This window comes from Micromonospora lupini str. Lupac 08, assembly GCF_000297395.2.
GTDB lineage: Bacteria > Actinomycetota > Actinomycetes > Mycobacteriales > Micromonosporaceae > Micromonospora > Micromonospora lupini.
Genome location: NZ_HF570108.1, coordinates 2,294,071 through 2,351,741 on the forward strand (window position 1 = coordinate 2,294,071; position 57,671 = coordinate 2,351,741).

At 72.1% G+C, this 57,671-nt stretch carries 42 protein-coding genes and 1 pseudogene (2 of these 43 only partly in view); 14 read left to right on the forward strand and 29 right to left on the reverse strand.

What is annotated here, in order from left to right:
* From MILUP08_RS11710 to MILUP08_RS11725, 4 genes are all read right to left on the reverse strand, one after another.
* Positions 1-1,627, reverse strand: partial view of a CDP-glycerol glycerophosphotransferase family protein gene (locus tag MILUP08_RS11710; RefSeq protein ID WP_007457822.1) — the 5' portion only. Its footprint begins 44 nt before the window's first position; only the first 1,627 of its 1,671 coding nucleotides appear in the window; the start codon lies at positions 1,625-1,627; its stop codon lies off the left edge, out of view.
* A 39-nt stretch (positions 1,628-1,666) separates the two neighbouring features.
* Entirely contained in the window at positions 1,667-3,172 is a 1,506-nt protein-coding gene (locus MILUP08_RS11715) for a bifunctional cytidylyltransferase/SDR family oxidoreductase (RefSeq protein ID WP_007457824.1), read from the reverse strand.
* Between the two features lie 145 nt (positions 3,173-3,317).
* Positions 3,318-4,127: an ABC transporter ATP-binding protein gene (locus MILUP08_RS11720; RefSeq protein WP_377556420.1), complete on the reverse strand. Its 810-nt coding sequence runs from the start codon at positions 4,125-4,127 to the stop codon at positions 3,318-3,320.
* Between the two features lie 4 nt (positions 4,128-4,131).
* Entirely contained in the window at positions 4,132-5,025 is an 894-nt protein-coding gene (locus MILUP08_RS11725) for an ABC transporter permease (protein ID WP_007457828.1), read from the reverse strand.
* Positions 5,026-5,242: 217 nt separating this feature from the next.
* Here MILUP08_RS11725 and MILUP08_RS11730 point away from each other — a divergent pair, with 217 nt between their 5' ends.
* The 3 genes from MILUP08_RS11730 to MILUP08_RS11740 all read left to right on the forward strand — a co-directional run bounded on the left by MILUP08_RS11730 (position 5,243) and on the right by MILUP08_RS11740 (position 10,257).
* Positions 5,243-5,842 (forward strand): TetR/AcrR family transcriptional regulator, encoded by a 600-nt coding sequence (locus tag MILUP08_RS11730; RefSeq protein WP_039907779.1) that lies wholly within the window; start codon positions 5,243-5,245, stop codon positions 5,840-5,842.
* Between the two features lie 139 nt (positions 5,843-5,981).
* On the forward strand, positions 5,982-8,129 hold the full coding sequence (locus MILUP08_RS11735; protein ID WP_007457832.1) for a DUF6077 domain-containing protein: 2,148 nt from the start codon (positions 5,982-5,984) through the stop codon (positions 8,127-8,129).
* Positions 8,130-8,499: 370 nt separating this feature from the next.
* Positions 8,500-10,257 carry a CDP-glycerol glycerophosphotransferase family protein gene (locus MILUP08_RS11740; protein ID WP_007457836.1) on the forward strand — a complete coding sequence of 586 codons (1,758 nt, stop codon included), beginning with the start codon at positions 8,500-8,502 and terminating at the stop codon, positions 10,255-10,257.
* A gap of 226 nt (positions 10,258-10,483) precedes the next feature.
* Here the strand turns inward: MILUP08_RS11740 and MILUP08_RS11745 are convergent, their stop codons facing one another.
* Entirely contained in the window at positions 10,484-10,822 is a 339-nt protein-coding gene (locus tag MILUP08_RS11745; protein WP_007457838.1) for a DUF952 domain-containing protein, read from the reverse strand.
* Between the two features lie 126 nt (positions 10,823-10,948).
* On the opposite strand from MILUP08_RS11745, the gene MILUP08_RS11750 reads away from it, so the two are divergent.
* The 3 genes from MILUP08_RS11750 (at position 10,949) to MILUP08_RS11760 (ending at position 13,443) form a co-directional block, all read left to right on the forward strand.
* Positions 10,949-11,260 (forward strand): hypothetical protein, encoded by a 312-nt coding sequence (locus MILUP08_RS11750; RefSeq protein ID WP_007457840.1) that lies wholly within the window; start codon positions 10,949-10,951, stop codon positions 11,258-11,260.
* A gap of 71 nt (positions 11,261-11,331) precedes the next feature.
* Positions 11,332-12,000, forward strand: coding sequence for a response regulator transcription factor (locus MILUP08_RS11755; RefSeq protein ID WP_007457842.1), 669 nt, complete (start codon positions 11,332-11,334; stop codon positions 11,998-12,000).
* A gap of 9 nt (positions 12,001-12,009) precedes the next feature.
* The gene (locus MILUP08_RS11760; RefSeq protein ID WP_007457844.1) at positions 12,010-13,443 is read left to right on the forward strand and encodes a sensor histidine kinase; all 1,434 of its coding nucleotides are present in this window, start codon (positions 12,010-12,012) and stop codon (positions 13,441-13,443) included.
* A gap of 66 nt (positions 13,444-13,509) precedes the next feature.
* Here MILUP08_RS11760 and MILUP08_RS11765 read toward each other — a convergent pair whose 3' ends face one another.
* From MILUP08_RS11765 to MILUP08_RS11780, 4 genes are all read right to left on the reverse strand, one after another.
* Positions 13,510-14,472 (reverse strand): TAXI family TRAP transporter solute-binding subunit, encoded by a 963-nt coding sequence (locus tag MILUP08_RS11765; protein ID WP_007457845.1) that lies wholly within the window; start codon positions 14,470-14,472, stop codon positions 13,510-13,512.
* Between the two features lie 73 nt (positions 14,473-14,545).
* Complete coding sequence (locus MILUP08_RS11770) at positions 14,546-15,238, reverse strand: hypothetical protein (protein ID WP_007457847.1); 693 nt, start codon at positions 15,236-15,238, stop codon at positions 14,546-14,548.
* Between the two features lie 106 nt (positions 15,239-15,344).
* Complete coding sequence (gene yaaA / locus MILUP08_RS11775) at positions 15,345-16,142, reverse strand: peroxide stress protein YaaA (protein ID WP_007457849.1); 798 nt, start codon at positions 16,140-16,142, stop codon at positions 15,345-15,347.
* Positions 16,143-16,194: 52 nt separating this feature from the next.
* Positions 16,195-17,883 (reverse strand): ArnT family glycosyltransferase, encoded by a 1,689-nt coding sequence (locus MILUP08_RS11780; RefSeq protein ID WP_039907788.1) that lies wholly within the window; start codon positions 17,881-17,883, stop codon positions 16,195-16,197.
* A 155-nt stretch (positions 17,884-18,038) separates the two neighbouring features.
* Here MILUP08_RS11780 and MILUP08_RS11785 point away from each other — a divergent pair, with 155 nt between their 5' ends.
* Positions 18,039-19,079: an App1 family protein gene (locus MILUP08_RS11785; RefSeq protein ID WP_039907792.1), complete on the forward strand. Its 1,041-nt coding sequence runs from the start codon at positions 18,039-18,041 to the stop codon at positions 19,077-19,079.
* A 189-nt stretch (positions 19,080-19,268) separates the two neighbouring features.
* Here the strand turns inward: MILUP08_RS11785 and MILUP08_RS11790 are convergent, their stop codons facing one another.
* Positions 19,269-19,451, reverse strand: a complete 183-nt coding sequence (locus MILUP08_RS11790; RefSeq protein WP_039905837.1) for a hypothetical protein — start codon at positions 19,449-19,451, stop codon at positions 19,269-19,271.
* Positions 19,452-19,598: 147 nt separating this feature from the next.
* Here MILUP08_RS11790 and MILUP08_RS11795 point away from each other — a divergent pair, with 147 nt between their 5' ends.
* Positions 19,599-20,195, forward strand: coding sequence for a DUF6346 domain-containing protein (locus tag MILUP08_RS11795; RefSeq protein WP_007457857.1), 597 nt, complete (start codon positions 19,599-19,601; stop codon positions 20,193-20,195).
* 114 nt (positions 20,196-20,309) lie between these two features.
* On the opposite strand, the gene MILUP08_RS11800 is transcribed toward MILUP08_RS11795, so the two are convergent.
* The 5 genes and pseudogenes from MILUP08_RS11800 to MILUP08_RS11820 all read right to left on the reverse strand — a co-directional run bounded on the left by MILUP08_RS11800 (position 20,310) and on the right by MILUP08_RS11820 (position 27,380).
* Positions 20,310-20,891, reverse strand: coding sequence for a dihydrofolate reductase family protein (locus tag MILUP08_RS11800; protein WP_007457858.1), 582 nt, complete (start codon positions 20,889-20,891; stop codon positions 20,310-20,312).
* A 65-nt stretch (positions 20,892-20,956) separates the two neighbouring features.
* Positions 20,957-21,796 carry an AraC family transcriptional regulator gene (locus tag MILUP08_RS11805; protein WP_237747056.1) on the reverse strand — a complete coding sequence of 280 codons (840 nt, stop codon included), beginning with the start codon at positions 21,794-21,796 and terminating at the stop codon, positions 20,957-20,959.
* Between the two features lie 114 nt (positions 21,797-21,910).
* Positions 21,911-24,013 carry a 1,4-alpha-glucan branching protein GlgB gene (gene glgB, locus MILUP08_RS11810; RefSeq protein ID WP_007457862.1) on the reverse strand — a complete coding sequence of 701 codons (2,103 nt, stop codon included), beginning with the start codon at positions 24,011-24,013 and terminating at the stop codon, positions 21,911-21,913.
* A 281-nt stretch (positions 24,014-24,294) separates the two neighbouring features.
* A pseudogene (locus MILUP08_RS11815) lies at positions 24,295-26,370 on the reverse strand (alpha-1,4-glucan--maltose-1-phosphate maltosyltransferase); the annotation flags it as partial.
* A 212-nt stretch (positions 26,371-26,582) separates the two neighbouring features.
* Positions 26,583-27,380: a hypothetical protein gene (locus MILUP08_RS11820; protein WP_039905843.1), complete on the reverse strand. Its 798-nt coding sequence runs from the start codon at positions 27,378-27,380 to the stop codon at positions 26,583-26,585.
* Between the two features lie 491 nt (positions 27,381-27,871).
* Here MILUP08_RS11820 and MILUP08_RS11825 point away from each other — a divergent pair, with 491 nt between their 5' ends.
* On the forward strand, positions 27,872-28,618 hold the full coding sequence (locus MILUP08_RS11825; RefSeq protein ID WP_039905845.1) for a hypothetical protein: 747 nt from the start codon (positions 27,872-27,874) through the stop codon (positions 28,616-28,618).
* Positions 28,619-28,818: 200 nt separating this feature from the next.
* Here the strand turns inward: MILUP08_RS11825 and MILUP08_RS11830 are convergent, their stop codons facing one another.
* Positions 28,819-30,057 (reverse strand): HNH endonuclease signature motif containing protein, encoded by a 1,239-nt coding sequence (locus MILUP08_RS11830; protein ID WP_083915987.1) that lies wholly within the window; start codon positions 30,055-30,057, stop codon positions 28,819-28,821.
* 355 nt (positions 30,058-30,412) lie between these two features.
* On the opposite strand from MILUP08_RS11830, the gene MILUP08_RS11835 reads away from it, so the two are divergent.
* A complete protein-coding gene (locus MILUP08_RS11835; protein WP_007457872.1) occupies positions 30,413-31,441 on the forward strand; it encodes an inositol-3-phosphate synthase in 1,029 nt (342 codons plus the stop codon).
* A 51-nt stretch (positions 31,442-31,492) separates the two neighbouring features.
* Here the strand turns inward: MILUP08_RS11835 and MILUP08_RS11840 are convergent, their stop codons facing one another.
* Positions 31,493-31,957: a hypothetical protein gene (locus MILUP08_RS11840; RefSeq protein ID WP_007457874.1), complete on the reverse strand. Its 465-nt coding sequence runs from the start codon at positions 31,955-31,957 to the stop codon at positions 31,493-31,495.
* 13 nt (positions 31,958-31,970) lie between these two features.
* Positions 31,971-33,176, reverse strand: a complete 1,206-nt coding sequence (gene glgA / locus MILUP08_RS11845; protein WP_007457876.1) for a glycogen synthase — start codon at positions 33,174-33,176, stop codon at positions 31,971-31,973.
* 72 nt (positions 33,177-33,248) lie between these two features.
* Here glgA and glgC point away from each other — a divergent pair, with 72 nt between their 5' ends.
* Together glgC and pgm are read left to right on the forward strand one after the other, a co-directional pair.
* On the forward strand, positions 33,249-34,481 hold the full coding sequence (gene glgC / locus MILUP08_RS11850; RefSeq protein WP_007457878.1) for a glucose-1-phosphate adenylyltransferase: 1,233 nt from the start codon (positions 33,249-33,251) through the stop codon (positions 34,479-34,481).
* Between the two features lie 29 nt (positions 34,482-34,510).
* Positions 34,511-36,154 (forward strand): phosphoglucomutase (alpha-D-glucose-1,6-bisphosphate-dependent), encoded by a 1,644-nt coding sequence (pgm, locus tag MILUP08_RS11855; RefSeq protein WP_007457879.1) that lies wholly within the window; start codon positions 34,511-34,513, stop codon positions 36,152-36,154.
* A gap of 122 nt (positions 36,155-36,276) precedes the next feature.
* On the opposite strand, the gene MILUP08_RS11860 is transcribed toward pgm, so the two are convergent.
* From MILUP08_RS11860 to wecB, 3 genes are all read right to left on the reverse strand, one after another.
* The gene (locus MILUP08_RS11860; RefSeq protein ID WP_007457880.1) at positions 36,277-37,188 is read right to left on the reverse strand and encodes an NAD(+)/NADH kinase; all 912 of its coding nucleotides are present in this window, start codon (positions 37,186-37,188) and stop codon (positions 36,277-36,279) included.
* 101 nt (positions 37,189-37,289) lie between these two features.
* Positions 37,290-40,391, reverse strand: a complete 3,102-nt coding sequence (locus tag MILUP08_RS11865; protein WP_007457881.1) for a M14 family metallopeptidase — start codon at positions 40,389-40,391, stop codon at positions 37,290-37,292.
* Positions 40,392-40,523: 132 nt separating this feature from the next.
* The gene (gene wecB / locus MILUP08_RS11870; RefSeq protein ID WP_007457882.1) at positions 40,524-41,606 is read right to left on the reverse strand and encodes a non-hydrolyzing UDP-N-acetylglucosamine 2-epimerase; all 1,083 of its coding nucleotides are present in this window, start codon (positions 41,604-41,606) and stop codon (positions 40,524-40,526) included.
* Positions 41,607-41,730: 124 nt separating this feature from the next.
* Between wecB and MILUP08_RS11875 the strand changes: the two genes are divergently transcribed.
* Positions 41,731-43,899 (forward strand): Gfo/Idh/MocA family oxidoreductase, encoded by a 2,169-nt coding sequence (locus tag MILUP08_RS11875; protein WP_007457883.1) that lies wholly within the window; start codon positions 41,731-41,733, stop codon positions 43,897-43,899.
* 84 nt (positions 43,900-43,983) lie between these two features.
* On the opposite strand, the gene MILUP08_RS11880 is transcribed toward MILUP08_RS11875, so the two are convergent.
* Both MILUP08_RS11880 and MILUP08_RS11885 read right to left on the reverse strand, forming a co-directional pair.
* Positions 43,984-45,171, reverse strand: coding sequence for a glycosyltransferase family 4 protein (locus MILUP08_RS11880; RefSeq protein WP_007457884.1), 1,188 nt, complete (start codon positions 45,169-45,171; stop codon positions 43,984-43,986).
* Positions 45,168-47,168, reverse strand: a complete 2,001-nt coding sequence (locus MILUP08_RS11885) for a heparinase II/III domain-containing protein (protein WP_007457885.1) — start codon at positions 47,166-47,168, stop codon at positions 45,168-45,170. The genes MILUP08_RS11880 and MILUP08_RS11885 overlap by 4 nt, the downstream gene beginning before the upstream one ends.
* A 683-nt stretch (positions 47,169-47,851) precedes the next feature.
* Here MILUP08_RS11885 and MILUP08_RS11890 point away from each other — a divergent pair.
* On the forward strand, positions 47,852-49,171 hold the full coding sequence (locus tag MILUP08_RS11890; RefSeq protein WP_237747057.1) for a hypothetical protein: 1,320 nt from the start codon (positions 47,852-47,854) through the stop codon (positions 49,169-49,171).
* On the opposite strand, the gene MILUP08_RS11895 is transcribed toward MILUP08_RS11890, so the two are convergent.
* The 6 genes from MILUP08_RS11895 to MILUP08_RS11920 form a co-directional block, all read right to left on the reverse strand.
* Positions 49,120-50,316, reverse strand: a complete 1,197-nt coding sequence (locus MILUP08_RS11895; protein WP_007457887.1) for a glycosyltransferase family protein — start codon at positions 50,314-50,316, stop codon at positions 49,120-49,122. The genes MILUP08_RS11890 and MILUP08_RS11895 overlap by 52 nt on opposite strands.
* The gene (locus MILUP08_RS11900; RefSeq protein WP_007457888.1) at positions 50,313-51,707 is read right to left on the reverse strand and encodes a glycosyltransferase family protein; all 1,395 of its coding nucleotides are present in this window, start codon (positions 51,705-51,707) and stop codon (positions 50,313-50,315) included. Before MILUP08_RS11900 ends, MILUP08_RS11895 begins: the two co-directional genes overlap by 4 nt.
* On the reverse strand, positions 51,704-53,122 hold the full coding sequence (locus MILUP08_RS11905; protein WP_007457889.1) for a lipopolysaccharide biosynthesis protein: 1,419 nt from the start codon (positions 53,120-53,122) through the stop codon (positions 51,704-51,706). Before MILUP08_RS11905 ends, MILUP08_RS11900 begins: the two co-directional genes overlap by 4 nt.
* Before the next feature lie 128 nt (positions 53,123-53,250).
* Positions 53,251-55,125, reverse strand: a complete 1,875-nt coding sequence (locus tag MILUP08_RS11910) for a polysaccharide biosynthesis protein (protein ID WP_007457891.1) — start codon at positions 55,123-55,125, stop codon at positions 53,251-53,253.
* A 235-nt stretch (positions 55,126-55,360) separates the two neighbouring features.
* A complete protein-coding gene (locus MILUP08_RS11915; RefSeq protein WP_007457893.1) occupies positions 55,361-56,563 on the reverse strand; it encodes a DegT/DnrJ/EryC1/StrS family aminotransferase in 1,203 nt (400 codons plus the stop codon).
* Between the two features lie 198 nt (positions 56,564-56,761).
* A protein-coding gene (locus MILUP08_RS11920; protein WP_007457895.1) for an ATP-grasp domain-containing protein crosses the window boundary here: on the reverse strand, positions 56,762-57,671 show its 3' portion. It continues 188 nt past the right edge of the window; only the last 910 of its 1,098 coding nucleotides appear in the window; its start codon lies beyond the right edge, outside the window — the gene reads right to left on this strand; the stop codon is at positions 56,762-56,764.

The window sequence follows — 57,671 nt, forward strand, 5'->3', positions numbered from 1 at the left end:
CCCCGCGCGCGGCGGTCAGGAACGCCTCGGCGTACGACTCGGCGGGGAAGTCACCCAGGTAGCGGCGGCGGGTGGCCCAGCGCTCCTCGGCCAGCGGATCGGTGTCCAGCAGTGCGGTGAGCACAGCGTCCACGTTCGACATGTCGCGCCGCAGCACGTAGCCCGACCCGGCCAGCGGGAAACGCTCGGTGAACCGGTCGCCCTCGTCGCCCATGTCGGTCACTGCGTACGGCTTGCCGGAGTAGAGGTAGTCCGAGATCACGCCGGACACGTCGGAGACCAGCGCGTCCGAGCGGTTGACGCAGTCGGTCAGGCTCAGCTCCCGGGCGGCCGCGCCGACCACGTGCTGGCGGCCGCTGCGGGCCCGGTCGGCGACGAGCAGCTCGGTCAGGCGGCCCAACTGGCGTGCCGACGCCGGGTTCTGCGCCGTGTACGGGTGAGCCCGCAGGATCACCGTCGCGCCGCGCGCCAACAGCCGTCGCAGCAGCTCCTCGGCCACCGGCAGCGAGCAGTAGTCGGCGTCGGCGTGGTGCCCCGTCCAGGTCGGGGTGTAGAGCACCGTCGGGTTCGCGAGGCCGCGCGCCGGCTCCCGGCGTACGTCGATCGACTCGACCTGCGGACGGCCCACCACGACGAACTTGTCCGCCGGGATCCGCACCCCGGCGCGGGCGTACCTGTCGATCGCCGCCGGACCCGCCACGAAGATCCGGTCGAAGATCCCCGACACCGGGTTGGCGCTCGGCGCCTTGTCGCTGTCGCCGTGGTGCAGCTGGATGTGGGTGAGCTGGGTGAACCGGACGCAGTGGCTGTTCTTCGCGCCGTGGTTGACGTAGAACGCCACCCGCAGGCTCGGCACCAGCGCCTCGTCGATCGCCCGCAGGGTGGGGCAGTAGACCACCGGAGCGTCGGTCGCCGCCGCGATGGGCGCCAGGAACTCCGGCTCACGCACCAGGACCAGGAACGGCCGGCCGATCCGCTCCAGGTACGGCAGCCACATGGTGACCTGGTACTCCGAGCCGGGCGGCGCGGAGAAGTAGAGCAGGAACTCGGGCTGGTGCCGGCGCAGCGCGCGGGCCACCGGTCCACCGCCGACGGTGGGCCGGAACCGCCGCCGGGCCAGGTCCAGCGCGACCGCCCCGGCGCCGGCGCCGACCAGGAGGCCGGCGGCCAGCGCCACGGCGGCCGGCAGCGCCAGTGCGGCGGCGACTGCCACGGCGGCGAGCAGCCCGAGCAGGGCGACGCCGAGTTGGTCGGCGATCAGCGGGGTCCAGCTGCGTACCGGCAGGTTTGCCGCCCGGACCTCCAGGTTGCCGGCGGTCCGCAGCGGTCCCACCAGGAGCACCAGCCCCAGCAGGACCAGCGCGGTGGCGGCCAGCGCCGGGTCGAACCCGTCGTCGAGCCGCCGGGAGTAGCCGACCAGGACCGCGGCGGCGATGAGCGCCGTCTCGGCGACGAGGTCGGCGCCGGGCCGGATCCGCTGCTCGGCGTACGCCGCGACAAGCGCGCCGACGGCGAGCGCCAGCCCCCACCCGGTGGCGCCGGTCAGCGCCACCACGACGAACGCCAGCACCGCCAGACCGACGCTCAGGCACCGGGCGGCCAGCTTTCGGACCAGGTCACCACGCATGTCGTTCCGTTCGCCGCCGTCGGAGTTCCGTCGCCCGCGTCAGCTCGCGGAGGTCGCGGCCGCCGCGGCCTCGGCCCGCGCCGGCTGGGCCGGCACCGACGGACCGTCACCGGGCGCCCGGCGTACGTCGATGACCTGACCGGTCAGGTCGGAGATCAGCACGTCGAGCGAGGACTGGGCGACGGCCTCCGCCGCGAGCAGGGTGTGCTCCGGCTCCTCGCCGAACGCCCGGGTCCGCATCGGGGTCGCGGTCCGCTCCGGGTTGATGCAGTTGACGCGGACGCCGACGTCGGCCCACTCGTCGGCCAGCGCCTGGGTCAGGTTGACCAGGGCGGCCTTGGTGGCCGAGTAGAGCGCGTAGCGGGCCCGACCCCGGGTGTACGAGCTGGAGGTGTAGAGCAGCAGCTGACCCTTGGTCTGTTGCAGGTACGGAAGGGCCTGCCGGGCGATGGTCACCGGGCCGACGAAGTTGACCTGCAACAGCCGGTCCATCGTCTCCTCGTCCATCTCGGCGAGGGCGCCCTTCTCCAGGATCCCGGCGGTGACCACCACGTGGTCGATCCGGCCGGTGGCCTCGAAGGCGGTCGTCAGCGCGGCCTCGACGTCCTCGGCGCGCTCCACGTGGGTGCCGGTGGTGGAGCGGCTGAACGGGAAGACCTGCGCGCCGTAGCGCTGGGCCAGCTCGGTCAGCTCGTGGCCGATGCCGTAGCTGCCGCCGAACACCACGATGGTGCGGCCGGTCAGCTCCTCGGTGTAGCTGCGGTGGTCGGTCAGCCGGGGCGCCTGCGCCGCGGCGAGCTGGAAGAGCTTGTCGGCCAGGTGCACGTCGACCGGGTGGGTGACCTTGATGTTCTCGTCCGAGCCGTCGATCACCTTGATCGGGGTTCCCGGCAGGTAGCGCAGCACCACGCCGCAGTCGTCGGTGGCGGCGAAGTCCGGGTCACCCTCGGCGATCCGGTACGCCTCGCGGATGGTGGGGGAGCGGAACGCCTGCGGGGTCTGTCCCCGGCGCAGCCGGGAGCGCACCGGGATGTCGGTGATGCAGTCGTTGTCGTCCACCTGGATGATCGTGTCGGCGGAGGGGATGGCGACGTCGACGGCGGTGTAGGTCCAGAGCGCGTTCACGCACTCGCGGACGATCCGGCCGCTGAGCAGCGGGCGTACCGCGTCGTGGAAGAGGATGTTGCAGTCGGCCGGGCCGACGGCGTCCAGCGCGATCCGGGTGGTCGCGTTGCGGGTGTCGCCACCCTCGATCACCTTCGTGACCTTGCGCAGGCCGGCCTTCTCGACGATCTGCCGGGCGTCCTCGACGTGGCCGGTGGCCATCAGCACGATGATCTCGTCGATCTCCGGGGCGGCCTCGAAGACGGCCAGGGTGTGCTCGATGATCGGCTTGCCGGCGATCTTCAGCAGCTGCTTGGGGATGCCGAGACCCAGCCGGGTCCCGGTGCCTCCGGCCAGCACCACGGCCACTGTCCGCGAGGGCCGCCACGGTACGGGGGTCTCCGTCGCGGCGTCCGGGCCAGTGGTCTGGTCCTGCGTCATTGCCGGATCCTCACTCTCTACGAATGCGTTAACGGAAGGTTCCGCCCGAGCGGCGACGGAATGAACCTTAACGCGCGGACCGCGCCGCCCCAACGCGGGCGACGCGGTCCTGGTGCCGTGTCGATGCCGGTGGTTGGCCGGCACTCTACTTGCTGTTCGCGTACGCCTCGTATGCCCGGATGACCTCGTCGGTGGGGCCGTCCATCCGGAGGACGCCCGATTCCAGCCAGATCGTCCGTTCGCAGGTGTCGCGCACCGACGAGAGCTGGTGGCTGACCAGGAACACCGTGCCGGCGCCCTCACGCAGTTCACGGACGCGCTGCTCGCTGCGCTTGCGGAAGCCCTTGTCGCCGGTGGCGAGCGCCTCGTCGATGAGCAGTACGTCGTGCCTCTTGGCGGCGGCGATGGAGAACCGCAGGCGGGCCGCCATCCCGGAGGAGTACGTGCGCATCGGCAGGCTGGCGAAGTCGCCCCGCTCGTTGATGCCGGAGAAGTCGATGATGCCCGCGGCCTGCTTGGCCACCTCGTCGGGGTGCATGCCCATCGCCAGGCAGCCGAGGACGACGTTGCGCTCACCGGAGAGGTCGTTGAGCAGCGCGGCGTTCACACCGAGCAGCGACGGCTGCCCCTGGGTGTGGATCGCGCCCCGGTTGACCGGCAGCAGGCCCGCGATGGCCCGCAGGATGGTGGACTTGCCCGACCCGTTGCTGCCGATCAGCCCGATCGCCTCGCCCCGGTACGCGGTGAACGAGACGCCCTTGACCGCGTGCACCTCCCGGACGTTCGGCGCGTTGGTGCGCTTGACCAGCCGGCGCAGCGCGGCCACCGGAGTGGTGCCACCGGTGGCGCCCTGGTGGACCCGGTAGATGATGTGCGCGTCGTCCACCACCACGGTGGGGATCCGCTCCGGCGTCAGCACGGGCAGGGACACGGTCGCCTCGTCGGCGCCCGGCAGGGAATCAACCACGGCCGTACTCCTGTTCGCCGCGCCAGAAGTAGATGTAGCCACCGATGCCGGCCACCACCGCCCATCCCGCGGCGACCAGCCAGAGCTGGGTCAGCGACTCGTTGAGCAGTGGCGCCTGCTCCAGCAGCGCGTACCGGGCCAGCTCGATGTAGACCAGCAGGGGGTTGAACTGGACAAGCGTCGTCGCCCAGCCGGGCAGCCGCTCGAAGAGGCTGACGCTGTAGAGGACGCCGGAGCCGTACATCCAGGTGCGCATGACGAACGGCATGACCTGCTTCAGGTCGCTGGCCTTGGAGCCCAGTCGGGCGACAAGCAGCACCACGCCGGCGTTGAAGACCGCCTGCAACAGCAGGGCCGGCACCAGCATCAGCCAGTCGAGGGTGATCGGCTCGCCGGTGACAAGCACGATGCCGATCAGCACCACCATCGAGGCCAGCAGTTGCTGGAACTGGGTGATCGTGGTGGACAGCGGCAGGCTGGCCCGGGGGAAGTGCAGCGCCCGGATCAGCCCGAGGTTGCTGCTGATCGACTGGGTGCCGGCCAGGATCGCGCTCTGGGTGAAGTTGAAGATGAACAACCCGGTGGTCAGGTACGCGATGAAGTTCGGGATGCTGTTCTGTGCCAGCACCACCCCGAAGATCAGGTAGTAGACCGCCGCGTTGGTAAGCGGTGTGAGCACCTGCCAGAGCTGGCCCAGCTTGGCGTTGCTGTACGAGGCGACCAGCTTGGCATTGGCGTACGCGGCGATGAAGTGCCGGTAGGCCCAGAGTCGGCGGCTGTACTCGGCGAGGGTGGGTCGCTCACCGGCGACCCGGAGCCCGTGCCGAGCGGCCAGCTGCGCCTGGGTCAGGCCCGTGTCGGGGTCGACCAGCGCGGTGGTGGCCATGGAAATGGCGCTCCGATCTTTCGTGCAGACGGGTTGCTCGCGACGATGGAATCCTAGTGGGCAGTGTGCGCGGGGCGCCGCCTCGCCGCTGCGTGGACAGTAGTCCGAAACACGTCGGGACGCAACCGTACCGTCGTTGCGCTACTGTAGTGGGCGTGACCTGCGAGAAGAGTCCTCGGTGACGACCGAGAAGAGGCGCGTGCCGGCCGGCGCGGCGGTGCTGCGCGACGAGATCACCACCGCCATCCGGCGCGCGCTCATGCAGGAGCTCGCCGCGGTCGGCTACGGCCGGCTCTCCATCGAGGCGGTGGCCCGCCGGGCCGGCGTCAGCAAGACGGCGATCTACCGCCGGTGGAGCTCGAAGCTCGACCTGGTGGTGGAGATCGTCGCCGCCGCGGCACACGGCAAGCTGCCGGTGCTGGACACCGGCACCCTGCGCGGCGACCTCGCGCTGCTGTTCCAGGCGGTGGCGCACGCGCTGCGCCATCCCCTGGCGTCGCAGATCATCCCGGACCTGCTGGCCGAGGCCGCCCGCACCCCGGCCATCGACGAGACCCTGCGTCAGGTGCTGCACGCCCGCCAGCAGGAGATCGGCGGCCGCCTGGTCAGCCGCGCCGTGCAGCGCGGCGAGCTGCCCGCCGACACCGACCCGGACACCGCCGTCGACCTCATCGTCGGCCCGCTCTACTGGCGGCTCGCCATCGCCCGGCTGCCGCTCACCGACAGCTATCTGGACGGCCTGGTCGAATCGGTGGCCGCCGGACTCGGCGCGACCAGCTCCGTACCGGTGCCGAGGGCGGCGCCGATCTCCGGCTGACCGGGCCCGCGACACCACCCGCAGCGGGGGCCGGATCCGACTGCCGCCTCCGCTAGGCTGCCCCCTTGACACCCGGCCGTCACCGAGCCGACATCCGTTTTTCGCCCTCACATCCGCCGCCGGACGACAAGGACGCCCCGTGACGAAAGTCGAAGACGCTGTTGTGGCGCCAGCGCCAGCCGACCGCAAGACCTCCCCTGGTGCGGGTGCCCGGGTGGGTGGCGGCACCAGCCGGCCCGGACGGCGTCGCGGCCTGACCGGCCGGCTCAATGCCGCCGTGGCCGCCACTCCCGTCGTGTTCACCGACGCGGCGGTGGTCGGCTTCGCCATCTGGACGCTGCTCTACCACCTCAACCTCGGCCTCAACCTGCGCCCCTCGGTCATCTTCCTCGCCTGGGTCGTGCTGCTGCCGGTCGCCGCGTACGTGGCGTGGCGGTTCCGGCGTCGAGACGCGGTCGTGTCGCGCGCCGCCGACGAGGCGGTGGCCGCGCCGGCCGAGGTGATCACGGCCGTCGACAGGGCGTCCCTGCTGCGTCGCTACGCCCTGCCGGTCGGCACCGCGGTCGCCGCAGCGCTGTTCGCCGCCGTCGGCACCGGCACGCTGAGCTGGTGGTTGGCGGCCGTGCTCGGCCTGGTCTCGGTCGTCTCCGCCTGGCTGGCCCTGTCCGGCCGCGGTGGTCCGGCCGCCACGGGCGCCGCGCCGGCCGTGCGGGAGACCACGACCACGCCGGCACAGGCGTACGTCGTCCTCGCCGTCGCACTGGCCGCCGCGTACTTCGCCACCCTCATCGGCCGGGTGTCGCTCGACGACGTCTTCTACGTCGGCAAGTCCGTCTGGGTCGCCGAGCGCGACCAGATCCCGTTCCGGGACTTCCTGTTCACCGAGGGCGTCCTGCCCGGCGGCTCGGCGAACCCGCCGCTGCCGTCCTTCGAGGTGTTCATCGGGGCGCTGGCCCGGACCCTGCACGTGCATGCCGCGTCGGCGACGTGGTATCTCCTGCTGCCGGTGCTGGCGGTCTTCGCGATCCTCGCGCTGTGGCGGCTCGTGCAGCGGTGGGCGCCGCGGCGACCGCTCGTCGTCTTCGGCGTGGCGGTGGCCTACATCCTCCTCGTCGCCTACTACGCCGACGCCCTGAACACCTACCACCTGCCCCGGCTGACCCAGGGCAAGAGCGTCTTCGTGCACGCCCTGATCCCGCTCGCGTGGGTGTACCTCACCGACTACCTGGAGCACCGTTCACGGCGCGCCCTCGTCCTGCTGGCGTTGCTCTCGGTGGCCAGCGTCGGCTACACCACCACGGCGGTCATCCTGCTGCCCCTGCTCGCGGCGGCGGCCGGCGTGGTGCTGCTCGCCACGCGACGCGTCCGGGACGCCGTCCTGTGCTTCGCGGCCGCCTCGGTCTATCCGCTGCTGTCCGGCGTGCTCGTCCAGGTCCTGCGCGGTGGAGTCGAGGAGGCCGCCGCGACGTACTCTCCGCTGCTGCCCCTGCGGACCATCTACGAGCTGACGCTGTGGCTCGGCGTGCTCGGTGTCATCGGTGGGCTCGCGGTGTGGTGGTCGCCCCTGCTGCTACGTCGTGGGGCGCCGCAGCAGCTCGCCGCCGGCGCCGCGCTGGCGGTGACGGCCCTGATGGTTCCGGGTCTTCTGAAGTTCGGCGGTGACCTGAGCGGCCTGACCGCGGTGCTCTGGCGGGTTCCGTGGATCCTGCCCGTGCCGGCGCTCGTCGGTGTGCTGGCGGTCATCCGCCTGCCCGGGCTGGCCAGGGTGAACCGGGTCCTCGCCGTCGCGCTGCCCGTCGTCCTTGTCTTCGCCTTCTACACGCAGGGCAAGCCGATGTGGGCCGGCGACCTGGTGCAGAGCAAGCCGACCTGGCGGATGCCGGAGACCCGCAAGGACGTCTCCTTCTGGATCAAGAACCTGGACCGCCCCGAGGGCCTGGTGCTCGCCCCGTCGACCATCATGCGGGCGCTTCCCCAGGTCACCACGGAGGTCCGGGTGGTGCTCCCGCGAGACCTCTACCTCACCGACTACGGGCCGGAGACGGAGTTCTCCCAGGACCGGCTGCTGCTGGCGCGCTTCGCCGACGGCCAGCCAGTCTCGATCTACGAGGTCGACGGGGCGATGCGCAGGGTGGGCGTGAGTGTGGTCTGCGTGTGGAAGACCAACACGACCGTCGCCGACGCCGCCCGCTATCTGGGGCTGGAGCGGTTCGCGTCGCGCAAGTCCCCCGGGGGGATGTACTGCTACCGCACCACGGCGGGCGCGACGCCGACCACCGGCGGCTGAACTGACCGGACAGTCACTCGCCACGGCCCGGACGCCCACCGCGTCCGGGCCGTGGCGTGACAGTCGGGGCGGCGCGGTCGATGCCCGGAATGGTGCCCGATACCCGGGTGCTGCCTCCCCGTCCCGCGACGTTAAGGTCGCAGTCACGCGTGAGCGGCCCGCTGCGTCGAAGGCGGGCCGGCCCACCCGTGGCACACTGCAATTCAGGAGCTCGGACATCGAACGTGGCGTGTGTGTGGACGGGGTCCACCCGGGTGGCAACTCCACATCGTCGCGCTGGCCCGGCGTCGTCCGTCACCCGCGCCGTTCGGCGTCGCCGTCGAGGGCCCACCCGCCCAGCCGGTCACCACTCGCATAGGGAGCTGTACCTTTGTTCGGCACGTTATCGGGACGCATCGGCGTCGCTGCGCACAGCGCGCTGCTGGTGCTGTCCTACCTGGTCATGCTCGTCGCCGGCGCCTTCGGTTGGGTCGGCCTGTTCGCCGTCGCCGGGCTGGCCGCGGTGTTCGGCGAGTTCGCCGTCGCCCGCTGGTCGCAACCGTCGCAGCTGCTGCTGGAGAAGGTCGGGCTGCACTGGTCGTACCGGCAGTTGACCCGGGACCTGGCGGCCGTGCTGCTGGTCGCGGCGGAGGTCGCGCTGAACGGCGCCGAGCTGAGCCTGCTGTTGATCCTGCCGGCGGCGGTGTGGGTCGTGTCGGTCTTCGCGGGCGCGCTCTCCACCATGATCGACCGTCGTAACCCGATGTCGGCCCTGGTGCGCAACATCGAGCTGGGCCCGCTGCGGTCGGCCCCGCGCCCCCCGGCCTGGGCCGCGGCGGTCGCGGGCGAACGGATGCCCCTGCTCAACGTGCTGCTGGTGCCGGCCGCGGTGGCCGCCGCGGTCCAGCACGAGCCGACACCGTTCCTCGTCGCGGCGGCGGTGACGGTGGCGGCGACCGGGGTGGTGGGCGCGATCATCGCGGTGACCTGGCTGCGCGGCCGTGGTTCCGGGCAGGGCCCGTTGCTGCCGGCGGTGCAGCGCTGGCTCGACACGTATCGGCCCGAGGTGGCGCTCTACTTCGCCGGACCGGCCAAGGACGTCTACCAGGCCAACATGTGGCTCGCGCCGACCGAGGCGCTGGACCAGCGCGCGGTGGTGCTGATGCGCAGCCGGGAGGCGTTCACCGAGCTGGCCGACACCCGGCTGCCGGTGATCTGCGTACCGGCCGGGGTGGACTTCATGAACCTCGAACTCGGCAGCGTCCGCACGGCCCTCTACGCCGCGAACGTCGGCGCGAACATCCACATGCTGCGTGAGCCGGGCATGAAGCACGTCTTCGTCGGGCACGGCGACAGCGACAAGCAGGCCAGCGTCAACCCCTACAGCAAGGTGTACGACGAGGTCTGGGTCGCCGGCCTGGCCGGCCGGGAGCGGTATGCCCGGGCCGGGGTGGGCGTGCTCGACGCGGACATCGTGGAGATCGGTCGGCCGCAGCTGGCCGGGGTGCACACCTTCGGGGCCGAGTCGGTGGACCGGCCGTTCACCGTGCTCTACGCGCCCACCTGGGAGGGTTGGCTCGACGACGACCCGTACCACACCTCGCTGGTGTCGATGGGTGAGCGGATCGTCAAGGGCCTGCTGGCCAGCAACCCCCGGGTGCGTCTGGTCTACAAGCCGCACCCGCTCACCGGGTCGCGGTCCAAGGCGGCGAAGGCCGTGCACGACCGGCTGGTGGAGGCGATCCGGGCTGCCGGCGGCAACCCCAACGCCTCCTCCCTGGACGGCACCGAGCACCTCGTGGTGACCGGCCGTACGCCTGGGCTGTTCGACTGCTTCAACCAGACCGACCTGCTGATCAGCGACGTGTCCAGTGTGGTCTCCGACTTCGTGCAGAGCCAGCGGCCGTACGTGGTGGCCAACCCTGCCGGCCTGCCGGAGGACGAGTTCCGCCGGGAGTACCCGACCGCGCGGGCCGCGTACCTGCTCTCCGCCGACTGTGGCGAGCTGGAGAAGATCGTGGCGGTCACCCGGGCCGGCGACGACCCGCTGACCGAGGCGCGCCGCGACCTGAAGACCTACCTGCTGGGGCCGGCCGAGGCCAACCCCATGGACCGGTTCCAGGAGGAGATCGCCCGCCTCTGCCGCTGACCCGCGCGCACGACGTTCCGCGCCCGGCCCGACACCCGTCGGACCGGGCGCGGTCGCGTCAGCGGAGCAGAGCCGGCGCGGTCGCGTCAGCGGAGCAGGGCCGGCGCGGTCGCGTCAGCGGAGCAGGGCCGGCGCGGTCGCGTCAGCGGAGCAGGGCCGGCGCGGTCGCGTCAGCGGAGCAGGGCCGGCGCGGTCGCGTCAGCGGAGCGAGCGTGGTGCCGTCGCCTCAGTCGAGCAGGGCGGCGACCGCGTCGGCGACCGGGGTGTCGGCCGGCAACGCCCGGGCCGTCACCACCGCGGTCAGCGGCAGCGGTCCGTACAGGTGCGGGAAGAGTTGCCCGCCCCGCGACGGTTCCCAGCGCAGGGCGTCGCCCAGCCGGTCGGCGTCGACGCCGAGCAGGGTGACGCCGACGGCGCCGGCGAAGTGTCGGCGGGCCGTCTCCACCACCTGGTCGGCGGCGGAGAGGTGGATGAAACCGTCCTGCCGGTCCACGGCCGAGCCGGCGACGGCGCCGGCGGCCTGGGCGTCGTCCCACTCCACGGTCGGCAACAGCTTGTAGATCACCTCCGCAGACTACGTCGCCTGTGTGGCGCTGCGAGAAACGTCGGCCGGTACGCGTTCGGCCGTACCGCCGCCGACGCCGGTCGCGGCCCGGCATGCTCAGGTGGAGCGGCCGTGGAGGGATGGACGATGGCGAGCTACGACGACGACTGGACCGACAGCCAGCGCGGGTTGTACGACGAGTGCTACCGGGCCGGCGGCGAGTGGGCCGAGGACCCGGACACCCCGTCCGACGACGTACAGCATGTGATCAACCTGGCCGAGGCGGACGACGACGCCTTCGACGACGCCGAGATCGACTTCCCGCCCCTGGTCGACGCCGTCACCCAGGCCAGCGGGGTCAACGTCACAAGCGTGCCGGCCCGGCACGACGATCCCGGATTCCGGGGCTTCGCCGACGGTGTCCGCGACGCGGTCGCCGACGACGTCTTCGGTCTGTAGCCCACCCGACCGGAGGCGGCCCTCCCGCTCGCGGCACCCTTCTGCCACCATTCGCAGGACGGCTGCGACGGATGGGGGGCACGGTGCGGATCCTGCTGGTGGAGGACGACCGCCGGGTGGCCGCCGCGCTCTCCTCCGCCCTGACCCGCCGCGGGTACCAGGTGGAGCACGCGGCCACCGTCGCCGCGGCACTCTCCGCCGCCCCCTGCGACCTGGTGCTGCTCGATCTGACCCTGCCCGACGGAGACGGCACCGACGTGTGTCGGGAGTTGCGCCGACGCAGCAGTCAGCTCGGCATCATCGCGGTGACCGCGCGGGGTGAGGAACGTGACCGGGTGCTCGGGCTGCGCCTCGGCGCGGACGACTACGTGGTCAAACCGTTCTCGATGGTGGAGTTGCAGGCCCGGATCGAGGCCGTGCTGCGCCGGGCGGCGAACGCGGCGCCCGAGCGGCACCTGATCGAGGCGGGGGCGGTGCGCATCGACGTGGCCGCCCGCACGGTGACGGTGGCGGGGCGCGCGGTCACGTTGACCCGCAAGGAGTTCGACGTGCTGCTGTCGCTGGCCCGTCAGCCGGGGGTGGCGGTGCCCCGCGACCGCATCCTGCTCGACGCCTGGGGCACCACCTGGGCCGACCGGCACACAGTCGAGGTGCACGTCGGGTCGTTGCGCGGCAAGTTGGGCGACGCGCGCCTGGTGGAGACCGTCCGCGGGGTCGGCTATCGGCTGCGCGATGCGTGAGGGGCCGCCGTGCGCCGTCGACTGGTGATCAGTTACCTGCTGCTGATGGTGCTCGTCCTCATCGCGTTGGAGAGCCCGCTCGCCGTCACCCTGGCCAGCCGGGAGACCGAGCGGGTACGCGCCGACCGGCTCGCCGACGCCACCCGGTTCGCCTCGCTGGCCGGGCCGGCGCTGCGCGGTGGCGGGCCCGGCCCGATCGGGGCTGAGCTGCGCAGCTACGACGAGCTGTACGGGATCGGCGCGGCGGTCGTCGACCGGGACCGGGGCATCGTCGTCGACTCGGCGAGCTGGCAGTCCACCGGGACCGCCACGGTGCTGGACGTCGCGCTGTCCGGGCAGCAGGCCAGCGCCCCCGAGTCGGTCTGGCCCTGGTCGGCGGGGCCGGTGGTGGTGGCGGTGCCCATCAACGACGGCGGTGAGGTCCTCGGCGCGGTGGTGATCGTGACCCCGGCCGACGAGATCCGCCGGGCCGTGAGCACCTGGTGGCTGCTGCTCACCCTGGCCGGCCTGCTCGTCGTGCTGGCCTGCGTGCTCACCGCGTTCGGGTTGGCCGGTTGGGTGCTGCGCCCGGTGACCGAGCTGGACGCCGTCACCCACGAGATCGCCGAGGGCGACCGGGGCGCGCGCGTACAGCACCGGCTCGGCCCGCCGGAGCTGCGCCGACTCGCGGCCAGCTTCAACCACATGGCCGACGTGGTCTCCGACGTGATGGACCGGCAACGCGCGTTCGTCGCGCACGCCAGTCATCAGCTGCGCAACCCGCTCACGGCGCTGCGGCTGCGGGTGGAGGAGCTGGGCCCGAGCCTCACCGACGCGGACGGGCGCTCGGAGCACCGGTTGGCGCTTGAGGAGACCGACCGGTTGGCGCTGGTCCTCGACGCGCTGCTCACCCTGGCCCGCGCCGAACGGGAGGAGAACGAGCGCGTCACCGTGGACGCCGCCGCCGTGGCCGCGTCCCGGGTGGCCGCGTGGGCGCCGTTGGCCCGGCACCGTTCGGTCGCGCTGCGGCTGGCCACGAGCGACGGCCCGGCGTACGCGCGGACCGTGCCGACCGCCGTCGACCAGGCGCTGGACGCGCTCATCGACAACGCGGTGAAGTTCAGTGGGGCGGGCGGGGCGGTGACGGTGACAGTGGCCCACCGCGACGGCGGGGTGGTCCTGGAGGTGCGCGACACCGGCCCGGGGATGACCGAGAGTCAGCTCGGCCAGGCCACCGAGCGGTTCTGGCGGGCGCCGGACGCGCAGAACGTCGACGGCGCGGGGCTCGGCCTGACCATCGCCGCCGTGCTGGTGGACGCCTCGGACGGGCGGCTCACCATGCGGCCGGCCCAGCCGCGCGGACTGGTCGCCGACCTGTGGTTCCCGACCCCCGAGCCCGAACCGGCGGTGCCGTCGGCGGACGAGGACACCGCCGCCGACCTGCGACCCGCCCCGGCGCGCTAGCGGCTCGCCCCGGCGCGGCAGCAACCCGAGCAGGCCGCGGAGCGCCTCGGGCGCGGCCGGCGACGGTCAGGGCTTGGCGGCCCGGTACCAGGCGGCGGCACCGGGGTGCAGCGGCAGCGGCGCGGTGGCGATCGCCGAGCGGGGGCTCATCCGCCCCGCCGCCGGATGCGCCGCGCCCAGCTCGGCCCGACGCTCCATCAGCAGTCGGGTCACCTCCCGCACCAGCGGCTCCGGCAGGCTGGCCCGCACGATCAGGTAGTTCGGGTCGGCGACAGTGGTCACCGGGTTCATGCCGTACACCGAGCGGGGAATGTCCCGGGAGACGTAGACCTGGCCGTAGCGGGCGCGCAGCGGCTCCGTCCACTCACCCAGGTCCACGATGCGGGTGGCGCTGCGCCCGGCCAGCTCCTCGATGCCGCGTACCGGCAGGCCACCGGAGAAGAAGAACGCGTCGATGCGCCCCGCGCGCAGGGCCGCCACCGAGTCGTCCAGGCCGAGCCGTTCCCGACGTACCGCATTGCCGCCGAGCTGGGCCACCTCCAGCAGCCGGGTGGAGGTGATCTCGGTGCCCGAGCCGGGCGCGCCCACGGAGACCCGTCGGCCACGCAGGTCGCCGACCGTGCGGACCGGCCCGCCGTCGGTCGTGACCAGGTGCAGTTGGTCGTCGTACACCCGGGCCACCGCGTTCACCGACGGGATCAGCGCCGGGCTGGTGGGCAGCACGTCGGCCTGGGTGAAGCCCAGCTCGGCCGCTCCGGAGCCGACCAGGCGCACGTTCTCCGCGGAGGCGGCGGTGATCACCACGGTGGCCCGTACGCCGGGCAGTTCCCGGTTGAGGATTGTCGCGAGGGACTGCCCGAACGCGTAGTAGACGGCGGTGGGACTTCCGGTGGCGATCCGGATCGCCATCGGCTCGGCCGGGTCGTCCCGGCAGCCGGCGACGGTGAGGGCCGCGACCAGCGCCAGCGCCGCCGCCCCCGCGCGGCGCGACCCGGCCCGACCCGACGAGGTACGACTCACGCGCTGCACTGTGCGCGCTCCGGCGAACGCGCGCAAGCCCGTACCCGTCAGTGCCGCGGACGGGTACGGCGCGGGGCGGCGTTCAGCAGGCCGGACGGTGGGCCTGCTCCGGCGCAATGCCCCGGGCCGGCTCCATCGACGCGCTGCGCAGGATGCGTTCCCGGTCCGGCCCGTCGGCCACACTGACCAGGAAACAGCCGGTGCCCGGGCGCAGCACGGCCGGCACGTCGAGCACGGCAGCGCTGCGGATCAGCACGGCGGCCAACTCCCGGTCGGTGAGGCGTACGCCGAGGATGTGCCGTCGCACGTGCCGCCCGCCGGCCAGCAGCGCCGACCGCCATGCCGCCGCCGCGAGCCGGGACATCCACCGGCGGCGGGCCGGGGAGGCGCCCGGCACGGGACCGCCCAGCAGCTCCCGACGCCCCTGCCACCACCCGGCATCCACCATCCGGGCGTACGCCCCCCGGTGCTCCGGCGGCACCCAGAGCCGGTGCAGCTCGTAGCGGCGGCGCAGACCGCCGACCGCCACCTCCTGGGTGACCGGGATGTCGAGGCGGGCGAGCAACTGCCGCATCCGCTGCGCGGCGTCCTCCCGGTTGAACTCGACCCCCGGCGCGTGCGACGGCAGCGCGACGGTCGAGCGGGCGCCGGCCGCCGGTGCCGTGCAGCGCAGCAGGCAGGCGGCCTCGAACGCGTCGCCCAGGGTCAGCCAGTCCAGCGGGGGAGGCGTCGCCGGCGAACGGGGCCGGTCGAGCAGGGCGGGATCGCGGGCCAACGGAGGCTCCCTTGTCGGAGTCTGGGTTCCCCTACCGTGGCCCCTGCGCGGCCGTAGCGGAACGCATCCCGCCCAGCCTTGAGGAAATCTTGCGGCTCCGGCGCCGCTACAGGTCCGTGACGACCAGATCCACCTGGCGGACCCGGCCAGCGGCGGCCGGCTCCTCCACCACCGTGTGCTTCAGCTCCCGCAGCGTGCCGATCAGCTCCGCGGCGGTGCGCGGTCGGGCCCCGGCGACCAGCAGGTCACGCACCAGCCGCCCCTTGGTCGCCTTGTTGAAGTGACTCACGACCGAGCGGACCGGCACGCCGTCGACCTCCCGCTCGTGCAGCACCCGCACGGTCACGGTCCGCTCGGCCAGCTCACCGCGCGGCGTCCAGGTGGCGGCGTACGCGCCGGAGCGCAGGTCCAGCACCGGCCCCCGACCGGCCGCGCCGGCCAGGACCGGCGCCAGCTCCCCGCGCCAGTACGCCGAGAGCGCCCCCACGCCCGGCAGGCGGGCGCCGATCGGGCAGCGGTACGGCGGGATCCGGTCGGTGAGGCGGACCGCCCCCCACAGCCCGGAGCTGATGAGGATCGACCGGCGGGCCGCCCGCTGTGCCGCCGACGGCAGCGTGGCCAGCTCCAGCGCCTCGTAGAGCACCCCCGTGTAGAGCCGTTCGGCCGGGGCGGTGGCCGCCGCGCGCAGCCGGGCGTTGCGGCGCAGCTCGCCGCGCTGGCCCTCGCTGAGGCCGAGCGCGGCACGTGCGGCCTCCTCGTCGGGGCCGGCGCTGAGGGTCACGAGCGCGTCGAGCACCCGTTCGCGGGCCGGGTTCAGCTCCGGCAGCGAGAGCCGCTCCGGGGTCCACCGCCGTCCGGTGCCGGCGTCGGCCTTCCCCTCCGAGGGCGGCAGCAGGATGAGCATCGGTTCTCCTCGGGCGGGTGCAGCGGCAGCCCGGCCAGCGTACGACCCGCCGCTACCGCCAGGGCCGCACCGGTGTGTCGGGGTGGTACACGCGATAGCCGCCCACCTCGCGTACCGGCGCGGCGTCGGGCCGGTCGGCGAGCAGCCGGCGCAGCCGCCGGTCCATCGGCGAGTCGACCTCCACCACGTAACCCGGCCGGGCGGCCCGCCCGACCTGCCGCCAGTACGGGCGGTAACGGTTCTGCCCGGGGGACAGGTCACCGTCGAGCACCCCGCAGACCACCGACTCGTCCGTGTTGAAGATCAGCCGGTTGCAGGTCCAGTAGTCCCCGTACACCTCGTGGGGGCCGTCGGCGCGCAACGCGGCGGCCAACTCCCGGGCCTGGCGCTCCTCGGTCCGCGACGCGGCGGTGCCGGTGGTGGCGAAGAGCACGGTGACCACGAGCGTCGTCGCGGCCAGCGCCGCCAACACGGCGGTGGCCAACGCGCCGGCCAACCGGCCGAGCGCGCCCACCGTGCCCCGCCAGCAGGCGAGAGCCGCCACCCAGAGCGGCCAGAGCACCGCCGGCAGCGACAGTTGCAGCACCGACAGGTAGCGGGCGTTGTCCAGCGGACTGGTCGCGGCGAGCGGGCTGCGCACGTACGACAGCAGGGTCAACGCCGCGCCGACGACAAGCGCGAGCTGCACCACGGGCCCGACCCGCGCGCCCCGCGGCGTGCCCCCAGGCTGCGTGCCGGGCCCCGCGCCCTGCCCGTCGGGCCCCGCCGCCTGCGTGCCATGCGGCGTGCCGGCGGCCCGGCGGTACGCGAGGAGCGCGAGCGCGGCGGCGGCCACCAGCAGCACCGGGTAGACCACGCCGAACCACTGCTGCCAGCGACCGCAGCCGTCGACCGGGCAGAGCCCGTGCGCCAGCGGCACCCCCTCCAGCAGGCCGCCGGAGATCCGGTCCGACCACGGCGGCAACGGGCCGGCCTTGGTGCTGACCTCCCGGAACACCGTCAGCGAGTCCTCACCCGGCCCGGCCCGCAGGTTGTCGACGATCATCGGTGCCACCCCGGCCACGACGCCCGCCACCAGCAGCAGCCCCGACCAGCCGAGCAGCTCCCGCCGCACCGCCCACACCAGGGCCAGGCCGGCCACCGCCAGGTACGGCAGGATCAGCCAGTCCGACCAGGCGGCCAACCCGACCAGCAGCCCGAACAGCGCCACGGCCAGCCGACGGTGGCGCACCGTCCCGGCGGCCAGCCCCACGGTGATCAGCAGCATCAGCAGCACCGCCGGCTTCACCTCAGGCCGGCCGCCGACCACTGTGAGCTGGTCGCGCACCACCCGCTCCGGTCCCAGCGCCAGCAGGCCGACGACGAGGACGGCGAACCACGGCGTGTAGAGCCGGCGGGTGAGCCGGTACACGAGGTAGAGGAAGACCGCGTACAGGGCGAGCATCGGCAGCCGCAGCACCGGCCAGCTCGGCCCGGCCACCGCGAGCAGCGGCGCGGCCAGGTACGACTCCAACATGCCCATGTAGTGCTGGCCGTAGAGGAAGACCGGACGTTCCCGGCCCTGCCCGATGTGCAGGGCGGCCAGCCCGAAGGTCGCCTCGTCGCTGTTCGACACCGGCACGGTGTACAGCGTGAGGACCAGCCGGTACCCGACACCGACCAACCCGACCACGAGCGCGACGAGCGCCGGCCGGTCGAGTCGCGGACGCCACCGCCCGCCGTGCTGCTCTGGATGCGACACGACCACGCCCCCGTCGTCGTCCCGACCGGAGTGTGTCACGTTCCGTCCGGCCGCCGGGCTGGATCGGCTGGGTTCGGCGCAGCCGGGGCGCCTGTGGTTCGGCTCCGCCGGCTGCTCGCGTGGCCGTGACCGGCGACGTGTGGCAGGGTTGGCGCGTGCCACCCACACCCGCCGGTCAGCTGGCCGTGCCGAACCTGCACCGGGCCGCGCGGATCGAGGACGCCGTGCACCAGCTCGTGGAGCGTCGGTTGCGGCGCACCGGCTGGCGGATGAACATCGTCGCGTACACCGGCTACGGCCGTCCCGGTTGGGTGCGGGTGATGTGCCGGGTGCTGCTGGGTCGTCCGGACACCCGCCAGCGGGGCCGACTGGAGAAGGTCCGGGGGTGGCGCAGCTTCACCACCCTGCCCGCCAAGCACGTGACAGTGCACATCGAGGCCGGCGGGGTGCGGCACGAGGCCCGCGCCGACCGCAGCGGCTTCGTCGACACGCTCGTCGAGGCCGACCTGCCGCCCGGGTGGGGCACCGTCCGACTCAGCGTGCCCGACGCCGAACCGGTCGACGCGCCCGTGCGCATCCTCGACCCGGACGTCAAGTTCGGCATCCTCTCCGACATCGACGACACGGTGATGGTGACGGCGCTGCCCCGGCCGTTGCTCGCCGCGTGGAACACCTTCGTCCTCGACGAACACGCCCGCGCCGCGGTGCCCGGCATGGCGGTGCTCTACGAGCGGCTGGTCACCGCGCACCCCGGCGCCCCGGTCTTCTACCTCTCCACCGGCGCGTGGAACGTGGCGCCGACGTTGACCCGGTTCCTGTCCCGGCACCTCTACCCCGCCGGGCCGCTGCTGCTCACCGACTGGGGTCCGACCGCCGACCGCTGGTTCCGCAGCGGGATGGAGCACAAGCGGTCCACCCTGGCCCGGCTGGCGAAGGAGTTCCCCGACGTGCGCTGGCTGCTTGTCGGCGACGACGGCCAGCACGACCAGGAGATCTACCGGGAGTTCGCCGCCGCCCACCCGGAGAACGTCGCCGGGGTGGCGATCCGCCGGCTGTCCCCGACCCAGTCCGTGCTTGCCGGTAGCCTGCCCGCCCCGGCGGGCCGCCCGTCGTCGGGGCCGGTGGGGCAGAAGTGGCTGTCCGCCCCGGACGGCGCCGGCCTGTGGATGCTGCTCCGCGACGCCGGCCTGGTCTGACCGGGCGCTGTCGCAGGGTTGTGGGGGAGCGCTACGTTTCCATCCGACCCGCCTGAACGGGAGGCCGGAGGCGAGGGTTGATGTTGACGTACGCGCAGCCACCGTTGGCGACTGACGAGCGGGTCGTCTTCACTCAGCGTGGATACATTCCCGCCGGTGAAACCCCGTTGAGCATGTTCGGCGCCCTTCTCATCTCACCACCGAGCGGTTGCTCTTCGCGCCCGTCTGGATCTGGGGCAACGGCAGCTTCTTCGAGCCCTGGATACGTGCCAAGTCGATGGATCTCAGGAACGTGACGTCCGTGCGGCCCGGGCCCGGCGCGCGGTTGACGATCACTTCTCGGTCCGGTGACACCGTCTCCTTCTGCGCCATCCTCCCGACCGGCCCGGGACTCGTCTGGCAGGCCCGAAAAGCCGTTCCCTACCGGGACGAGACGGTACGACAGATCAGGCAGGCCAGCCGTGTCAGCGGGCCCGGGTCGAGTGCCGCCGACGCGGACAGCGCTGCGCCAAGCTGAACGTGGACGCGGACCGGACCGCTCGACTGCAGGGCAACCAGATCGCGGCGTACGAGCGGCGCGGGCCGTTCTGGGGCCGTCTGACGCAGTTGGCGACTGCGGTCGCGCTGGCCGCGGCGCTCGTCGGCTCGTCGCTGGTGCTCGACACGGTGGCGAGCTTCTATCCGGGCACCGGCGTGGTGAAGTCGACCCCTGCCGAGCGGCGGGCCGAGGCGACGGTCCAGGACTGTCACCGGGTCGGCCCGGTGAGCGGCGACGGGCTGGGCTACTGGTGGCACTGCGCGGTGACCGTGCGGACGAACGACGGCCGCGAGGTGCGGACCGCGGTGCGCCACTCGGTGGTCACCCCGGACGACTGGGGACAGGCGATCGAGTTCCGCGAGGCCTGCTACGGCAAGGCCAACACCGACTGCCGGTACGGTCGCCCAGCGTGGCGCGTCTGGGCGCTCGCCCTGTCGATGCTGGGCATGGTGCGGATCGGCCTCCTCTTCGTGCTGCTGGTGGGCATCGGGGTCTACCTCCTCAGCGCGCTGGTCGGCGTCCCCAGGTACTACGCCTGGGTCAACCGCCGTGGCAGGGGGCGTCGCGTCGCCTCATGATCATCTGATGGTGAACAGTTTCGGGAGGCTCCGGGAACTGCTGAGCATCAAGTGATCAAGAGATGGTGGGCTGGTGGCATGTCGGGCGATCGCGAGGGCTGCCGCTCCGGTTGGTCAGCGGCGCACCCGGTAGCGCAGGTGAAGCACCCGGTTGCCCTGGATCGCCACGTCCGGGTCCTCCAGCAGGTGCTGCGCGTGGACCGACCCGAAGTAGCGCTTGCCGGACCCGAACAGGACGGGTACGACGTCCATGCGCACCTCGTCGACCAGACCCGCGGCGAGCACCTGGCCACCGACGTCGCCGGCGGCGACCTCGACGATGCGGTCACCCGCGAGCTTCTGCGCCGTCGCCACGGCCGCCTCGACGCCGTCGACGAAGTGAAACGGCGCCTCGGGGGCCCAGCCCTCGGGCTTCGGTCGGTGCGTCACGACGACCGCGTGGTCGACATCACCCGGAGGCTTCCCGTCCCAGCCGTCCGTCATGTCGAAGACGTGGCGGCCGACGACCGTCGCCCCGATCTGGTCCCAGTACGACCGGGTGTAGTCGTGCGACGCTTGTGACACCTTCAACTGGCCGCCTGAGTCCAACGGCACGTCACCGCTGAGCAACCAGTCGAACAGTGGTCCGGGCTGGTCGTTCTCGTCCGCGATGAAGCCGTCCACCGACACCGAGCCGTACATGACCACTCTGACCACGGGCGCTCCTCTGCTGGGGAATGCCCCCAGATTAGAGTTTCGTGGGCTGTCGCTCTTGTAGGAAATCAATCGGTCGGCAGCGGCCAGCCGTCCAGCACGTGGCCGGGATGGTCGCGCAGGAACCGCTGCCGGACTTCGACATATCGTGTCGGTGTGAGCCCGGTGAACGCCCGGAACTCGTGGCCGAAGTGGGCCTGGTCGAAGTAGCCCGCGCCACCGGCGAGGTCGGCCCAGTCGATCGGCTCGGCGGGGTCGATCGACAACACGGTGGCGGCGAAGCGGTAGGTACGGGCCAACCGCTTCGGCGTGACGCCGATCAGCTCCTTGAACCGCTGTGCCAGGTGGGTGCTGCTGACACCGGCCGAAACTCGCAGGTCGTCGATGGCCATCGCCCCGCTGGTCGCCGCGATGACGCTGCTCGTACGGCTTACCAGCCCCAGGCCGGCGGTCTCGCACAGCCGGCGCATCAGCTCTTGCTCGAGCAGCGTCAGCATCTCGTGCGGTTTGTCCGCCGTGGCCAGCCGGTCTCGCAGCTCGGCGGTGGCGGACCGGCCCCACACCTGCTCCAGAGTCACCGGTCGGTCGCACAGCTCGGCCGCGGGCATCGGCAGGAACGGCGCCAGCCCCCACGGCTTGACGTGCGCGCCGACCGACCGGGTCCGGAGTGGGTAGCCGAAATCAAACGCGCGGGTGGGCGTGGTGATGACGCAGCCGTCGGCGTGCTCGGCCGCCTCGACGTCGGTGCCGGCACGAATGAGGAACGGCGGACCGAGGTTGACGATGAGCAGCGCCGCCGGCATCGGCGGCAGCGTCAACCGGGGGTACGGCGGTACGCCCTCCAGGTAGTAGAGGTCGTCGATCAGCCCGTCCAGCGGCGGTCGCGGCACTCTGGACACGTACTCCACGCCCACAGTATCGCCGGCATCGCGCGCCGCAGTGGTCCAGCCGCGCCGCCGCATCGAGCCGCCGCCGATCCCGGACGAGCGCCGGCCGCGGGGTCGAACGCGTCCGGCGGGATGTCAGCTCTGGCGGAGCCAGACGACGCCCAGCGGGGGCACCTGGAGGGCCGCCGAGGCGACCATGCCGTGCCACGGGACGTCCTCGGCGTGCACCTCGCCCAGGTTGCCCACGCCTGACCCGCCGTAGTGGTGCGCGTCGGTGTTGAGCACCTCCGCCCACGTCCCGCCCGCCGGGAGACCGATCCGATAGTCGTGCAGCGGCTGGGCGGAGAAGTTCGCCACGCACACGAGCGTCGAGCCGTCCGGGGCGATCCGGACGAACGACACGGTGTTGTTGGCGACGTCGTCCCCGGCGATCCAGCGGAACCCGGCCGGCTCGGTGTCCTGCGCCCACAGCGCCGGGGTGGCCCGGTAGACGCGGTTGAGGTCACCGACGAGGCGCTGCACGCCGGCGCGGGCCGGGTCGTGCAGCAGGTACCAGTCGAGGCCGCGCTCCTCGCTCCACTCCCGGTCGTCGGCCAGCTCGGAGCCCATGAACAGCAGTTGCTTGCCCGGGTGCGCCCACATGTACGCGAGCAGCGCGCGGACGTTCGCCAGCCGCTGCCAGGTGTCGCCGGGCATCTTGCCGGCCAGCGAGCCCTTCCCGTGCACCACCTCGTCGTGGCTGATCGGCAGCACGTAGTTCTCGCTCCACGCGTACGCCAGCGAGAACGTGAGCTGGTGGTGGTGGTGCTGGCGGTAGATCGGGTCCTTCGACGTGTAGAGCAGGGTGTCGTGCATCCAGCCCATGTTCCACTTGAACCCGAAGCCCAGCCCACCGTCGGCGGTGGGGGCGGTGACGCCCGGCCAGGCGGTGGACTCCTCGGCGATCATCACGACCCCGGCGTGGTGCTTGTAGACGGTCGCGTTCACCTCCTGCATGAGCGCGATGGCCTCCAGGTTCTCCCGACCGCCGTACTGGTTGGGGGCCCACTGGCCCTCTTCCCGGGAGTAGTCCAGGTAGAGCATCGAGGCGACCGCGTCCACCCGCAGCCCGTCGACGTGGAACTGGTCGCACCAGTAGAGCGCGTTGGCGACCAGGAAGTTGCGCACCTCGCGGCGGCCGAAGTCGAAGACGTACGTGCCCCAGTCGGGGTGCTCGCCGCGGCGCGGGTCGGGGTGCTCGTAGAGCGGGGTGCCGTCGAAGCGGGCGAGGGCCCACTCGTCCTTCGGGAAGTGCGCGGGCACCCAGTCCAGGATCACGCCGACGCCTGCGGCGTGCAGCCGGTCCACGAGGTGGCGGAACTCGTCCGGGTCACCGAAGCGGGACGTCGGCGCGTAGTAGCCGGTCACCTGGTAGCCCCAGGAGCCGCCGAACGGGTGCTCCATCACCGGCAGGAACTCCACGTGTGTGAAGCCCAGCTCGGTGACGTACGCGGTGAGTTGCTCGGCCAGCTCCCGGTAACCCAGGCCGGGCCGCCACGAGCCGAGGTGCACCTCGTACACGCTCATCGGCTCCTGGTGCGGCTTGCGCTCGGCCCGCCGGGCCAACCAGTCCTCGTCGTTCCACCGGTACGTCGAGTGGTGCACCACGGAGGCGGTGGCGGGCGGCACCTCGGCGTACGCCGCCAGGGGGTCGGCCTTGTCCCGCCACTGCCCGTCGGCGCCGAGCACCCGGTACTTGTAGCGGGCGCCGACCCGGGCGTTCGGAACGAACAGCTCCCACACGCCGCTGGAGCCGAGCGACCGCATCGGCCAGCCGTCGTCCGGACCCCAGCCGGTGAAGTCACCGATCACCCGCACCCCGCGCGCGCTGGGCGCCCAGACGCTGAACGCCACGCCCTCGTCGAAGACCCGAGCCCCGAGCGCGTCCCACAGCCGCTCGTGCCGGCCCTCGCCGATCAGGTGCAGGTCCAGCTCGCCGAGGGTGGGCGGATAGCGGTACGGGTCGTCGTGGACGGTGCCGTCGACCTCCACCCGGTAGTCGAGCACGGTCCCCTCGACCTGGGTCTCGAAGACGCCCAGGTCGTGCACCCGCTTCATCGGGTGCCGCTCGTCGCCCACGAGCAGCACGACGTCGCCGGCGCCTCGGCGCATCGTGCGGATCGTCGTCGTGCCCTCGGCGGGGTGCGCGCCGAGCAGCGCGTGCGGGTCGTGCGTCACGCCGGTGATCAGCTGGTCCATCGGTCGTCCTTCGGGGCGGCGTCGGTCGGTGCGGAGGTGGACGGGCGGGGCGCGGCGGACGGGCGGGGCGCCGCCGAGCGGGCCTTCGCCGAGCGGCGCAGCGGACCCCGGGCCGCCGACGGAGCGCGGTCGAACGGACGGGCCGGCCGGCGGGCGGGCGTCGGACGGGCGGCCGCCGTCGGGCGCGGAGCCACCGCCGGCTCGGAGCTGGCCGTCGGGTCGGAGCTGGCCGTCGGGTCGGCGCTGGCCGTCGGGTCGGCGGCGGCCGTCGGGTTGGCGCTGGCCGTCGGGTCGGCGGCGGCCGTCGGTGCCGGGGTCGTCGGCGCGGTGCCGCCGGACAGCTCGTCCGGGACGTCGGTGACGGTGAGGTCAGCCGGTTCGACGACGGCGGGCGTCGGTGCGGAGGGTGCGACCGGGCGGCGGACGGTCAGCACGTGCGCCGGTTGCAGGTACGGGTCGAGCCGCACCGCGTTGCGCTGCCCCCAGTCGTAGCTGGTGCCGGTCAGCTCGTCGTACACGGTGAACCGCTCGTGCCAGTCGAACCCCAGCTCCGGCATGTCCAGCGTCGTGTTGCCCCACTGCACCACACGTGGGTCGAACGAGCAGATCACGATGACGGTGTTGCCGGTGTCCGGATCGTGCTTCGACCAGCACAGCAGCGCCGGGTTGTCGATCTCGTGGAAGCGCAGGTTGCGGAGCTGGTGCAGGGCCGGGTTGTCCCGGCGTACCCGGTTGAGGGTGGCCAGGAACGGGGCCAGCGAGCGGCCCTGCGCCTCGGCGCCGGCCCAGTCGCGGGGGCGCAGCTCGTACTTCTCGTTGTCCAGGTACTCCTCCGCGCCCGGCCGGGCCACGTGCTCGAACAGCTCGAAACCGGCGTACAGGCCCCAGGAGGGGGAGAGCAGCGCGGCCAGCACCGCCCGGATCTTGAACATCGGGGGGCCGCCGTGCTGCAACGACTCGTGCAGGATGTCCGGGGTGTTCGGCCAGAAGTTCGGCCGCATGTGGTCGGCCGACGCGACAAGCTCCTCGCAGTACTCCCGCATCTGCGCGGCCGTCGTGCGCCAGGTGAAATAGGTGTACGACTGCGTGAAGCCGATCTTGCCGAGCCCGTGCATGATGGCCGGCCGGGTGAACGCCTCGGCCAGGAACAGCACGTCCGGGTCGACAGTCTTGACCTCGGCGATCAGCCAGTGCCAGAAGTCGAACGGCTTGGTGTGCGGGTTGTCCACCCGGAAGATCCGGATGCCCTCGCCCACCCAGTGCAGCACCACCCGCAACACCTCGGCCCGGATGCCCTCCGGGTCGTTGTCGAAGTTGACCGGGTAGATGTCCTGGTACTTCTTCGGTGGGTTCTCCGCGTACGCGATGCTGCCGTCGGCCCGGGTGGTGAACCACTCCGGGTGCTCGGTGACCCACGGGTGGTCCGGCGCGCACTGCAACGCCAGGTCCATCGCCACCTCCAGGCCCTGCGCCGCGGCCGCCTCGATGAAGGCGCGGAAGTCCGCGGGCGTACCCAGATCGGGGTGGATCGTGTCGTGGCCGCCCTCGGCGGCGCCGATCGCCCACGGCGAGCCCACGTCTGTCGGCCCGGCGGTGAGCGCGTTGTTGCGGCCCTTGCGGTTGATCCGGCCGATCGGGTGGATCGGCGGCAGGTAGAGCACGTCGAAGCCCATCGCGGCCACACCCGGCAGCCGCTCGGTGGCGGTGGCGAAGGTGCCGGAGCGCCCACCCGCCGCTCCTTCGGAGCGCGGGAAGAACTCGTACCAGGCCGAGAAGAGCGCCCGCTTGCGGTCAACCCAGAGGGTGTACGCCTCACCGGCGGTCACCAGCTCCCGGACCGGGTACTCCCAGAGCAGGTCGGCCAGGGCCAGCGCGGGGTCCACCCGCTGCGGCAACGCAAGGTCGGTGTCGACGAGCGCGGTGAGCGCGGCGGCGACGCGGGCCCGGTCGGCGGCCGGCACCAGGTCCCGAGCGGCGGCCAGCACCCGCGCGCCCTCGGCGAGGTCGTTGGCGAGATCGGCCGGACCCTGCCCGGCGGCGATCTTCTTGGTGACCGCGTTCTGCCACGTCAGGTACGGGTCCTGGAACGCCTCGACGGAGAAGGTCCAGGAGCCGACGGCGTCCGGGCGGATCGTGGCGTGCCAGCGGTCCTGGCCCGGCTCGCCGGGGCGCATCCGGGTGAACGGGCGTTGCTCGCCGTCCGGGCCGGCCCACACCACGTTGCAACCCAGCGCGTCGTGCCCCTCCCGGTAGGCGCGCGCCGACACCGGGACCGGCTCGTCGATGACCGCCTTTGCCGGGTACCGCCCGCACGAGACGACGGGGGAGACGTCTTCGATCGGGAACCGTCCTGTCACCCCGCCAACCTACTGTGCGAGATCCCTTCGCGCGCGGCCAAGCACACCAGGCACCCCGTCCCGACGACCACATCACACCCGCCGACCGACCGCCGCTGTCGGGCCGCGAGTCAAGATCCGCGCACTTTCGGGGAAACTGCTGCCTCACTGCCTCGTCGACGCAGCAACCTCCCCGAAGGTGTGCGGATCTTCGCGGTGCGCGTGACGTGACATCACGCGGTGTACCCACGGAACGCCCGCTCCACGCCCCAGCCGGTGTTCGTCGCCCGCCAGGACGGCCAACCCTGTGGCCAGGTGTCGGGCCAGTTGTCGACGCGGGCGCCGGGCCCGGTCCCGTTCGGGTCGAGCACGGCGTTGGCGACCCGTTCGGCGACACCGCCGATCTCCACCGCCGTCAGCGGCACCCATAGTTGGAACCGTTCGCCGAGCGCTTCGTCAACCAGAGCCTGCGCCTGCGCCGGCGGCACGCCGGTGGCCGTGAGGAACCAGCGCAGGGTGATCTCGCACCACGCCGGCCAGTCGTCGTCGTATTCGACGACGGGGGCGGCGGCAAACGTCATCAGCTCTGCGACGGCGACCTCCCAGGCGGCGACGGTGCCTGCCGCGTCGACGGCCCGCGCCGGGTCGAGTGACGGCAGAATGCGGTCGAAACGCTCCGCCAGGCTCTCCAGCCAGCGTCGCCAGGCCAGCAGCGAGTCGGCGACGAAGGCCGGCGCGTCAGCCGCCGTCGGGATGCGGTCGGTCAAAAAGCCCGACTGCTCCTTCTCCCAGGGCCCCCAGTACCAGCGGTGGGCCCACTGGCCGTACCGCTCGGAGAGGATCATGCTGATGGACTCGACCCACGCGAAGGCTTCGGAGAACCCGATCCACCCACCGGAGCGGTAGATCGGTCGGGGAGGCGGCGCGGGAACCAGCGCCGGGACCGCCACCGACATCTCGACCGGGTCGAACGGGTGCCGCGCCGGGTCGGCGTCCGCCCACGCCACCAACAGTGGTCCATGTTCCGCCATCGCCCAGCATCGTGGCAGCCGGCCGTCCCGGCGTCGAGCCGATATCCGGTCGACCCCATGGCCGCCGGTGGTGGCTCAGGGAGTCAGGCGGGTTGTTCCGGGATCCGGATCCGGCCCCGGAGCGCGGCCGAGCAGGTGGACCTCGACACCGATATCGACGCCTACCTGCGATAAGCCGGAATCCCGGCGCGGCCGTTCGGGTACCGCTGGTTCCTATGCCTGGCCTCTCAAGCTGCCGAACTAAGTCTTGATGACGCGCCTGACTGGCCCGACCGCCTCGTCATCGCGTCTACTCCTGTCGAGGTTCTGGGGTGTGGTCCGACGGCGCACGATCGCCTCGAACACTCCGCGGCACCGAGATCGATCCGCAGGACGGGGGGCAACGGCCAGGAGTGGGACGTGGACAATGAGGCTCGGTTCGCCAGGCCCACCATCGGGAAGGAACACGTGTGGCGAGGGGAAGGGCGAGGAAGAATAAGCCGCCGTTCGCGATGAAGGCGATGCTCAGGCTGGAACGCGGCACCGCGAATGCCGCGGACACTCTGCGCCGCCACGCCCCGCTCGCCGACGAGATCGGCGCCGACGCCATGGACGTCGACGTCGAACGCGCGGACCTGCTGCTCTCGGGCGCCCTCGTCGCGGTCAACGAGGAACGCGCCATGGCCGGGATGGCCTTTCGGCTGCTGGACCGTTTCGGCTGGCGCGAGCAGGACTTCTGCTACTCGCCGAACGTCCGCTACGCCGAGACCCTCGAACCCCCGTCCGGCCCGCCGGCCAACCGACTGGTGATCCAGCGGGCCGACCAAGAACTGGGCTGGGAGGGCGCGACGCACGGCAGCGGCCTCACCCCCGACCGCCATCTGGAGATCGAGCCGGCGGAGGGGGACGTCGTCGCCCGGCTCTTCGTCACCGTCCCGGCGGCCACGATCGCCGGCACCGTGGAGGCGCTGGAGCCGTGGCTGGCCCGCGTCGAGCCCGCTGCGGTCGGCGTGGACCGGGGCCGCGTGGCCCTGTTGTTTCTCGCCTGCGCCGACCTGCGGACCGAGGCGGAGAGGCTCGGCCTGGGGCCGGTCGAGACCGACCGCATCGAGGCGGACGCCGACCACGTCATCGAGACCGCGACGGCCGCCGACGGCACAACCCTCTGGCTGCGCCGCGGCGCCGACCCGGTCTCCCGGTACTGGCCCGGCATCATCGAGATCCGGGAGCTGGTGATCGACCCCTCCTACCCGGACTAGGGCCTGTTTCATAAGGGCGGTCGAGCCGAGGCGGAGTCCGGGCGGCGATCCGGCAAGGCGCGGTGTCGTTCGGATACCGGTGTTGTATCCGGACGACACCGCAACGCCGCCGGTCGTCGTCCGGGCCCGCCGCAGGCCGGCCAGTCCTTATGAAACAGGCCCTAGCCAGGTCGGTACGGGTCGTCCATGGCAGGCACGCTCTAGATGCGTCGGTGGTACTCGTTGCGGCGGGGGACCTGCTCGGGGTCGAGCCAGGCGGGTGGGACGAACTGGGGGTGGCCGTCGCCGCCGAGCCGGACCACCCAGTCGCCGTGGTGGACGTGGCGGTGGTGGTGGCCGCAGAGCAGCACCGAGTTGGCCAGGCAGGTCGGGCCGCCGTCGGCCCAGTGCCGGATGTGGTGGGCGTCGCACCAGCGCGGTGGGCGATCGCAGCCGGGGAACGCGCAGCCGCGGTCGCGCAGGACCAGGGCGCGTCGGAGCGGCCCGGTGACGAGGCGGCGTTGCCGGCCGACGTCGAGAACCTGACCGGCGCTGCCGAGGACGGCGGGCAGGATGCCCGCGTCGCAGGCAAGGCGACGTACGGCATCGGGGGTGAGGTGTGGGCCGACGTCGAGAGCGCCGGTGCCCAACTGCCGCGTCAACCCGTCGTAGCTGGTCGTGACGACGACCTGGGCGACGTCGCCGCCGTTTGCGGGCAGGTCACCGGCGCGCAGGGCGAGCCGGCACACGTCGGCGACGGCGTCGTGGCGGCGCTGACCAGGCGTGCGAGTGTCGTCGGGGCCGGTGGGCGCGGTCAGCGGGTCGATGGCGGCGCGCAGCAGGGCGGCGGCCTCGGTGTCGAGGATGCCGGCGAGGCGCAGCCGACCATCGGGCTGCTCGCTGACGGTGACGTGCCGGTCGCGGGCGGCCCGCGACTCCTGCGCCCGCAGCGCCGCCTCGGCGGCCTCCGGGGCGACGTGGTCGAGGATGCGGGTGCCGAGCCGGCGCAACAGGGAGGCGTCGAACCGTGCCGCCCAGTCGACGAGGACGCCGACGGCCTTGTCGGCGGTCTCTGCCCCGGCTGCCGAGTGCACGGTCTGGACGGTGTCGGCGATGACACGGACCTGCTCCACGTCGACCGCCCCACCGGCCAACGCGTCCCGCACGGCACCCGGCGCGGTGTCGAGCGCCGCGGCCAGCTCGACCAGCCGGCGGGCGGCGCCGACCCCGAGCCGCAACCGGTCCCGCAGCCACACGGCGGTCGAGGACGCGCCCTGCGCCGTCGCGGTGCCGCGACCGTCCAGCTCGCGCACGAGGCTCAACTTGACCGCTGCCAGCCGCTGCTCCAGGCGGTGCGTGGCATCAAGCGCCGCGACGAGATCGTGCTCGCTGGCGGCCCACGAGGCCGCCTCGAAGCAGGCCGCCACCGCGGCCTCCGCCTGCACCAACGCATCGATCACCACCAAAGACTAGAACAGGTGTACGACATATCCCGCGCCTCGCGCCTCGCGCCTCGCGCCTCGCGCCCCGGGGTTCGCGCCTCGCGCCTCGCGCCCCGGGGTTCGCGCCTCGCGCCTCGCGCCCCGGGGTTCGGGGGTTCGCGCCTCGCGCCCGGCAGTAAGAGCAGCACCGGCACCGTCACTGGTGCGGCCGGAGCGGGTCACGCGGACCACCGGGTGCGCGTGAGTGGCCACGCCTCCGGCGTGATCAACACGGGTTCCAGGAAACCGTTGTATTCGAGCCGCATCGATGCCGCGGTTTCCTGGAACCCGTGTTGATCTAGGCCGAGTGCGCGGAGTGGCGTAGCCTCCCGCCATGATCGAACGGGTGAGAGTCGCCGTCGTCGGTGTCGGCAACAACACCTCGGCACTGGTGCAGGGTCTCGCGCTCTACCGCCAGAGCGGCAGCCTCGTCGGCATCCGCAGGCCGATGATCGGTGGGCTCGGGGTCGGCGACATCGACGTCGTCGCCGCTTTCGCCACCTCGGAGGAGAAGATCGGTCGGGACCTCACCGAGGCCATCTTCCTGCCGCCCAACAATTTCCCCCGGCTGCACTGCGAGCTGCCCAGAGCAGGTGTGCCCGTCACGAAGGGCCTCGTCGACAAGACCGAGGTGGAGCGGGTGGCCGCGGCGCTGGCCGGGGCGGAGGTGCTGCTCTACTCGGCGCCGAGTGGCCGGCCGGAGACCGCCCGGGCGTACGCCGAGGCGGCGCGTGTCGCAGGTGTCGCCTTCATCAACACCACCTCCGACCCGGTCGCGCGCGATCGGCACGTGCTGAGCAGCTTCGAGGTGGCCGGTCTGCCGCTGCTCGGAGATGACCTGGCCAGCCAGTTCGGCACCTCGGTGGTGCACAACGCGTTGCTGCGCCTGCTTGCCGAGCGGGGCCTCACGCTGGTCAGCTCCTACCAGGTCAACCTGGGCGGCACCGAGGACTTCCGCAACCTGGTCGAGAACCCCAACACCAAGAAGCAGTCCAAGCTCAACGCCCTGACGCATGGTCACCCCGCCGACCAACCCGCCACCGACCAACCCGCTGCCGACGGGCCTGCTGCCGACGGGCCTGCCGCTGACCGGCCCGCCGTCGGTCGGGTCGAGGTGGCTCCGCTCGGCTACCTGCCGCACCTGCGCTCGCAGAAGGTGGCCCACCTCAACATCGAGGCGCAGGGTTGGGGCGAGACGGCGGTGAGCCTCGACCTGAAGTTGACTGTGCATGACCCCAGCGGTGCTGCCGGGGTCAACATCGACCTCATCCGCATCGCGGCCAGCGCGCTCCGCAGCGGGCGTGGCGGTTATTCCGCCGAGGCGACGTCGCTGTTCAAGTCCCCTCCGGGGACGGCGGTCTGAGAGCTGACGGGGACGGCGGTCTGAGAGCTGACGGGAACGGCGACCTGAGAGCTAAGCCGTGAGCAGGCGTCTGATCCGTGCGTACTCGGCGGCCATCTCCGCGCTGGCGAGGACGTCGTCGAGGTCGGCCGAGACCTGGAAGTCGACCTCCTCGACGGAGCGGATGGCGAGTTCGTACAGCTCCCCGCGCTGGTCCTCCTCCAGGTAGGTGGTCCAGTGCTCCAGCGCGGTGATGACGGTCAGGAGCCCCTGATCCAGGTCGTCGTCCGCGCGGATGCCCTCGTCGATGCGCGTCAGCAGCGCGCGCAGCTCGGCCCCGCCGGCCGTCCGGAAGGTCTCCCGCGCGCTGGTCAGCGCCGCCCAGCCGTCCTCGGTCAGCTCGTCGTCGGCGGCCGTGTCGAGCAGGTCCGCGCGGACCAGCCGGGTGACGGTCTCGCGGCCGAAGGCGCGCAGCTCGTCCCCGCCGGCCGCGACGATGAGCTGGAGGATGGACGCTTCGAGTTCGTCGTAGCGCATGAGCCCGTCTCCCTCAGCCCGCGGCGACCGACCGGTAGACCTCGAGGGTCTGGCGGGCGACCGCGTCCCAGGAGAAGTGCTCGACCGCGCGCCGACGGCCGGCCAGGCCGAACCGCTCGGTGCGCGCGGGGTCGGCGAGCAGCGTGTTGATCGCCGCCGCCAGGTCGGCCACGAAGCGGTCCGGGGCCAGCGGGGTGCCGGAGCCGTCGGTGGCCTGGTCGATGGGGACCAGCAGGCCGGTCTCGCCGTCCGCCACCACCTCGGGGATGCCGCCGGTGGCGGTCGCCACGACTGCCGTCTCGCAGGCCATCGCCTCCAGGTTGACGATGCCCATCGGTTCGTACACGGAGGGGCAGACGAAGACCGTCGCGTGGGTGAGCACCTGGATCACCTCGGGCTTGGGCAGCATCTCGGCCACCCAGACCACGCCGGAGCGGTTGGCCCGCAGCTCGGCGACCAGCCCCTGGACCTCGGCGGCGATCTCCGGGGTGTCCGGCGCTCCGGCGAGCAGCACGAGCTGGGTGTCCGCCGGCAGCTCCCGGGCGGCCCGCAGCAGGTACGGCAGGCCCTTCTGCCGAGTGATCCTTCCCACGTACACCACGCTGGGCAGCGCGGGGTCGATGCCGAGCCGGTCGAGCACGTCGGTGCCGGAGTCCGGCGCGTACTGCACGGTGTCGATGCCGTTGTAGACCACGTGGACCCGGTCCGGGTCGATCTGCGGGTACGCGGTGAGGACGTCGTTACGCATCCCGCCACTGACCGCGATCACCGCGTCGGCGGCCTCCATCGCGGTGCGTTCGATCCACGAGGAGAGCGTGTAACCGCCGCCGAGCTGCTCGGCCTTCCACGGCCGCAGCGGCTCCAGGCTGTGCGCGGTCAGCACGTGCGGCACGCCGTGCAGCAGCTTCGCGGTGTGCCCGGCCATGTTCGCGTACCACGTGTGGCTGTGCACCACGTCGGTGCCGGCGGTGCCGGCGGCCATCTCCAGGTCCACACCCATCGTCCGCAGCGCGGCGTTCGCGCCGGTCAGGCCGGGCGGATCGGCGTACGCCGTGACGCCCGGCTCGGTGCGCGGCAGGCCGAAGCAGTGCACGCGGACGTCGGTGAGGTGGCGCAACTCCCGGGCCAGGTACTCGACGTGCACGCCCGCGCCGCCGTAGACCTCCGGTGGGTACTCGCGGGTGAGCAGATCGACGCGCAGCGGGGTGGGTTCCGTCATGACCCCGCACCCTAGTGCAGAAGACTCCCCGTACGAGTGGTGAAGTCCGACGCGGGTGGATAGCGTCGGGGCATGGCTGCCAAGGTGCTCGCGATCGTCCTGGCGGGTGGGGAGGGCAAGCGCCTGATGCCACTCACCACGGACCGGGCCAAGCCGGCCGTCCCGTTCGGCGGGATGTACCGCATGGTCGACTTCGTCCTCTCCAACCTGGCCAACGCCGGCTATCTCAAGATCGTCGTGTTGACCCAGTACAAGTCCCACTCCCTCGACCGGCACATCACCAAGACCTGGCGGATGTCCACGCTGCTCGGCAACTACGTCACCCCGGTGCCCGCGCAGCAGCGTCGCGGCCCGTGGTGGTTCGCCGGCTCGGCCGACGCCATCTACCAGAGCTTCAACCTCATCAACGACGAGCAGCCCGACTACGTGATCGTCTTCGGCGCCGACCACATCTACCGGATGGACCCGCGGCAGATGGTGGAGGACCACATCGCCTCCGGCGCGGCGGTGACCGTCGCCGGCATCCGTCAGCCGCTCTCGATGGCCGACCAGTTCGGTGTCATCGAGGTAGGCGAGGACGGCCGGAAGATCCGTGCGTTCCGCGAGAAGCCCACCGACGCGGTGGGCCTGCCGGACGCGCCCGACGAGATCTACGCCTCGATGGGCAACTACGTCTTCACCACCCGCGCTCTCTGCGAGGCGGTCGAGCGTGACGCGGCGGACAAGTCCAGCAAGCACGACATGGGCGGCAGCATCATCCCGATGCTCGTCGAGCGGGGCGAGGCGAACGTCTACGACTTCCGCGACAACGAGGTGCCGGGCAGCAACGATCGGGACCGCGGCTACTGGCGCGACGTGGGGACGCTCGACTCGTTCTACGACGCGCACATGGATCTGATCAACGTGCACCCCGTGTTCAACCTCTACAACTTCGAGTGGCCGATCTACACCGAGCAGCCGCCGTGGCCGCCGGCGAAGTTCGTCCACCAGTGGGGTGAGCGGGTCGGCCGCGCGGTCGGCTCGATGGTCTCCCCGGGTGTGGTGATCTCCGGCTCGCTGGTGGAGAACTCGATCGTGTCGCCGAAGGTGCGGGTGCACTCGTGGGCGCACGTCGAGGGCTCGGTGCTGATGGAGGGTGTCGAGATCGGCCGGCACGCGGTAGTGCGCCGGGCCATCCTGGACAAGAACGTGTTCGTTCCCGAGGGCGCGGAGATCGGCGTCGACCTGGAGAAGGACCGGCAGCGCTACACCGTCTCCGACAACGGCATCGTGGTGATCGGCAAGGGCCAGCGGGTCGAGCCGTGACCGTCGCACTATCAAGGAGGTAGAACCCCGTGACCCATCCCCGTGCCGGCCAGCCCGCCGAGCCCGCCGACCTGGTCGACGTGCCGCGCCTGGTGACCGCCTACTACGCCGAGCATCCGGACCCCGCGGACCCGGCGCAGCAGGTGTCCTTCGGCACCTCCGGCCACCGGGGTTCCAGCCTGCGCAACGCGTTCAACTCCGACCACATCCTCGCGGTCACCCAGGCGCTCTGCGACTACCGGCGGGAGCAGGGCCTCGACGGCCCGCTGTTCCTGGCCCGGGACACGCACGCGCTCTCCGCGCCGGCCGCCGTGGACGCGCTTGAGGTGCTCGCCGCCAACGGGGTGACAGTGCTCGTCGACAGCCGGGACGGCTACACCCCCACGCCGGCGCTGTCGCACGCGATCCTCACCCACAACCGGGGCCGCACCAGCGGGCTCGCCGACGGCATCGTCATCACCCCGTCCCACAACCCGCCCGACGACGGCGGCTTCAAGTACAACCCCACCAACGGCGGGCCCGCCGACACCGACGTCACCAGGTGGATCCAGGACCGGGCCAACACGATCCTCGCCGCCGGGCTCAAGGAGGTCCGCCGGATCACCTACGCGCGGGCCCGGGCCGCCGACACCACCGGGGAGTACGACTTCCTCGCGCACTACGTCGACGACCTGCCGGCGGCGATCGACATCGACGCCATCCGCGACGCCGGTATCCGGATCGGCGCCGACCCGCTCGGCGGGGCCAGCGTGGCGTACTGGGGGGAGATCGCCGAGCGGCACCGGCTGGACCTGACCGTGGTCAACCCGACCGTCGACCCGACCTGGCGGTTCATGACCCTCGACGGCGACGGCAAGATCCGGATGGACTGCTCCTCGCCCAACGCGATGGCGTCGCTGATCGCCGCCCGCGCCGACTACCAGATCTCTACGGGCAACGACGCCGACGCCGACCGGCACGGCATCGTCACCCCCGACGCCGGCCTGATGAACCCCAACCACTACCTGGCGGTGGCGATCGGTCACCTGTTCCGCACCCGCGCCGACTGGGGTCCGGACGCCGCGGTGGGCAAGACCCTGGTCTCCTCCTCGATGATCGACCGGGTGGCCGCCGACCTGGGCCGGCCGCTGCTGGAGGTGCCGGTCGGCTTCAAGTGGTTCGTCCCCGGCCTGCTCGACGGAGCGGTCGGCTTCGGCGGTGAGGAGAGCGCCGGGGCGTCGTTCCTGCGCCGCGACGGCTCGACCTGGACCACCGACAAGGACGGCATCCTGCTCTGCCTGCTCGCCTCCGAGATCCTGGCCACGACCGGGCGCACCCCGAGCGAGCACTGGGCGGAGCTGGCCGAGCGGTTCGGCGCGCCCGCGTACGCCCGGATCGACGCCCCGGCCACCCGGGAGCAGAAGGCAGTGCTCGCCAAGCTCTCCCCGGACCAGGTCACCGCCACCGAGCTGGCCGGCGAGCCGATCACCGCGACCCTGACCACCGCCCCCGGCAACAACGCCCCGATCGGCGGCCTCAAGGTGAGCACCGAGTCCGGCTGGTTCGCCGCGCGCCCGTCGGGCACCGAGGACGTCTACAAGATCTACGCCGAGTCCTTCCAAGGCCCCGACCACCTCAAGCAAATCCAGGAAGAAGCCAAATCCCTGGTAGACCAGGCCCTGACCCAGCCCTAACCCCACCCACCCCCACCCCCCACCCCCCGACTTCCGGGTTGATCATGAGGTTGGCGGGGCTGTTGATCTCCAAAGGCCACGTCAACCCCATGATCAACCGCGAGGTCCGGGGTGGGTGGGGGTTAGCAGCGTGGGGGGATTTCTTGTTCGTTGGGGTTCTGGAGTTCCTTCGGGAGTAGTGCCTTGAGCTGCTCGGGCAGGAAGGGCAGGTCGAGCAGGCTCATCTTCAGCTGGTTGCGTTCCTGGTAGCGCAGCGGATCGAAGCGGACCACAAGCCCGGCGTTGCGTCGGTAGCTGATGTCCACCGCGCCCTCGTCCGCCGCATCGCGGAACACCAGCCCGTCCATCTCCACCACGACAGCCGACGAGTGGGGCTCCAACTCCAGCCGGATCCTCTCGTCCCCGGAGAGCACCACCGAGCGGGAGATGCCGGCCATCGGCGCCGACGGCGTGACGACCACCGCGTCCGCCGCCGGGGAGATCAACGGACCGCCGGCGGCATAGCTGTACGCGGTGGAGCCGATCGGCGTGCTCACCACCACGGCGTCGGCGCGGTAGTAGCCGTACTGCTGGCCGTCGACGGCAAGCGTGGCGGTGACGAAGCCCGAGCCGGGTTGCCGGACCAGGGCGATGTCGTTGAACGCCACCACGTCGTCGCCGCACACGTCGCAGGCCAGACAGGCGTGTGACTCGATGGTGAAGTCCTTCGACAGCAGCCGGCTCAGCGCCTCGGGCAGCGCCGGCGGCTCGATCTCGACGAGGAAACCGAGCCGGCCCAGGTGGACGCCGAGCACCGGCTTCGGGTCGAGGACGGCGGAGCGCAACGCGCCAAGCATGGTGCCGTCGCCGCCGATGCTGATCAACGCGTCGGCGCGGACGGCCACGTCCTTCTCCGGCACGGGCTCGACGCTGGCCGGCACGCGGTGCTTGTCCTCCGCGCGCACGAAGAGCGACTTGTGGTGGCGCGTCGCCCACCGTTCGATGATCCCGACCACCTCGGTGACATCCCGGGTGGGGTGCAGCACCAGTCCCATCCCCGCCACCCGTACAGCTCACCACACAGGCGTCGGACGCGTCCGGCGTACCGGGGAAGGTGCGCCGGCGATCCACGGACCGCCGGCGCACCGTCCCGCCGTCAGCGGCGCGGCCGGCCGCTCAGGTGGGTCAGTGAGCGGGCGACCAGGTCGTCGCGGACTGCCGGCGGCAGGCCCTCCAGCCCGAAGCCCAGGTACACGGTGTCCGCGGTGACCACCACCGACCCCTCCTCGAACGCCTGCTGGCTGCGCGACCAGTCGGTGGCGTTGCCCCCGGAACCCGCGGGCGGCCCGGCCACCGTCCAACCACCGAGGTCCTCGGTCTCGAACGAGGTCTCGGTGACCGTGGACCCGTCGACGAGCACCCGGGCGTCGTCCAGGAAGACACCCAGGCCCTGGGTGCCCCAGTCGGAGACGTACGAGATCGACACCTCGACCTGCTTGCCGGCGTACGCCGACAGGTCGATCGAGAAGTCCTGCCAGCCCCCGGACGCGCCGGTGACCGCGTGCCACTCCCCGGTGCTGCCGGTGGGCGAGCAGTCCGCGCCCTGGTAGTGCCCGAGGAACGGGTGCAGGGTCTGCCAATCCGACTCGCAGCTCTCCCCGGTCTCCCGGCCGGTGTGCCCGTTGGCGTCGGGCAGGGTCGTCCAGTCGTCGCTGCCCACCTCGTGCGCCTCGACGATCAGGAAGTCCCAGTTCGCCTCGACGTCGTACGAGGCGGCGAAACGCAGCTCACCGCTCGTGGCCCCGGAGAGGTCCACGGTGCGGGTGAGGCGCTTGAACGACTCGTCGGCCTGCCCGCTCCACAGGTACCAGTCCCCGGTGCGCGGGTCGAACGGGGCCGCACCTGGGCGGACCCAGTCCACCGGCGCGGAGCTGGCGAACTGCGGGAACGCGTCGACCGGCAGGAAGCTCGACGTGGTCAGGAACGAGGCGGTGTGGCCCTGGTTGCCCGCCGACCCGGCCCCGTTGAGGGTGCCCTCGAAGCCGGTGAATGCCCCGTCGGTGCCGTGGACCGGGAACGGCCCGTCCGCGCCGGTGCCGCCGTCGCTGACGTAGGTGTGGGCGCCCAGCCAGTACTGCTGGAAGTCGTTCAGCAGCGGCAGGCAGGTGGGATCCTCGCCGTCGGTGCACTCCGGCGGCGCGTCCGGCTGGTAGACGTACGACCCGTTGGCGCCCTGGGCGTAGAGGGCGTACTGGCCGCTGACGAGCAGCTTGCCGCCCTCGTTGAGGTAGTCCCGCACGGCCAGTTCGGTGTCCAGCGCCGCCTTGGCCGCGGTGCCGGCCACCTGGCCGGGGGAGCGCAGGATGACGTCGTCGCCGGTCTCCCAGACCACCGTCTTGTAGTGCGACAGCACGCCGAGCGGGTGCGGCGCCGTGCGACGCATGGCGTCGAAGTCGTACACGTCACTGCTGCGCCCGGCGGCGGTCAGCGACGCGGCGACCTCGTCGGCGTACTTCGCGGTGGCGCCGGTCTGCGCCGGGCTCAACCCGGTGACGTCCTCCATGGCGAGGACGAGCACGTCACCGCCGATGTCGGTGTGCACCCGGTAGGTGAAGTGCTCGCTGGCCACCACCTTGGCGCGCTGCTTGACGCCGGTGAACCAGACCTCCACCCGGTCGCCGGGCTTCGTGCCGGTGACCGTGCCGCGCAGTTCGGCGTAGTAGTCGTCGTTGGTGTCGCCGTACCGCTCGCCGCCGCGCCACTCGCGGACCCCGACGGTCTTCGGCCGGCCACCGTTGACGACGTAGTGCATCCGCACGTTCTTGAGTGCCCGGCGGGTGATCGAGGCGACCTGCTGGGTGCGCCCGTACGAGGTGTCGAAGGCGTCCACCACGAAGTCCGGGGTGCTGCGGCCCACCACCGACACCGGGTCGTCCGGGTCGGCCGCGGACCTGGCGACGGCCAGCGCGAACGGCAGGTTCTTGCTCACCTCGCCGGCGATCAGCGTCTCGTCGTCGGGGAAGATGAAGTCGCTGACGCAGTCCTCCGGACGCCACTGGTCGTCCGGGTCGACGGCCGCGGCGGACTCGCAGGTCGACATCTCCGGGGTGAAGCCCAACGTGCCGTAGCGGACGGTGGCGTGGCTGTCGGTGTCGCCGTTGGTGGTGTAGAGCTCGGCGGAGATGTCCGGGTCGTAGCCGGGAACGGCCGGGTGGGCGTCGTCACCGGCCATCGCCTTGTAGATCACGTCGTCCGGTGTCGGCGTGCTCACCTGCCAGCCGACGCCGTAGAGCAGCAGTTGGGCAGCCGAGTGGTAGTTGACGAAGAACTCGAAGCCGACCCGCCGCAGCAGCCCGTCCAGTGCCTTCGTCTCCGGCTCCGAGGCCGGGCCGGGGCCCCGGTAGGTCTCGCTGTTCGCGTCGGGCGAGGAGCCCTCGTTGTCGTACCCCCACTTGTAGGCGAAGTTGCGGTTGAGGTCGACGCCGTCGCCGGGGCCGATCTGGCCGTCGCCGTCGTTGTCCCGCAGGTTCTTGCGCCACAACCGGTTGCCGGGGGTGAAGGTGTGGTCGTAGCCGTCCGGGTTGGCCACCGGCAGGAACCACAGCTCGGTCGTGTCGAGCAGGCGGGTGATCTCCCGGTTCGTGCCGTAGCTGTCGAGCACGTGGTGCATCAGCCGGCGGGTCATCTCCGGCGTGATCCACTCGCGGGCGTGCTGGGCGCCGGCGTAGAGCACCGCGGGTCGCTGGCCGTCGCGGACCTTCCTCGCGTCGCTGGTCACCTTGATCGCGAGGATCGGCTTGCCCTGCCGGGTCCTGCCGATCGTCTCCAGCTTGGTCAGCTTCGGGAACCGCGCCGCCGTGGCGCTGATCTCGTCGCGCAGGCCACCCGGTTCGCTGTACGGGCGAAACGCCGACCAGCCCGCCGCGGCCTGCTCTCGCAACGCCTGCGACGCGTCCTTGCCACGGACCTTCTTGACGGTGAGCGGGACGCCCCTGTCGGTCAGCCGCCTCGCCTGCCGGGGGGTGAGGACCGTCTCGACGGCGGTGCGGCCGGTGGAGTCCGGCTTGGCGTCGTGACCGAGGTCCACCCCGGCCTCGCGCAGCAGGTCACGCTGCTTCGGGTCGACAGTGCCGACGTACACCTCCAGGCCCTCGCGGGCACCCGGGTCCGCCGGTGGCCGCGCGCTCGCCGGCGGGGCCAGTGCCAGGGCACCGAGCAGGGTGACCACGCCGGCGATCGCCAGTCGTCTCGGTCTCATCGCGCCTCCTTGTGTGAAGGACCAGTAGGCGCGAGCCTTCGGTCTGGTCTGATTGATGTCAATAGGTCGATGGCCGGGATGTTGCCGCACGTGTCGGTGTCGGTGCCGGACGTGACCACTCGACGAGGTCGGCTACCGCAGCGTCGCCGCGATGATCCGCGCGATCCGCTCCCCGGCCGCGCCGTCCCACAGCGGTGGCGTGGCCCGTACGGCGAGCCGGCCCGTCGCGAGCGTGCTCGCCACCGCCTCGGCGAGCGTCGAGCGGGTGACGAGGCGGTTGGTGCCGTGCGTGATCGTGATCGGGCGTTCGGTGTTGGGCCGCAACGTCAGGCAGGGCACGCCGAGCATCGTCGTCTCCTCCTGCACGCCCCCGGAGTCGGTGACGACTACCGCCGCGCCCCGGACCAGGCTGACGAACTCGAGATAGCCCAGCGGCTCGATGACCCGCATCGCGCGATGGGAGAGCAGACCGGCGTTCTCGAGGTGACGCCTGCCGCGCGGGTGCAGTGGCAGGACGACGGGCAGGTGGTCGGCGACGCTGTGCATCGCCTTCACCAGGCCGACGGCGTCCGCCGCGTCGTCGACGTTGCCCGGCCGGTGCAGCGTCGCGACGACGTAGCGCTCGGGGAGCGCGAGCGCGGCACGGATGCCGGCGACGTCGAAGCGGTCGAGGTTGGCAAGCAGCGTGTCGATCATCGGATTGCCGACCAGGTGGACCTTCTCCGTCGCGATGCCCTCGGTCTCCAGGTGTGCCAGGGCGTCGGGGCTGGTGGCGAACAGCAGGTCGGACACGTGGTCGACGACGACCCGGTTGATCTCTTCGGGCATGGACCGGTCGAAGCTGCGCAGGCCCGCCTCCACATGCGCGACGGGGATGCCCAGCTTCGCCGCGACGAGGGCCGCGGCGAGTGCGGAGTTGACGTCTCCGTACACGACGGTGAGCGCCGGGCGGTCGGCGACCATCAGCTCTTCCAGGCCGGTCATGACGGCGGCGGTCTGGCTCGCGTGGCTGCCCGAACCCACCCCGAGGTTGAGGTCCGGCTCGGGGAGGCGCAGTTGGCGGAAGAAGACCTCGGACATCCGGTCGTCGTAGTGCTGTCCGGTGTGGACCAGACGCTGCCGGACGCCGTGTCGGTCCAGCGCGCGGATCACGGGCGCCGCCTTGGGGAAGTTGGGGCGTGCGCCCGCGACGTGCAGAACGGCGTCGGCTGGCATGGATCTCCTCGTAAATTCGGCGTGAATCAGCGGCGTCGTACCAATGGTACAAGTTATCCAATTTGATACCTTTGCTCTCTGTGCAGTGTCGACTGACTCTTATCTCCGAAGGCAGGCAGACCGCGTGAAGCAGATCGTCCAATCCGTGTCCGGTGGCGAGTTGCGAGTCGTGGAGGTTCCGCAACCGGAGCCGGGCGCGACCGAGGTGCTCGTCGCCACGCGCAGGTCCCTGCTCTCCGCGGGCACCGAGCGCGCCGTACGGGAGCTGGCCTCGGCGAGCCTGCTGCGCAAGGCCCGGGCCCGGCCGGATCTCGTCCGCCAGGTCGTCAACCGGGCGCGCACCGGGGGAGTCCGCTCGACGCTCGCCGCGGTGCGCAGCCGTCTCGACGAGGACATGCCCCTCGGCTACAGCGCGGCCGGCGTCGTCGTCACCGCCGGCGCGGCGACCGACGGGTTGCGCCCCGGGATGCGGGTGGCCACGGCGTCGGCGGGGCACGCCGAGTACCAGGCGGTGCCGGGACTGCTCGCGGTGCCCGTCCCGGACGCGGTCTCGGACCAGGCGGCCGCCTTCGGCGCGGTGGCGGCGATCGCGTTGCAGGGGCTGCGGCAGGCCGAGGTGGGCGTGGGCGGCTCGGTCGCGGTCGTCGGCCTCGGCCTGGTCGGGCAACTGACGGTACGCCTGGCACTCGCCTCCGGGCTCACCGTCGTCGGCATCGACCTGCGCGGGTGGACCGCCGAGCTGGCCGGCGGCGCGGGCGCGCTCGGGCTGGTCGAGGCCGGTGCGGCGACCACCGAACAGGTCATGGAGGCCACCCGTGGTCGAGGCGTCGACGCGGTCCTGATCACGGCGGCGACCACCTCGTCGGAGCCGGTCGCCCGCAGCGCGGAGATCGCCCGCGACCGCGCCCGGCTGGTCGTGGTCGGTGACGTCGGCCTGGACCTCGACCGACGGCGCTTCTACGAGCGCGAGCTGGACCTCCGCTTCGCCCGCAGCTACGGTCCCGGCCGCTACGACCGCGCGTACGAGGAGTGGGGCGTCGACTATCCGATCGGCCACGTGCGCTGGACGGCGCGGCGCAACGTGGAGACCTACCTCGACCTGGTGGCAAGCGGCCGGGTCGCGGTCGACGACATGGTGACCCACGTCTTCGACGTGGAACGCGCGACGTCGGCGTACGAGGTGCTGGCGTCGGACCCGCGCTCGCTCGCGGTGCAGCTCACCTACTCGGCGCCCGCGCAGCCGACCTCCCGCGTGGCCACGATCCGGCCGCGCCACCGATCGACGTCACCCCGGGCGGGGCTGATCGGGGCCGGCACGTACGCCAAGGCGACCTTCCTGCCCGCCCTCAAGGCGGCCGGCTGGGGCGACGATCTCGCCGCCATCACGTCGGCAAAGGGGCTGTCGGCACGCCACGCCGCGGAGCGCAACGACATCGCCGTCGTGGCGCCGACAGTCGAGGACCTGCTCGCCCGCGACGACGTCGACGTGGCGTTCGTCCTCAGCCGCCACGACTCCCACGCCGAGCTGGCGGTGCGGGCGCTCGACGCCGGCAAGCACGTCTTCGTGGAGAAGCCACTCGCGCTGACGCGGGACGAGCTCGACGACGTGCTGGCCGCGTACGACCGCAACCCGGGCCACCTGTTCGTCGGGTTCAACAGGCGGCACGCGCCGATGGTGGCGTACACCCGCAAGGTCCTGACGGCCGGGTCCGGGCCGATCACCATCGCCTACCGGGTCAACGCCGGGCAGTTGCCCGCCGCGCACTGGTACCACGACCGCCGCCAGGGTGGCCGCGTCCGGGGCGAGGTGTGCCACTTCATCGACCTCGCGTCGTGGCTGGTCGGCGAGCAGCCCCGGGTCGTGCACGCGTACGGGAGCGGGCGCGGCGAACCGGGCCTGGAGGAGGACGTGAGCGTCCTGCTCGGATACCCCGACGGCTCCACGGCGACGATCACGTACTCCACCCGGGGGCACCGTCGCACTCCGAAGGAACGACTGGAGATCCTCGGCCGTGGCCACACCGTGCTGATCGACGACTTCCGACGCCTGGAGGTCGACGGCCGGGAGGTCAAACGGGCGCCCGGCGGCAAGGGGCACCAGGAGCAGCTCGCCCACGTGCGGGCGGTGATCACCGGGAACGCGCCCCACCAGCGCGGCTTCGAGGCGTCGATCGGTACGACTGAGGCGGCGCTGTCCGCGGTAGCCGCCCTGGCCGGCATTCCGCAGCTTCCGGCGCGACTGCCCACGCAGATCGACGTGGACAGCGGCGTGAACGCCGGGATCTCCTCCTGACGCGGCGCGGCCGGCGCTGACCCGGGCGGGTCAGCGTCCCGCACTGACCCGGGCGGGTCAGCGTCCCGCACTGACCCGGGCGGGTCAGCGCCCCGCGTCGTCCGGGCCGTCGACGAGCGTGGCGAGCAGGCGTCCGAGGGCGCCCGACATCGCCGTCCGCGACTGGTTGTCCCGTATCCACCGCCGGCCCGCCGCGCCCATCTTCGCCAACTCGTCCGGGCTGGCCTGCACCATCTGGGCGAGGCCGTGGGCGAGGTGCCCGGGCGGGGTCACGGACCCGGCGTCGGCACCCAGGACGAGGTCGCCGACGATTCCCGGGCTGTTGGTGACGATCGGCAGGCCGGCGGCCATGTAGTCGAACACCTTGTTGGGGCTGACCCCGGCGCGGAACAGTTCGACGTCGGCGAGGACGTGCACGCCGACGTCGGCCGCGTGCAGGAGATCGGGGATCTCGGTCTTCGGCACCGGGTCGAGGAACCGTACGGTGGGGATGTCGCGCGCCGCCGCCCGCAGGCGTGCCTTCTCGACGCCCGATCCCACGAGTACGACGTCGATCTCCGGCACCGCCCGCGCGGCGGTCAGGAGCAGGTCCAGTCCGTTGGCCGGGCCGTGTGCTCCCGCGTAGACGGCCGTCCGGCGGGTGAACCCGTACCGTCGCCGCAGCTCGTCGCGGTCACCACTGGGGACGAAGTCGTCCGGGTCGGCCGCGTTGGGAATGAACACGATCCGCTCGGGTGGTACGCCCTTGCTCTCGATCGCCGGCCGCACGCCCGCCGCCAGGATCACCACCCGGTCGGCGCGTCGGTACAGGAAACGCTCCAGGCGCTCCAGCGCCCGGTACGCCGTCGACGTCTCCGACAGCGTCCCCATCTCGACGAGCACCCGTGGCCACAGATCACGGACCTCCAGGACGAACGGCGTACGCCGCAGTGCCGCCACGACGCAGCCGGACAGGCCGGCCAGCAGGTGTGGCGACGACGCGTAGACCACGTCCGGTCGGGGCTGCCGCAGGCCGGCCACTGTGGCCGTGAGCCCGTAGCTGGCCCAGTTGAGCACCCGGCCCAGGCCGTTGCCCCGGTACGGCGTCACGGCGACCGGGTGGAAACCCGGCTCCGGGAGCTGCGGCCGACCGGTGATCATGTTGCGGCGGCTCGCGATGATCACGTGCGTCCAGCCGGGCAGGCGGCTGAACAGCTCGACGTGCCGGGTGCCGCCCGGGTGGCCCGGGGGCACGGCGAAGTGGTTGAGGACGAGGACGCTGCGTCGTGTCATAGCGGTGCTCCCACGTGCTGGACTTCCCCGGAGGTGAGGTGGGTGACAGCCAGGGTGGCGCCCACGTCGGTCCAGGCCACCTCGTAGCGGAGGCCGTCGACTGTGGTCGCGTCGGGACGTGGCCCGGGCACGACGCCGAGTCCCCAGGCGACGGTGTCGGCCCGGGTCTCGGTCGTGATCCACGTCGCCGGCTCCCACCGCCCGTACGTCCGGCTGTGCCAACCGGCGAACGGCGTCGACCGTCCGCGCACCGCCTCGTACCCGTCCAACCCGAAGAGGTGGAGTTTGGTGTCACCGGTGACGAGCACGTCGTTCTCCACCGCGACGTCGGGGTGCAGGGGGATCGTGAGCGACCAGGAGTCGGCGGCCCCCGGCGGGTCGGCGAACTCGACGACCGCCACGTACGCGTCGGCCACCACCACGGCCCGGCCGACGCGCACCGGGCGCTCGCCGCGCGCGTACGCGTCGTGCCAGCCGAAGAGGATGGTGCGGTCCGGTAGGACGAGCGGCGCTCCGAGGTGACCGCGACCGGTGGCGAGCCAGCGGAACGCGCGGTGCGGGATCAGCTGGTCCTGCCCGTCCGGGCGGCGCACGGGGTGGGCGGCGGAGGTGCGCAGCCCGTTGCGTACCTCCAACGGGCCGTTGTAGGTGCCCGTGCCCGGGTCGGCGATCAGCCAGCGGCCGTTGTGGGTGACCCAGACCGAGGTCAGGTCGGCGTGGCCGTGCGAGGGGCCGCCGTCCACCTTGAACCACACCCGCCACGGCCCCCGCTCGACAAGCGCGGTGCCTCCCGAGGTCGTCGCGCCGCGCCGGGCCGGCGGATACGACGCGGCGGTGGCCTCCTCCCGGGCGCTCGCGGGCGCGTACCAGGCCAGTTCGTCGAAGTCGGCGTACCACCGCGCCGGCAGCCGTTCGCCGGACAGCGCCAGCCCGAGCGCGGCCGAGCCGGCCACGTCGAGTGGGTCGCCGGAGGACGCGAGCACCCGGCCCTCGTCCCAGTCGCCGTACTGCGGGACGTCCCCGTCGAACACGCCGAGCCGGGCGAGGTGCAGGCTGGCCGCGCGCAGGTCGCGGCGCACGCCGGCGGGCGCGCCGCCGAGCAGCAGCCGCACGACGAGCATTTCCAGAACGAAGCGGTGGTACGACAGCGAATCCTCGATCATGCGGCCGTCCGGCCCGAAGTGCCGACGCTGCTGCGTGGCGAACATCCGCTCGCCGGTACGCGCCCACCAGCGGGCCCGCGCGGCGGTGGGGAACATGCGGGACAGCAGGATCAGCCCGAGCGCGTCCCCGAGCATGTGGTTGTTGCGCATGCTGCTCACCGTGTACGGCAGCTCGACCAGCAGATGCCGTGCGCTGGCGAGCAGGTGCCGTTCCATGGTGGCCACCACGTCGCGGGGCAGTCGCTCGCCGGCAAGCGCCAGGATCTGGTTCCAGGCGACCGCGCGCAGCGCCAGTTCGAGGCTGGAGTACCAGTTCACGCCCCGCTCGGGTGGCGACTGCTCGCACCAGGCCCGCAGCAGGTCGCCGAGGCCGTCCCGCCAGGGGCCGGCCGGGTCGAGGCGGGCCGCGCGGGCCAGGACGACCAGGTCGCGGTGGCGGGCCGCCTCCCAGGTGTGCTTCACGTCCGACAGCCGTTCGCCGGAACGGATGTCGACGCGCCACCAGGGCGTGTCCGCCGGCCACTGCCGCCCGGTCAGCGGGTCGGTGCTCCACGGCGTCGACACGCCTGTCGCCACCCGGGCGCCGAAGACCCGCAGCCCTTCGTGCAGGACGCGGCCGGCGTCGTCCAGGCAGCGCTGCCGCGCCTCGTCGCCCAGCGGCGCCGTGCTGCCCAGCGGCACCGGGGTGGCCGGATGATGCCGGTGCGTCTCGCCGCGGAACAGGACGGCGTGGAATCCGCTGCGCTTGGACGCCTCGTACGCCGCGCGTAACGGCGCCGACGGGCCGAGGGCGCGCATGTCCACGGCGATCGCACGGAGATCGGGTCTGGCCATCGGGTTCCCCTTGGGCAGGACGACGGAGGCGATCGCGGCCTGCGGAAACGCAGACCACTCGCGGTGCCGAGCGTGGGCAGCTCGAAGCAATGGGGAGGGCGACGATATCAGCTTATTGGCGGGATTTCGCTCATTATCTCCCGAACCCACTCGTGATCCGGGAAGCTGCATTGCAGCACGAATAGGACATTCATCGCGGCCTCGGAGGCCACTGCGGCGTGGTGTGCCGCTCGGGGCGCTCGTCGGTCTGTCGTGTCCAACGTCGCCGGTGCGGCTTCAGTGACGAAGAGGAGTGGTCGTGACATCGCAAACCCGGTCGGTCTCCGCCCGCGTCGGGCCATCACCCCGGTGAGCACACGGTCGTTGGCTCGTTCAGTGACTACTGACAGTCGATCGGGTGGCCCGCAGCGTGGTGCCGCGCGGTCGTCGTCGCTGCAACGTGCGCTCAACCAGGTGGAGGGTCGGCGAGTGCGATCTCGGAATCCTGTCCGGGCAGACTCGCCACCGCCCAGGGCCGGATGGCCGGTCGGGAGTGGACCTCGGTGACCACCCTCGACGGCATCAGCAGTGGTCGACACCGATCGCCGATCGGGAGTGTCCGCGAGCGGGATCCCTCGCCGCCGCCCGAGCACGGTACGCGCCGGCCGTCGGTGGCGGACCCCGCGGCGTCGCGCCCCCGAACGGTGACGTGGCTGCCGTTGGTGCTGGCCCTGACCTGGATGCTCGGCACGTTCGGCGCGTTCTGGCTGACGAGGCTGGCCCGCCAGGTCGAGAATCCCGTCCGGCTCTGTGTCTTCGTGCTCGCGGCGACAGCCCTCTTCGCCGGTGGATACGTGGCGCAGATGTCGCGTCGCGTCCCGGCGGTGGCGGCCGCGACCCACTCGACCGACCGCATCCGGCAGGTGCGTCGACTGGTCCTGGCCAGCGCCGCCTACTACGTCGTCGTCAGCCTGACGCGGCTGGTCCAGTTCGGCGCCACCGGCCCGCAGAGTGTGTGGGCGAGCATCGAGGCGCCCGCCACCGGCTACGTGAACAAGTTCGACGTCTACCAGCAGGGCGTCACGAGCACCGACCCGTGGATGACCCTGCTGCTTCCGCTCGGCGTCCTCAGCGTGGCCCTCGTACCGCTGCTGGTGGTGCACTGGCAGAGCCTGCCCGGCTGGTTGCGGCTCGCCGGCCTGGTCGGCACGGCGACGCACCTGTCCTTCTACCTCTTCATCGGCACGATGAAGGGCCTCGGCGACGTCGTCATCATGCTGGCGGCCGGGATGCTCATCGCGCGGGCGTCGGTCCGGCACCGACGGCGGGCCCGCTCGCGGCGTCGCCGGACGCTCGTGCTGGTCGGCGGGGCGTTCGCGCTCCTGGCCACCTACATGATCTTCAGTCACGCGACGCGGGCGACGGAGTTCGGCACCACGGGTGAGGTGGTGCGGGTGAATCCCGAGGTGGAACGTGCCATGGGTGAGTCGGTGGCCGTGGGCGTCGCCGCCATCATCGGTTACCCGACGCACGGTTACCTCGGGTTGTCCTACAACCTCCAGGTGCCCTTCGAGTGGTCCCACGGCCTCGGTAGCGCGCCGTCCGCCGCGATCTTCGCCGAGCAGTCCTTCGGAGCGGACCTCACCGAGCATCCGACGTACCCCGACCGCACCCAGCACGAGAAGGGGTGGCCGGCGCGCATGTACTGGGCCACCATCTATCCCTGGCTCGCCTCCGACCTCACCTTCCCGGGCGCGGCGTTGTTCATGGGCCTGGTCGGGTGGCTCTTCGCCGGCTCGTGGCGCGCGGCGGTGTCCTCCCGTCGGGTGGTCCCGACGTTGATCTTCGCGCAGCTCTGCATTCTCATCGTCTACGTGCCGGCGAACAACCAGCTCGGCATGGCGCCGGAATCCATCGTCGGGATGGCCACGCTCCTCGTGCTCTACGCGCTGCAGTCGCCCGCCAACGGGCGTCAGTCCCAGTGGCGGAAGAACCGACCGAGGGGCTCCGCGTACGCCCGGTAGTCGAACGATTCGAGCGCCTGGCTGCGCGCGGCCTGACGCATCACGCTGCGCTGCGCGTCGCTCAGGCGCGCGGCGGCGCGGAACGCCTCGGTGACCCCGGCCAGCGTGTGGTCCCGGCACACCAGGCCCTCCAGGTCGGGGCGCAGGTACCTGCCCATGTCGCTGGTGAGGTTGGCGATCACCGGGGTGCCGCTGGCCAGACTCTCGCAGAACTTCGTCGAGAAGCCCGCGTTCGTGGCCCGGTCCGGCCTGCGGACGAGGACTGTGAAGTCCGCCGCCTGCAGGGCGCTCGCCACCTCCGCCTGCGGCAGGCGACCCAGGCACCGTACGCCCTCGGGCAACGCTCGGCCCTCGACGAGGCCGCGTACCTCGTCGACTGTCGGGCCGTAGATGCGCAGCTCGACGCGCGCGCCGTCGCGCTGGACACGACCCACCGCCTCGATGACGGTGCCCAGGAGGTCCTTCTTGTTGCCGTGCGGATTGCCCGCGTACGCGAGCGTGAGCGGGGACGAGCCGCCGGCCGCCGTCTGCCGGGCGTCAAGGGTCAGGCCCTTCACGTCGAGGGTGGGCGGCACCCGCAGCAGCGGGCGACCGGTACGGCGGTAGTGGTCCTCAAGGTAGGAGCTGATCACGATGACGCCGTCGCAGCGCGGGTAGTAGTGGTGCAGGGCCAGCTTCATGCTCACGTGCAGCGGTCCGAGGTAGCCGCCGCGCACGTGCCGGCCGTTGAACCAGTCCACGACGTCGACGATCAGCGGCACGCCGTGCCGTCGGCACCACCGCTGGAGGTGGAACATGTACTGGGCCTGGCCGCCGTGCACCAGCACGTGCGACGGTCTGGTCGGCTGGGCGTCGAGCCAGCGGACCGTCCGCTGACCCCAGCGCACAAGCGTCTGAATCGAGCTGCCCACCGGCCCGGCCGTCGGCGGCGGCCGCTCCGCCAGGCCGATGTGCGAGACCGACCCCGGGCCGTCGACGCCCGGCAGCGGTGTGCGCACGCGCGGCTCCGGCCCGCCGCCGGCCACCACGACGTCGTAGCCGGCGGCGGCCAACGACGCCACCAGGCCGTGCACCCGCCGTGACCCCGCCTCACCCCAGGGGAACAGGAACGGACCCACACAGGCGACCCATCGTGTACGTCTCATCGCCGCACCCCACCGCGCCTCGGGGTCAGGTGTTCGCGGGCCGCGTCGGGGGTGACGGACCCGGCGCGGGCCGCCGCGCGCAGCGTGGCGGCGAACCGTGTCGCCACGTTCTCCCTGGCATGTTCCTGCCGGGCGAACTCGACTCCGTTGCGGGCGAGCCTCTCCCGCAGCCCCGCGTCGTGGCACAGGGCCGCGATGTCGCGTACCAGGCTGGCTCGGTCGTTCGTCCCGACGATCACGCCGGCGCCGGCCTGCCGGATGTGGTCCATCGACGCCACCTCGGCGGGACCGTAGCCGAGGACGGGACGGCCCGAGGCGAGGTACTGGGGGATCTTCGTCGAGACCGAGTAGCGGGTGTAGCGGCGGATCTCTTCGTCGAAGGACTCGATGTGCACGAGGACGTCCGACGACCGCAGCGCCGCGGGCACCTCCTCGCTTGTCAGCGAGGGCCCCAGCCGCACCCGCCGCAGGTCGGCGAAGTGCCGTCCGTACTGGGCGAGGTCCCGCTCCGGGGCGTGGATGGTCAGTCGGGCGGGCGGACCGGTCTGCGCGACGTCGTCAAGCGCGGCGCCGATGTCGCGCAGCGACTCCCAGCGGTTGAGGTGCAGGGCGCCGACGTACACCAGCTCGACGCCGCGCTGTCGGTCGACCTCGGTGCGGGGCGCGGCGAAGAAGCTCTCGTCGACGCAGTTCACGAAGGGGCTGAACGGGATTCCGTACCGTCGGGCGTACTCGTCGGCCATCGGCTGACTGATCACCATGCCGAGCGGCGCCAGGCGGATGAGTCGTGCCGTCGTCTCCTGGACGCTGCGGGTGGCCCGACCGAACAGCTCGCCGTTGGCGTGCAGCGTCGCCGGCCAGTCGTCGGTGAAGTGCGGTACCACCGGGACGTCGCAGGTCCGCGCCGCGAGGGCGGTGATCCTCGTGAGCCGGACGCTGCCCAACATGGAGTAGACGACATCGGGACGGAAGTCACGCATCCACCGGATCAGCGCCGGGGGGACACGGATCGGGCTGAGGTCGGCGCTCGCGCGCAGCTGCGCGTAGACCCTGGCCACCGCGGGTCGACTCTCCGCCGCCGCGTGGACGGCGGCGATCGGCCTGCTCTGTTGCAGCGGCGTCTGGCCGTTCCACCCCAGCATCCGCATCGAGTAGTACTGGATGGGCAGGTAGTGGTCCCGTGGTGGGAAGTGGAAGTAGTTCTCGCACACCTCCGTCGACGGCGTGATGTTCCCGGTGTACACCTGCCCGAGGCGGTCCCTGGGCCAGCCGGAGAAGAGATTCGACAGGGTCATGGCGGTACCGCTGACGCGGCTGAAGGGCGTGTGGCTCACCACCAGCACCCGGGGGAATTCCTCGTCCACAAGCATCGGTACGTCCACCTCTCTCATGTGGTCCGCAGGGTCAGTGCGCGCCGGTAGCCGTAGATGGCGGCCGGAACGACGGTCAGGCTGTAGATGACGACGGCGATGTACGGCGCGGCCCAGACGCCCAGCCAGTGCAGGCCGAGCAGCTTCCCGAGGACGGAGAGCGGCAGGTACAGCAGGTAGCCCCACAGTTGGGGGCGTACGACCCCGGCCGCGTTCTGCACCATGAAGCGCGGGGAGATCGCGGCCAGCACGATCCACCAGCAGGCGAGGCCCAGCAGGAGCGCCCGGTTCCCGATCGGGATCGGTAGCCAGGCGGCGAAGAACGCCTCGCCGAACACCACGAGCAGGGTCGACGGCACCACCGCGACGAGCGTGGACACGACTGTCATCCGCCGGACGGTCCGGCGTACCCAGTCGAGGTCGCCGCGCGCCAGGGCTTCGCCGTGCATCGGCCACAGCGGCTGGTTGACGAGCGTCACGAGCGCCCCGAGTTGGGTGAACAGTCGGGCCGGCACCGCGTACGCCGTGACGCTTGCCAGCCCCAGCACGTGCGCGATGAGCAGGGGGTCGGCGTTGTCCGCCAGAACCATCACCAGCGTCACCAGGAAGAACAGTCCACCCAGGCCGAACAGGTCACGAATGCCCCGGCCGTCGACGAACCTCAGGCGGGGCGTCAGGCGGGGCAGCCGCCACCCGAACGTCCACACCGTGTTGACGATGTTGACCAGCAACGGGGAGATCGCGATGCTGGCGATGACAGCGATGGGGGGCAGCTTCGCGAACACCGCGCCGAGCGCGAGCGGCAACGAGAGGGCGCTCGCTGCCGCCTGCCAGATGTTGCTGACGGCCACCTGCTGATACGCGTACTGCACCCGGGCGACAAGTGACAGCGGGATGTTCAGCAGGAAGGCCGTCAGGCAGACCAGGGCGACGAGGTGCGCGTCGTCGGCCGCCGCCCCGGTGGCGTTGAACAGCGCCGGCCACGGGACGAACCCGCCGACCAGCCAGAGCAGGCCACACGCCGGAAGCGCCACGCCGCAGACCGCCGCGTAGGCGCTGGAGACGTAGCGTCGGGCCGTCGCCCAGTCACCGTCCACCCGACAGGGCGCGAGCCTGGTCATGAGCCCGAGACCGACGCCCAGGTCGGCGAAGGCGACCATCCCGGTGACGGCCAGGACCGCCGCCCAGAGGCCGTACAGGTCGGTGCCGAGATACGACAGCGTCACGGGCAGGAGGAAGAGCGGTACGACGGCGCTCACCGCTCGACTCAGCGCCGCGGTGGCGATCCACGACAGCAGCCGGCGACCGCGACGCGGGGTCGGGGGAGCGGGGGCGTCCGGCGCGGGCGGCTCCACCGTCTGGACGACCCGACCGGCCTCGGCCGCGGCGGCGTCCGGCTGTTCCTGCCGCTCGAACCTGCTGTCGGGGGCCCGCAATCCTTCGGTCCTATCGATCCGCGGCGGAGGGACGCGCCTGGCGATGCGGATGCCGCTGTGCGGCCTCACGCTGGGGCTGCTTCCTCACCGGCATAACTGCCGGCGAGGACTTTCGGGTGCGGGGTCGGTCACCGCGACTGCAGGGGTACGCCCACCGGGCCGTCCACCCTCGGGCCGATCGGCGGGGCACAGAGCAGCGCGAGGTGCTCGATGAGCTTCGCCGCGTCGTCGTACGGGTCGAGCCCGCTCACCTCGCCCGGGTCGAGCGCGGGCACCGCCACGTGGGACACCAGCGGGTGCAACGGCCGGGTGTCGGTCTCGCCGGCGCCGAAGAGGTCCTCGTGCAGCTTCTCTCCGGGGCGCAGGCCGGTGTAGACGATAGGCGCCTGGCTGGACGCCTGCTCGGCCATCTGGCGGGCCAGGTCGGCGATGCGGACCGGCTCGCCCATGTCCAGCACCAGCGCCTCCCCGTCCCGGCCGATCTCGGCGGCCTGCAGCACGAGGTGGACGGCCTCCTGGACGGTCATCAGGTAGCGGGTTACCTCCGGGTGGGTGACTGTCAACGGCAGGGAGTCCTCGATCTGCCGCTGGAACGCCGTCACCACCGAGCCGCGACTGCTCAACACGTTGCCGAACCGGACGCTGAGGAAGGTGCCCGGGAACCGGGACGCCGCGTGCGCGGTCAGTTGCTCGGTGATCCGCTTCGAGTAGCCGAGCACGCTTATCGGGTTGGCGGCCTTGTCGGTCGAGATGTTGACGAACTTCGCCACGTCCCGGCAGGCGTCCAGCACCGAGAGGGTGCCCCAGATGTTCGTCTTCACCGCCTCGCCGGGGTGCCGCTGCAACAGGGTCAGGTGCTTGAGTGCCGCCGCGTGCAGGATGATCTCCGGACGGCGCTCGCGGATGATCCGTCGGATGCCCTCGTCGTCGCGCAGGTCGGCGAGGATCAACTCGGGACCGTCCAGCAGCGCCCGCCCGGCGAGCGACATCTGCAGGCCGTGCAGGGCCGACTCGTCCCGGTCCAGCATCATCAGCTCACCCGGGTCGGCCTTCATCACCTGACGGCAGAGTTCCGACCCGATCGATCCACCGGCGCCGGTGACCAGGATCCGCCGTCCGGTCAGGCTGTTCGTCCGCAGCGGCAGGTCACCGACCACCTGGCGGCGGCCGAGCAGATCGCCGATCTGCACGTCCCGGACGTCGGTGACGGTGATCCGGTGGTCGACCAGGTCCCGCACGGGGGGCAGCACCTTGAACACCGCGCCGGCGGCGAGGGCGGCCTCGCGGATCTCGCGGATCAGCGCGGCGTCGGCGTTGGCCACCGAGAAGATGACCGCCCCCGCTCCGGTACGCCGGAGCGCGGAGCGCACGTCGTGCCGTCCGCCGAGCACCCGGACCCCCCGGATGCGCAGGTCACGCTTGTCGGCGTCGTCGTCGAGAGCGCCCACCGGCAGGTACCGGCCCCGCGGATCGCTGAGCATGGCCCGCAGCAGTTCCTGCCCGGCGTCGCCCATCCCGAACAACAGCACAGGCGTCGACGACCGGACGTCCGGTCGCATCGAGAGGTCCCGCCGGTGGCGGTACGCGAACCGGGCGCCGAGCATCAGGAGCAGGGCGAGCGCGCCGCCGACCAACGGGGTGCTCGCCGGCACCGGCCGCTCGTCGGAGGGCAGCAGACCGAGCAGCACGATGGCGGCCGCCAGGACGGCGCCCCCGGCGACGCCCTGGGCGTCGTGCAGGCTACCCAGCGGATGTCGTCCACCGTGGAGGCGTCGCACCGCCGCGACTCCCAGGTGCACGACGGCCGCGAGCACGCCGATCGCCGCCGCCCGGGCCGGTTGGCCGGGCGGGAGGTGGAACTCGAAACGGGTCCACACGGCCGCGACGAAACCGCAGACCCAGGCGGTGGTGTCGGTGGCGAGGAGGGCCGCTGTGGCGTGGCGTGCCCGGGCCCGTCGTCTCCGCCGGTCCGCGCGTTCCGTGTGCTCTGACTCCTGCGGCATGTGCTCGCTTCCTGTCCCGTCCCCCGGCCGGCTTCCAATACGCGGCTGAGGGCGATACGCGGCCTATGTCCCCGTCGCATCCATTCTCAAGATTTCTGGGGTATTTGCCGCTGGATGGTGGAATATCCTGCTACTGCCGGCCTCCGCGAGCCGGTACGGCCGTCCCCGTCACCTGATCGGCCACCCTTCGAGGGCCGAACCCCTCATCCGTGGCGGACCAGGCCGGGCCGGTCGTTCACGACAGGGACGGGCCTGTCCGGGCGCTCAGGAACTCGTCGATCGCCGCGAGGACCCGGGCGATCTGCGGTTCGGTGAGGGCGCTCCCGCTGGGCAGGGTGAGCCCGTCGGTGAAGAGACGCTCGGCGGCGCCGGTGAGCAGGCTCTCCGCGCCCGCGTGCATCGGCTGCAGGTGCATCGGCTTCCACACCGGCCGGGTCTCGATGTTCCGTTCCGCGAGGTGCCTCGCGAGGTCGTCGGCCCGCCAACCGCACCGCTGGGGCTCGACGGCGATGACTGTCAGCCAGCAGTTCGACTCGGCGTCCTGGGCTCCGACCAGCCGTACGCCGGGCACCGGGGCGAAGAGCTTGGCGTACTCGTCGCGCAGGTGACGGCGTCGGGCGATCATCTGGTCCAGCCGGAGGAGCTGGGCGCGTCCGAGCGCCGCGAGCAGGTTGCTGAGTCGGTAGTTGTAGCCCGTCTCGTGGTGCTCGTAGTGCCGTGCCGGTTCGCGGGCCTGGGTGGCGAGGTGGCGAGCGCGGGCCAGGAGCGCGGCGTCGTCGCACACGAGCATGCCACCACCGGAGGTGGTCATGATCTTGTTGCCGTTGAACGACAGCACGCCGACGCGCCCGAACGAGCCGGCAGGACGCCCGGCGTGGCAGGCGCCGAGGGCTTCCGCGGCATCCTCCACGACTGGCACGTCGGTCTCGGCGCACAGGGGGAGCAGGGCGCCGTAGTCGGCGCAGCTGCCGAACATGTCCACCGGAACGATCGCGCCGACCCGCTCGCCGCGCGCCCGCAGCGCCCGGATCAGGTCCGCGGCGAGGTCGACGTCCACATTTCCGGTCCGCGGATCACAGTCGACGAAGACCGGCCGTGCGCCGATGTAGCGGGCCGCGTTCGCGGTGGCGACGAAGGTGAGGGTGGGCACGATGACCACGTCGGTGGGGCCGACTCCCACACCGAGCAGGGCCAGGTGCAGAGCTGCCGTACCGGAGTTCACGGCGACGGCCCCGCCGGTGCCGACCCGGGTCGCGACGTCGTGTTCGAACGCCTGCAGGTCCGGACCGACAGGTGCCACCCAGCCCGAGCGAAGGGCGGCGATCAGGTACGACTCCTCCAGCGGCCCGACGTCCGGCGGCGACAGGTACACGGTGTCGCCCGTGTGCGGGCGCGGCGGGGAATCGGCCACGTCCGCGAGACGACCAGGCACCGGCATGTTCCGACCTCCGCGACGGTGGGCAGTGCGTGTCGACGTCGGGCGGGACGTGGAGCCACAGAAACCCCAAATCTTCGCAGTCGGTCGACATCCGCCTGATAAACCCCCAAACCCTCGCGTTGGACACGGCCAGGGGATCCTGGGTCGCACCGGTGAGACCGGACTCCGACGCCGTCGGTGGCTGGCGTCGTCGCGGCGTCACCGGCCGGACGGGCGCCGGGAGCCGGGCGTCGCGGTGGCCGCCTCGTGCGAGCGTCGGGGTGGTGCCGGCGCGAACTGCCGCAGATGCCCCACGATCGCCGCGCAGAACACGGCCTCGATGTCGCACTCCTCCTCGACGTGCTGCCACGTGTCGCCCACCCGCAGGTGGTACCCGGTCGACTCTTCGGCGGTGACCGTGCCGAAGTGCAGGCACTGGAACTCGATCAGGTGGAAACGCTCGCCGTCGTGACCGATGTCCAACGAGGCGAGTGGGGTGCCGAGAGTGTCGGAGACCCGCTCCGCGTAGTCGAGCAGCGCGTCGCGGTCGACGCCCGCCAGGTCCTGGAAGTCGAAGTCGCCACTGCCGCTGGCGCGGAAGTCGCCGGGCCGGTTGCGGCGGTAGAGCGTGTAGTAGCGCGCACCCATCCGGAGCACCTTGAAGTCTCCGGCCAACCCCGGGACCAGCGCCTGCACCAGGAACTTCTGCCGGTGCAGGGAGCGGGGATGGTGGTCGCGGCGCAGCAGTCGTCGGCCGTGCTCGCGAACGGCTTCGCCCCGGTCGGAGGTGTCGCTGAGGGTGCGGGCGGTGCGCAGCAGCTCGCGCCGGTTCGCGGCACGGGCCACGAACTGCGAGCCGGCGCCGTACGCCGACTTGAGCACCTTGGGCCACGGGCCGTCCAGCTCCGTCGCCGCGAGTTCCTCGTAGGTGCCGAAGGTGCGGGTGCCCAGGAGGCGGGCGTCCTGCGGGAAGAGCCGCGCGCGCAGAGCCTCCATCATCACCTTGTTGTGGTGGGCGCGCAGAAAGCGGTAGCCCGGGACGACCCGCGCTCCGGCGGTCTCCAGGGCCAGCACCAGGTCCTCGATCCAGCTCTTGTAGTGCAGGCCCCGGTCCTCCGACGAGGTGTAG

Bases quoted from the DNA above. Each gene is read 5' to 3' on its own strand.
- MILUP08_RS11715 (WP_007457824.1), bottom strand. From the start codon at position 3,172: ATGACGCAGGACCAGACCACTGGCCCGGACGCCGCGACGGAGACCCCC.
- MILUP08_RS11725 (WP_007457828.1), bottom strand. From the start codon at position 5,025: ATGGCCACCACCGCGCTGGTCGACCCCGACACGGGCCTGACCCAGGCG.
- MILUP08_RS11750 (WP_007457840.1), top strand. From the start codon at position 10,949: ATGGCGAGCTACGACGACGACTGGACCGACAGCCAGCGCGGGTTGTAC.
- MILUP08_RS11755 (WP_007457842.1), top strand. From the start codon at position 11,332: ATGGGGGGCACGGTGCGGATCCTGCTGGTGGAGGACGACCGCCGGGTG.
- yaaA (WP_007457849.1), bottom strand. From the start codon at position 16,142: ATGCTCATCCTGCTGCCGCCCTCGGAGGGGAAGGCCGACGCCGGCACC.
- MILUP08_RS11790 (WP_039905837.1), bottom strand. From the start codon at position 19,451: ATGGCGCAGAAGGAGACGGTGTCACCGGACCGAGAAGTGATCGTCAAC.
- glgB (WP_007457862.1), bottom strand. From the start codon at position 24,013: ATGGACCAGCTGATCACCGGCGTGACGCACGACCCGCACGCGCTGCTC.
- MILUP08_RS11820 (WP_039905843.1), bottom strand. From the start codon at position 27,380: ATGGCGGAACATGGACCACTGTTGGTGGCGTGGGCGGACGCCGACCCG.
- MILUP08_RS11825 (WP_039905845.1), top strand. From the start codon at position 27,872: ATGAAGGCGATGCTCAGGCTGGAACGCGGCACCGCGAATGCCGCGGAC.
- MILUP08_RS11835 (WP_007457872.1), top strand. From the start codon at position 30,413: ATGATCGAACGGGTGAGAGTCGCCGTCGTCGGTGTCGGCAACAACACC.
- MILUP08_RS11840 (WP_007457874.1), bottom strand. From the start codon at position 31,957: ATGCGCTACGACGAACTCGAAGCGTCCATCCTCCAGCTCATCGTCGCG.
- glgA (WP_007457876.1), bottom strand. From the start codon at position 33,176: ATGACGGAACCCACCCCGCTGCGCGTCGATCTGCTCACCCGCGAGTAC.
- glgC (WP_007457878.1), top strand. From the start codon at position 33,249: ATGGCTGCCAAGGTGCTCGCGATCGTCCTGGCGGGTGGGGAGGGCAAG.
- MILUP08_RS11860 (WP_007457880.1), bottom strand. From the start codon at position 37,188: ATGGGACTGGTGCTGCACCCCACCCGGGATGTCACCGAGGTGGTCGGG.
- MILUP08_RS11865 (WP_007457881.1), bottom strand. From the start codon at position 40,391: ATGAGACCGAGACGACTGGCGATCGCCGGCGTGGTCACCCTGCTCGGT.
- wecB (WP_007457882.1), bottom strand. From the start codon at position 41,606: ATGCCAGCCGACGCCGTTCTGCACGTCGCGGGCGCACGCCCCAACTTC.
- MILUP08_RS11880 (WP_007457884.1), bottom strand. From the start codon at position 45,171: ATGACACGACGCAGCGTCCTCGTCCTCAACCACTTCGCCGTGCCCCCG.
- MILUP08_RS11885 (WP_007457885.1), bottom strand. From the start codon at position 47,168: ATGGCCAGACCCGATCTCCGTGCGATCGCCGTGGACATGCGCGCCCTC.
- MILUP08_RS11895 (WP_007457887.1), bottom strand. From the start codon at position 50,316: ATGAGACGTACACGATGGGTCGCCTGTGTGGGTCCGTTCCTGTTCCCC.
- MILUP08_RS11900 (WP_007457888.1), bottom strand. From the start codon at position 51,707: ATGAGAGAGGTGGACGTACCGATGCTTGTGGACGAGGAATTCCCCCGG.
- MILUP08_RS11910 (WP_007457891.1), bottom strand. From the start codon at position 55,125: ATGCCGCAGGAGTCAGAGCACACGGAACGCGCGGACCGGCGGAGACGA.
- MILUP08_RS11915 (WP_007457893.1), bottom strand. From the start codon at position 56,563: ATGCCGGTGCCTGGTCGTCTCGCGGACGTGGCCGATTCCCCGCCGCGC.